The 57,671-nt window shown below is 67.2% G+C and carries 48 protein-coding genes and 2 tRNA genes (1 of these 50 running past the window's edge); 28 read left to right on the top strand and 22 right to left on the bottom strand.

The genetic code is table 11. The features are described 5' to 3' along the window. From IV112_RS12620 to IV112_RS12610, 3 genes are all read right to left on the bottom strand, one after another. Positions 1-648, bottom strand: partial view of a ParA family protein gene (locus tag IV112_RS12620; RefSeq protein ID WP_003098988.1) — the 5' portion only. The gene continues 228 nt to the left of window position 1, outside the view; 648 of the gene's 876 nt are visible here — the first part of the coding sequence; the start codon lies at positions 646-648; its stop codon lies beyond the left edge, outside the window. Positions 649-690: 42 nt separating this feature from the next. Then, positions 691-903, bottom strand: a complete 213-nt coding sequence (locus IV112_RS12615) for an AlpA family transcriptional regulator (RefSeq protein ID WP_003090093.1) — start codon at positions 901-903, stop codon at positions 691-693. Positions 904-1,021: 118 nt separating this feature from the next. Continuing rightward, positions 1,022-1,768 carry a hypothetical protein gene (locus tag IV112_RS12610; protein ID WP_003098991.1) on the bottom strand — a complete coding sequence of 249 codons (747 nt, stop codon included), beginning with the start codon at positions 1,766-1,768 and terminating at the stop codon, positions 1,022-1,024. A gap of 450 nt (positions 1,769-2,218) precedes the next feature. Between IV112_RS12610 and IV112_RS12605 the strand changes: the two genes are divergently transcribed. The 4 genes from IV112_RS12605 (at position 2,219) to IV112_RS12590 (ending at position 5,595) form a co-directional block, all read left to right on the top strand. After that, a complete protein-coding gene (locus IV112_RS12605; protein ID WP_003098996.1) occupies positions 2,219-2,719 on the top strand; it encodes a DUF305 domain-containing protein in 501 nt (166 codons plus the stop codon). A gap of 471 nt (positions 2,720-3,190) precedes the next feature. After that, positions 3,191-3,264 (top strand) — tRNA-Cys (locus IV112_RS12600). A 32-nt stretch (positions 3,265-3,296) separates the two neighbouring features. Next, positions 3,297-3,372, top strand: a tRNA-Gly gene (locus IV112_RS12595). 174 nt (positions 3,373-3,546) lie between these two features. After that, positions 3,547-5,595 (top strand): extracellular solute-binding protein, encoded by a 2,049-nt coding sequence (locus IV112_RS12590; protein ID WP_304003842.1) that lies wholly within the window; start codon positions 3,547-3,549, stop codon positions 5,593-5,595. 8 nt (positions 5,596-5,603) lie between these two features. Here IV112_RS12590 and IV112_RS12585 read toward each other — a convergent pair whose 3' ends face one another. From IV112_RS12585 to IV112_RS12570, 4 genes are all read right to left on the bottom strand, one after another. Then, positions 5,604-9,335 carry a response regulator gene (locus tag IV112_RS12585; RefSeq protein ID WP_304003841.1) on the bottom strand — a complete coding sequence of 1,244 codons (3,732 nt, stop codon included), beginning with the start codon at positions 9,333-9,335 and terminating at the stop codon, positions 5,604-5,606. Between the two features lie 123 nt (positions 9,336-9,458). Next, positions 9,459-10,553: a calcium/sodium antiporter gene (locus IV112_RS12580; protein WP_304003839.1), complete on the bottom strand. Its 1,095-nt coding sequence runs from the start codon at positions 10,551-10,553 to the stop codon at positions 9,459-9,461. Then, complete coding sequence (locus IV112_RS12575) at positions 10,550-11,113, bottom strand: DNA-deoxyinosine glycosylase (protein ID WP_304003837.1); 564 nt, start codon at positions 11,111-11,113, stop codon at positions 10,550-10,552. Before IV112_RS12575 ends, IV112_RS12580 begins: the two co-directional genes overlap by 4 nt. A 5-nt stretch (positions 11,114-11,118) precedes the next feature. Then, entirely contained in the window at positions 11,119-11,991 is an 873-nt protein-coding gene (locus IV112_RS12570) for a tetratricopeptide repeat protein (RefSeq protein ID WP_304003836.1), read from the bottom strand. 306 nt (positions 11,992-12,297) lie between these two features. On the opposite strand from IV112_RS12570, the gene IV112_RS12565 reads away from it, so the two are divergent. Further along, positions 12,298-12,702, top strand: coding sequence for a hypothetical protein (locus IV112_RS12565; protein ID WP_029143738.1), 405 nt, complete (start codon positions 12,298-12,300; stop codon positions 12,700-12,702). 89 nt (positions 12,703-12,791) lie between these two features. Next, complete coding sequence (gene purL, locus IV112_RS12560; RefSeq protein WP_304003833.1) at positions 12,792-16,841, top strand: phosphoribosylformylglycinamidine synthase; 4,050 nt, start codon at positions 12,792-12,794, stop codon at positions 16,839-16,841. Between the two features lie 65 nt (positions 16,842-16,906). Here purL and IV112_RS12555 read toward each other — a convergent pair whose 3' ends face one another. Further along, complete coding sequence (locus IV112_RS12555) at positions 16,907-17,812, bottom strand: LysR family transcriptional regulator (RefSeq protein WP_020165041.1); 906 nt, start codon at positions 17,810-17,812, stop codon at positions 16,907-16,909. Positions 17,813-17,911: 99 nt separating this feature from the next. On the opposite strand from IV112_RS12555, the gene IV112_RS12550 reads away from it, so the two are divergent. From IV112_RS12550 to IV112_RS12485, 14 genes are all read left to right on the top strand, one after another. Then, complete coding sequence (locus tag IV112_RS12550; protein ID WP_304003831.1) at positions 17,912-18,922, top strand: YeiH family protein; 1,011 nt, start codon at positions 17,912-17,914, stop codon at positions 18,920-18,922. A gap of 228 nt (positions 18,923-19,150) precedes the next feature. Further along, positions 19,151-19,981, top strand: coding sequence for a sulfite exporter TauE/SafE family protein (locus tag IV112_RS12545; protein WP_304003829.1), 831 nt, complete (start codon positions 19,151-19,153; stop codon positions 19,979-19,981). A 127-nt stretch (positions 19,982-20,108) separates the two neighbouring features. Next, positions 20,109-20,888 (top strand): GntR family transcriptional regulator, encoded by a 780-nt coding sequence (locus tag IV112_RS12540; RefSeq protein ID WP_020165038.1) that lies wholly within the window; start codon positions 20,109-20,111, stop codon positions 20,886-20,888. A gap of 85 nt (positions 20,889-20,973) precedes the next feature. Then, entirely contained in the window at positions 20,974-22,704 is a 1,731-nt protein-coding gene (locus IV112_RS12535; RefSeq protein ID WP_304003826.1) for a fumarate reductase/succinate dehydrogenase flavoprotein subunit, read from the top strand. Between the two features lie 31 nt (positions 22,705-22,735). Further along, positions 22,736-22,969 carry a 4Fe-4S dicluster domain-containing protein gene (locus IV112_RS12530; RefSeq protein WP_019917845.1) on the top strand — a complete coding sequence of 78 codons (234 nt, stop codon included), beginning with the start codon at positions 22,736-22,738 and terminating at the stop codon, positions 22,967-22,969. Between the two features lie 10 nt (positions 22,970-22,979). Beyond that, complete coding sequence (locus IV112_RS12525; protein WP_304003823.1) at positions 22,980-23,927, top strand: HEAT repeat domain-containing protein; 948 nt, start codon at positions 22,980-22,982, stop codon at positions 23,925-23,927. 10 nt (positions 23,928-23,937) lie between these two features. Beyond that, complete coding sequence (fdxA, locus tag IV112_RS12520; protein WP_304003822.1) at positions 23,938-24,267, top strand: ferredoxin FdxA; 330 nt, start codon at positions 23,938-23,940, stop codon at positions 24,265-24,267. 75 nt (positions 24,268-24,342) lie between these two features. Next, on the top strand, positions 24,343-25,785 hold the full coding sequence (locus IV112_RS12515) for an ABC transporter substrate-binding protein (protein WP_304003821.1): 1,443 nt from the start codon (positions 24,343-24,345) through the stop codon (positions 25,783-25,785). Positions 25,786-25,788: 3 nt separating this feature from the next. Continuing rightward, complete coding sequence (locus IV112_RS12510; protein WP_304003820.1) at positions 25,789-26,757, top strand: ABC transporter permease; 969 nt, start codon at positions 25,789-25,791, stop codon at positions 26,755-26,757. Further along, on the top strand, positions 26,754-27,632 hold the full coding sequence (locus tag IV112_RS12505; RefSeq protein ID WP_019917853.1) for an ABC transporter ATP-binding protein: 879 nt from the start codon (positions 26,754-26,756) through the stop codon (positions 27,630-27,632). Before IV112_RS12510 ends, IV112_RS12505 begins: the two co-directional genes overlap by 4 nt. Further along, complete coding sequence (locus IV112_RS12500; RefSeq protein ID WP_304003819.1) at positions 27,629-27,925, top strand: DUF971 domain-containing protein; 297 nt, start codon at positions 27,629-27,631, stop codon at positions 27,923-27,925. Before IV112_RS12505 ends, IV112_RS12500 begins: the two co-directional genes overlap by 4 nt. Then, positions 27,922-28,671: an electron transfer flavoprotein subunit beta/FixA family protein gene (locus IV112_RS12495; RefSeq protein ID WP_304003818.1), complete on the top strand. Its 750-nt coding sequence runs from the start codon at positions 27,922-27,924 to the stop codon at positions 28,669-28,671. Before IV112_RS12500 ends, IV112_RS12495 begins: the two co-directional genes overlap by 4 nt. 11 nt (positions 28,672-28,682) lie before the next feature. Continuing rightward, positions 28,683-29,654 (top strand): electron transfer flavoprotein subunit alpha/FixB family protein, encoded by a 972-nt coding sequence (locus tag IV112_RS12490; protein ID WP_304003817.1) that lies wholly within the window; start codon positions 28,683-28,685, stop codon positions 29,652-29,654. A 68-nt stretch (positions 29,655-29,722) separates the two neighbouring features. Further along, the gene (locus IV112_RS12485; RefSeq protein WP_304003816.1) at positions 29,723-30,661 is read left to right on the top strand and encodes a GGDEF domain-containing response regulator; all 939 of its coding nucleotides are present in this window, start codon (positions 29,723-29,725) and stop codon (positions 30,659-30,661) included. Between the two features lie 35 nt (positions 30,662-30,696). Here the strand turns inward: IV112_RS12485 and IV112_RS12480 are convergent, their stop codons facing one another. From IV112_RS12480 to IV112_RS12450, 7 genes are all read right to left on the bottom strand, one after another. Next, entirely contained in the window at positions 30,697-31,725 is a 1,029-nt protein-coding gene (locus tag IV112_RS12480) for an ADP-ribosylglycohydrolase family protein (protein WP_304003815.1), read from the bottom strand. Between the two features lie 36 nt (positions 31,726-31,761). After that, positions 31,762-32,547, bottom strand: a complete 786-nt coding sequence (locus tag IV112_RS12475; RefSeq protein ID WP_304003814.1) for a phosphatase PAP2 family protein — start codon at positions 32,545-32,547, stop codon at positions 31,762-31,764. A 13-nt stretch (positions 32,548-32,560) separates the two neighbouring features. After that, the gene (locus IV112_RS12470) at positions 32,561-33,361 is read right to left on the bottom strand and encodes a metallophosphoesterase family protein (RefSeq protein WP_304003813.1); all 801 of its coding nucleotides are present in this window, start codon (positions 33,359-33,361) and stop codon (positions 32,561-32,563) included. Next, positions 33,358-34,311 (bottom strand): diacylglycerol/lipid kinase family protein, encoded by a 954-nt coding sequence (locus IV112_RS12465; protein WP_304003812.1) that lies wholly within the window; start codon positions 34,309-34,311, stop codon positions 33,358-33,360. Before IV112_RS12465 ends, IV112_RS12470 begins: the two co-directional genes overlap by 4 nt. 57 nt (positions 34,312-34,368) lie before the next feature. Then, complete coding sequence (locus IV112_RS12460) at positions 34,369-35,301, bottom strand: ketopantoate reductase family protein (protein ID WP_304003811.1); 933 nt, start codon at positions 35,299-35,301, stop codon at positions 34,369-34,371. Between the two features lie 118 nt (positions 35,302-35,419). After that, positions 35,420-38,851: a transcription-repair coupling factor gene (gene mfd / locus IV112_RS12455; protein ID WP_304003810.1), complete on the bottom strand. Its 3,432-nt coding sequence runs from the start codon at positions 38,849-38,851 to the stop codon at positions 35,420-35,422. A 97-nt stretch (positions 38,852-38,948) separates the two neighbouring features. Beyond that, positions 38,949-39,320 (bottom strand): nucleotide pyrophosphohydrolase, encoded by a 372-nt coding sequence (locus tag IV112_RS12450; RefSeq protein WP_304003809.1) that lies wholly within the window; start codon positions 39,318-39,320, stop codon positions 38,949-38,951. Positions 39,321-39,443: 123 nt separating this feature from the next. Here IV112_RS12450 and IV112_RS12445 point away from each other — a divergent pair, with 123 nt between their 5' ends. Together IV112_RS12445 and IV112_RS12440 are read left to right on the top strand one after the other, a co-directional pair. Beyond that, the gene (locus IV112_RS12445) at positions 39,444-41,324 is read left to right on the top strand and encodes a potassium transporter Kup (protein WP_304003808.1); all 1,881 of its coding nucleotides are present in this window, start codon (positions 39,444-39,446) and stop codon (positions 41,322-41,324) included. A 140-nt stretch (positions 41,325-41,464) separates the two neighbouring features. Beyond that, positions 41,465-41,989, top strand: a complete 525-nt coding sequence (locus tag IV112_RS12440; RefSeq protein WP_304003807.1) for a cytochrome b — start codon at positions 41,465-41,467, stop codon at positions 41,987-41,989. Here the strand turns inward: IV112_RS12440 and IV112_RS12435 are convergent, their stop codons facing one another. From IV112_RS12435 to mtnA, 4 genes are all read right to left on the bottom strand, one after another. Next, positions 41,990-42,574, bottom strand: coding sequence for a rhodanese-like domain-containing protein (locus tag IV112_RS12435; RefSeq protein ID WP_304003806.1), 585 nt, complete (start codon positions 42,572-42,574; stop codon positions 41,990-41,992). A 42-nt stretch (positions 42,575-42,616) separates the two neighbouring features. After that, on the bottom strand, positions 42,617-45,232 hold the full coding sequence (locus tag IV112_RS12430) for a response regulator (RefSeq protein WP_304003805.1): 2,616 nt from the start codon (positions 45,230-45,232) through the stop codon (positions 42,617-42,619). A 114-nt stretch (positions 45,233-45,346) separates the two neighbouring features. After that, on the bottom strand, positions 45,347-45,976 hold the full coding sequence (locus IV112_RS12425) for a class II aldolase/adducin family protein (protein ID WP_304003804.1): 630 nt from the start codon (positions 45,974-45,976) through the stop codon (positions 45,347-45,349). A gap of 179 nt (positions 45,977-46,155) precedes the next feature. Continuing rightward, positions 46,156-47,196, bottom strand: a complete 1,041-nt coding sequence (gene mtnA, locus IV112_RS12420) for an S-methyl-5-thioribose-1-phosphate isomerase (RefSeq protein WP_304003803.1) — start codon at positions 47,194-47,196, stop codon at positions 46,156-46,158. Positions 47,197-47,262: 66 nt separating this feature from the next. On the opposite strand from mtnA, the gene IV112_RS12415 reads away from it, so the two are divergent. From IV112_RS12415 to IV112_RS12390, 6 genes are all read left to right on the top strand, one after another. Next, positions 47,263-48,429 carry a methionine aminotransferase gene (locus tag IV112_RS12415; RefSeq protein ID WP_304003802.1) on the top strand — a complete coding sequence of 389 codons (1,167 nt, stop codon included), beginning with the start codon at positions 47,263-47,265 and terminating at the stop codon, positions 48,427-48,429. 8 nt (positions 48,430-48,437) lie between these two features. Further along, positions 48,438-48,662 (top strand): RNA-binding S4 domain-containing protein, encoded by a 225-nt coding sequence (locus IV112_RS12410; RefSeq protein WP_304003801.1) that lies wholly within the window; start codon positions 48,438-48,440, stop codon positions 48,660-48,662. A gap of 671 nt (positions 48,663-49,333) precedes the next feature. After that, the gene (locus tag IV112_RS12405) at positions 49,334-50,311 is read left to right on the top strand and encodes a hypothetical protein (RefSeq protein WP_304003800.1); all 978 of its coding nucleotides are present in this window, start codon (positions 49,334-49,336) and stop codon (positions 50,309-50,311) included. A 150-nt stretch (positions 50,312-50,461) separates the two neighbouring features. Then, on the top strand, positions 50,462-50,950 hold the full coding sequence (locus IV112_RS12400) for a hemerythrin domain-containing protein (RefSeq protein ID WP_304003799.1): 489 nt from the start codon (positions 50,462-50,464) through the stop codon (positions 50,948-50,950). A 413-nt stretch (positions 50,951-51,363) separates the two neighbouring features. Continuing rightward, positions 51,364-52,104 (top strand): esterase/lipase family protein, encoded by a 741-nt coding sequence (locus IV112_RS12395; RefSeq protein WP_304003798.1) that lies wholly within the window; start codon positions 51,364-51,366, stop codon positions 52,102-52,104. A gap of 85 nt (positions 52,105-52,189) precedes the next feature. Next, positions 52,190-54,535: a catalase gene (locus tag IV112_RS12390; protein WP_304003797.1), complete on the top strand. Its 2,346-nt coding sequence runs from the start codon at positions 52,190-52,192 to the stop codon at positions 54,533-54,535. A gap of 94 nt (positions 54,536-54,629) precedes the next feature. Here the strand turns inward: IV112_RS12390 and hpnE are convergent, their stop codons facing one another. From hpnE to hpnC, 3 genes are read right to left on the bottom strand one after another with little or no spacing between them, the layout of a single operon-like run. Continuing rightward, positions 54,630-55,895: a hydroxysqualene dehydroxylase HpnE gene (hpnE, locus tag IV112_RS12385; protein ID WP_304003796.1), complete on the bottom strand. Its 1,266-nt coding sequence runs from the start codon at positions 55,893-55,895 to the stop codon at positions 54,630-54,632. After that, entirely contained in the window at positions 55,892-56,725 is an 834-nt protein-coding gene (gene hpnD / locus IV112_RS12380; RefSeq protein WP_304003795.1) for a presqualene diphosphate synthase HpnD, read from the bottom strand. Before hpnD ends, hpnE begins: the two co-directional genes overlap by 4 nt. Further along, on the bottom strand, positions 56,722-57,555 hold the full coding sequence (hpnC, locus tag IV112_RS12375) for a squalene synthase HpnC (RefSeq protein ID WP_304003794.1): 834 nt from the start codon (positions 57,553-57,555) through the stop codon (positions 56,722-56,724). Before hpnC ends, hpnD begins: the two co-directional genes overlap by 4 nt. Positions 57,556-57,671: the final 116 nt, after the last annotated feature.

Here is a 57,671-nt window from a genome sequence, read left to right as displayed (position 1 = left end):
GGCGAGCACGCGGATGCCGGCGCTGTCCTGGAACAGGTCGCGCAAGGCCTGCTGGATCAGCCGTGCGTTGGCGGACACCGGGTGGACGCGGTTGATGAGCAAGTGCAGCGGCGGCGGTTCGATGCCCAGGTGCCGGTACGGCGCAATGTCTTCGAGCAACTGCATGGTGCCGCGCCGCAGCTCGCGTGCCGCGAGGATCTCCGGCGTGACGGGCGACAGCGCGAGATCGGAGGCGAGCACCGCCATCTCCAGCAGCACGGAACGCGCGCCCTGGGTGTCGATCAGCACCAGGTCGTAGAGGGGAGCAAGTGCTGGCAGCAGATGCCGCAACCGCAGGCGGCCATCCGGCGCATGCAGCAACAACGTGTTCAGCTCGCCCCGGTGGTCGTCGGACAGCACCAGGTCCAGGCCCGCGATGATCGTGCGGGACACGAGCTGGCCAAGGTCGCGCTCGTTGAAGGCCAACAGCTCATAGATGCCGCCCGGCGCGCGCTGGGTCAGTTCGTAGTAGGAGGACAAGGTGGGCTGCACGTCGAGATCGAGCAGCAGCACGCGCAGGCCCGCGTCCGCGGCGAGCCCGCCCAGGTTGGCGGCCGTCGTGGTCTTGCCGACGCCGCCCTTCGTTGAAATGATGGACACGACCTGCATGGCGCTCTCCGGCTGGGAATGGGAAGTCCGCGGGAGAGCGGGTCAGGTCCGGTGGTTGAGGCGCTCGGCGATCCACTGGTCGATTTCGATCGAATCCCAGCCGACAGCGCGCACGCCCAGGCGCAGCGCCTGAGGGAACTGGCGCTTCTTCATCAGGTTGTAGATGTGGGCGCGTTTGAAGCCGGACTTCGCTTCGACTTCATCGAGCCGCAGGATGCGGCGCTCGTTCGGCGGGAGTACAGGGGTCTGCGACATGGCGGTCACTCCTGAACGCTCGGTGGCGTTTGTTGGCGTGACCTCTATTCAATAGACCTGGCTGCGGAAAGACATTGCAAATGCAATCTCCGCGATTGCACATACAAGCTGGATAACCTCATGCGCTTGCGCTACGAACGTACCTCTTAGCGTTGGCGAACTTTCCGTTTAAGGTGCGCTCAGTGATGCCCATGGTGCCGCCGTAGTGGGCGACCAATGCAGAGACAAGGGCCTCCTGCGTTTTGAAGCTGGAATAGGGCACGCCTGAAGGCGACTGGCTCAGCATCAGCGTCAACATCCCTCCAATGATGTTGAGATAGGTCGTTTCCGCCCGTTCGCTGATCTCGCATTGCTTGGATGCCAACAGCACCGAGGATTGCTTGAGTAGCGTGTCGTGCTGCTCCTGCAGTTCTCGCATCTCACGTCGGGCTTGTTCAAGCGCGGCCTGAAGGGCCAGCCGCTCCACGAGGATCGCCTGTCCTGTTTCCATGGTGATGAAAGGATGCGCCATGCGTTCGCCACGGCTGAACAGAAATCCTGGCCGGTGCTCGGGATAGTGGGTGCGCATCCAGCGTTTTAGATCGACATGGCGAACAGTCAGATCCAGAGAATTGAGCAGGTTCGGATCATTGAGCGTGATCCCGTTCTTGCCGTAGGGCAGCTCTCCGTTGAGGATGCCGTCATAGATACGTTCCGAGTGCAGCCGGCACTCATTCCATCGAGGGCAGTTCAGCGACCGAGGCAGGACACGCGGTGACGCGATCGTGGCCAGGATCATCGGGAGATACCGCAGCAACCCAGCCCATCGGATGGCCGCCTCGATGGGACGATAGAACACCTTTGATGTTGAAATGTCCTTGTGCATGTCTTCGTCTCCTTTCGGGTGCGCTACATCACCGGCTCCTTTCTTGCCCAAGGGCTGTTGTGTCGTTATGGCCTGCGACGGACGCTTGAGGCGATGCCCTAAGCGAAGGCGGAGGAGGCCATTGGCGTCCGCCGCAGGTGGCCTTGTCTTGCTTGATATGCAAGAATCGATCAGTTGCCGGCCCATCGAGCGATGAGGACGCAAGCTCGATATTGGCGCTCACGGTACCAGCGTCATAGGTGGCGCAAAGCCCATCAAGACCGATTTGGTATGGTCTGATATCCAGACGGTTCAAGACCAGCGAGTTGAAGCGTTCGACGCCCCTACGTCCAGTTGGGGACTGGAAATCAGCGGTTAGTGATGCATCGCTCCACATGCTGATATATCGACAAAGTATCTGCCGCAGTACCAGTGACCCTGCCAGGTTGCCCCAGCACATAGGAGACGGAGATGGCTGAACATTCCCATGAACATCAACATCACACATCCGGTCAGATGGGTAAGCACGGCCGACCATACGCCAAGTTCTGGGTGAACATGGTGTTGGGCCTCGTCGTCATGTACTTCGTAATGTTCAGCATGATCGACGGCGCCAGGGACTTCAGAAACAATCTCAACATGCTCTACATGGCGGTCACTATGTGGGCGCCAATGGGCATCTTCATGCTAGCGACAATGCCCGGCATGTTTCCAAACCGGCGGCTCAATCTCGTGCTGTACGGCTTGTTTGCCGTTCTCACACTCGGTTCTTTTGCCGCTACCCGTGCTCAAACCGGAATCGGCGATCGACAGTTCATCGCGTCTATGGTCCCGCACCATTCGGGAGCGATCCTCATGTGCCGCGAGGCGCAGCTCTCAGATCCGGAACTCGTCAACCTATGCCAAGCGATTTCCGATGGCCAGCGCGCGGAGATCGAGCAGATGAACCGGATTGCTGCACGCCTTCGTTGAGGCTGGCTGCCACTACACTGGCGCCGCGTTGCGCTCCGGCGAAGTTAGCCGCAGCGATGTAAAGATGAGTACTTGCGGTGTTCCGATGCCGGCGGTTGTGTCCTACAGCCGTCCAGGTGCCAGGTAGTCCACGCGACACCACCCCGCGCTGCCTGCGGAGCGAGCGCAAGTCATGATCGTCGCAAGTTGGAGTTCGATAGCGAACCCGCTCAGCAGCTGGACGCATCAGGCGTAACGACGGGTGGATGGATCATCCTTGGACGCTGGTGGAAGTGGTTGGATGAACTTTGTTGCCGAGGGCGAAAAACAAGGCTATAATTGAGTTCTTCGCTGATCACCACAGTGGAGAAAGTGATTGGGAAACAGAGACTTAGCGCTCTAGTGCATGACTCGTTTCCCGCTCCAAGATTTGAAAAAGGGGAAGTTCTTCTTCCCCTTTTTATTTGCAGCCCCTGACCGGGCTGCACCACCGGCGAGGTGGCAGAGTGGTCATGCAGCGGCCTGCAAAGCCGTGGACGCCGGTTCGATTCCGACCCTCGCCTCCAGGACAATTCGGTTGGCGCGCAAGTGCCGATACGCGGGAATAGCTCAGTTGGTAGAGCGCAACCTTGCCAAGGTTGAGGTCGCGAGTTCGAGCCTCGTTTCCCGCTCCAACACCCAGAACGGGGACGCCTTTCGAGGCGTCCCCGTTCTGCTTTCTGCGCCCTCAATCCCCATCCTGTCCGTCGCTCGCGGCGATCGTGCGCCGGCGTGTCGTAATGGCGATGCGCCCGGGCCGACAGCGCGATATGCTGGGCCGCTATGCATAGGCCTGAGGTGCAGCATCCGTGCGTCCGCTCCAGTTCCGCTCACTCCTGCGCCTGCTGTGCGGGGTCGCGCTGTCGCTCGGCGCATCCGCGGCCACGGCGGCGGGCACGGTTCGCCTGGTCGCTGCCGAACTGTCGCCGTATATCGGTCCGACGCACGCACGCGAGGGCTATGTGGCGGAACTGGTGCGTACCGCTTTCGAGCGTGTCGGCTACACGGTGGACATCCGCTTCTATCCGCCGGCACGCGCCCGCAGTGTTGCGGCTTCGGGGCAGGTCGACGGACTGTTGCCGGCGCCTGACTCCGGTTCGCTGGAGAGCGAGTTCGTGCTGTCCGCGCCGTTTCCCGGCGCCAACGGCGGTCTGCTGAAGAAGCGCTCGCTCGCCATTCCCTATCCGGCCGACGCGGCGACGCGACCGCTGGACACGCTGCGCCAGCTGTCGCATCTGCGTTTTGGCGCCGTGCGCGGCGCATCGGTGTCGGCCGCGTTCGACGGCGCGGATTTCCTCAAGCGCGAGTACGTCGATCGCGATCTGCAGAACCTGGACAAGCTGGCGCTGGGCCGCATCGATCTGATGGTGGTCGACAAATTCCGCGCCAGTGATCTGATGATCCTGCACCGCCCGCATCTGATCGGGCAGCTCGAATTCCTGCGGCCACCCCTGTTCCGCAGCGATTTTCACGTCGCCTTCTCGCGGCGCGCGCCGCGGCACGAGCGGCTGCGCGCCGATTTCAATCGCGGACTGTTGGCGCTGGTGCGCGAGGGGCGCGTCGAGGACATCCTGATGCGGCACGGGCTGAGCGTGCGCAAGCCACAGGGCTCGGGGCGCGACGTGATCACGGTGGCTACGGTCAACAATCCGGACATGCTGCTGCTGAAGTCGCTGTCCGCCGAATTCACGCGCCAGAACCCGGGCGTACAGATCGAATGGCGGGTGCTGGACGAGAATTCGCTGCGCACGCGTCTGATGACCGATCTGGCGATTGCCGACGGCCAGTTCGACGTGATGACCATCGGCTCCTATGAGGCGCCGCTGTGGGCCGCGCGCGGCTGGCTGGCGCCGTTCCGCGATCTGCCGACCGCTTACCGCGCCGACGACCTGCTGGCGCCGGTCCGCGACAGCCTGTCCTATCGCGGCGAGCTGTATGCCTTGCCCTTCTACGCCGAGAGCTCGATGACCTTCTACCGGTACGATCTGTTCCGCGCCGCCGACGTCGTCATGCCGGCGCAGCCGACCTATACCGACATCCGGCGACTGGCGGCGCGGCTGCACGACCCGGCCAAGGGCATCTACGGCATCTGCCTGCGCGGGCGACCCGGTTGGGGCGAGAACGTGCCGGTGCTCACGACCATGGTGAATACCTTCGGCGGCCGCTGGTTCGACCCGCAATGGCGACCGGAGATCGACAGCGCACCGTGGCGCGAGGCGGCGTCGCTCTACCTCGATCTGCTGCGTCGCTACGGCCCGCCCGACGCGCATCTCAACGGCTTTCCGGAAACGCTCGACCTGTTTGCCCGCGGCCGTTGCGCGATGTGGATCGATGCAACCGTGGCGGCCGGCATGCTGTTCGATCCACGGACCTCGTCGGTCGCTGCCAGCCTCGGCTTCGCACCGGCGCCGGTCGAGCGCGTCCGGGACGGCGCGAACTGGCTGTGGGTGTGGTCGCTGGCGGTGCCCGACTCGTCGCCGAACAAGGCGCTGGCGCGCCGCTTCGTCGAGTGGGCGACGTCGGCCGATTACGTCCGTCTGGTGGCGGCGCGCCGGGGCTGGGTCGCGGTGCCGCCGGGCACCCGACAGTCGACCTACGATGCACCCGGCTATCGCGACGCCGCGCCGTTCTCGCGCTTCGTGAACGAAGCCATCGCCGGTTCGCACACGCAACTGCCGGGGCGCCACTACAGCGGTGTACAGTGGGTCGGCATCGCGGAATTTCCCGCCATCGGTCATGCCGTCGGCTCCGAGCTGGCGCGTGCCCTGCAAGGCGAGCAGGACGTGGATACCGCGCTGCGCAGATCGCAGGCCGAGGTGACGCGGCTGATGCGTGATTCGGGCTATCTGAAGCGCTAGGGGAGGCCCTAGATGAGGTCCTCGACGCCGCTCGCGTCCGCTGCGCCAGCGGCGATCGCGGCGCGCAGCTGCGCCAGCTGCAGCAGGGCAGCGTCGAAGTCGTAGCGCTCCATCGCGCGCGACATCTGCCGCAGCACGGGCAGGATGTTGGCGGGCTGAGGGCGCGTCAGCAGGCGGGCGATCGCCTCCTGCGCGTCGCTGTCGTTGCTGCTCAGCAGGGCGTGCAGCGTGTCCAGTTCGGTGGTCGAGGGTGGGGCGAGCGAGCCGGCGTCCGCCTGCACCCTCATTGCCTCGACGGTGGCGGCGAACACCGGTGTGCTGTCCGTCATCGCAGCGTCGATCAATGCCGGATCGCCGGCACGGCAGGCCATCTCCACGGCGCTCAGCGCCGTGCTCAGGGCACGCGCGCCGAGCGCGGCCGCGCTGCCCTTGTGCCGGTGAGCCAGCTGCCCGAGGGTGTCGAAGTCGCGATCTGCCCAAGCCTGCTTCAGCTGCGTCTGCGCGGTGTCCGCGCTGTCGAGGAACATGCCGAGCACGCGTCGATAGGTTGAGCTGGCGCCATTCATGCTGCGCAGCGCGGCGGCGGTGTCGAGCAGCGGCGCGGCTCCGGCAGTCGGCGCGGAATTGCCCGCGGCCTGCTCCGTCGGCGCTATGCTGCCCAGCCAGCGCGTCAACGTGCGCAGCAATTCGTCGACATCGACTGGCTTGGTCACATGGTCGTCCATGCCGGCGGCGCGCGTCTGCTCCCGTTCCCAGGGCATGGCACCGGCGGTCATCGCGATCACCGGCAGTGTGTTCAGTCGCTCGCGACGGCGTATTTCGCGGGTCGCTTCGAGGCCGTCCATCACCGGCATCTGCACGTCCATCAGCACGCAGTCAAATTCCTCCGCGTCGAGCCGTCGCAACGCCTCGGCACCGTTCTCGGCGACGGTGACCCGGACACCGGCGCCGGTCAGGATTTCGACGCCCAGCTCCTGGTTGATCGGATTGTCCTCGACCAGCAGCACGCGGCGTCCGCGCAGCGCGTCGCTGCGGAAGCTGCCGGGTGCGTCGCCGCTGCTGCCTTCGGCAGTGACCTGATGACCGAGCGCCGAAACGATGGCGTCGTAGAGCGACGAGGTGCTGGCCGGCTTGGTGAGTACGCCGGCGATGGCCAGACCGGCGCCGGCCTGCTGCAGGTCGTCCGCGCCATAGGCGCTCACCATAACGACCGCGGGAGGATGCGCGAGATCGTCGCAGGACTGCACGCGACGGATCAGTTCGATGCCGTCCATGCCCGGCATCTTCCAGTCGCACACCAGCAGCGCGAACGGTGGCCGGCTGCGCAGCAGTTCGAGCGCCTGCGGCCCTGACTGCGCGCGCTCGGTGCTCAGACCCAGATGTTCGAGGTCGCGGCAGAGGATCTGCAGCGCTTCCGGGTTGTCGTCGACCACCAGCACGCGACGCTTGTGCAGTGCCGACGGCAGCGTACGCCGGGCACTGTCCGGCAGCTCGCCGGTTTCGAAGCGTGCGGTGAAGGTGAAGGTACTGCCCTGGCCTTCCACGCTGTGCGCGCTCAGCGTGCCGCCCATCAGCTCGGCCAGGCGCCGGCTGATCGCGAGGCCGAGACCGGTGCCGCCGAAGCGCCGTGAAATCGAGGTGTCGCCCTGCATGAAGGGGCGGAACAGGCCGCCCAGCTGATCGGCATTCATGCCGATGCCGGTATCGCGCACGCCGAAAGCCAGCGTCGCATGCCGGTTGTCGCACGCAATGACGCGGCAGGACACCAGCACCTCGCCGCGCTCGGTGAACTTGATCGCGTTGCCGGCCAGATTGGTCAGTATCTGGCCCACGCGCAGCGGGTCGCCGACCAGCACCGGCGGTACGTCGGGCGCGACGTCGAACAGCAGGTCCAGGCTCTTTTCCTCGGCGCGCAGCGACACGACGGACAGCAGCGACTCGAATACGCGGTCCAGCCGGAAAGGCACCGATTCGATGGTGATCTGGCCCGCCTCGACCTTCGAGAAATCGAGGATGTCGTTCAGGATGCCCAGCAGCGCCACTGCCGACGCGTTGGCCTTCGATACGAAATTGCGCTGTCTGGCGGTCAGTTCGGTCTGCAGCGCCAGCCGCGTCATGCCGATGACGGCATTCATCGGCGTGCGGATTTCGTGGCTCATGTTGGCCAGAAATTCGCTGCGCGCCTGCGCCGCACTTTCGGCGGCGAGGCGCGCCGCGATCAGGGCCTGTTCCGCTTCCCGCCGTGGGGTGATGTCGATCGAGAAGGCGATGTAGTGCGCCGCACCGCCGCCGGCCGGCGGATCGAAATAGATGCCGATCTCGACCGGCACGACGCGGCCGTCGCCACGTCGCGCATCGGCCTCTATCCGTGCCTGGCCCTGCGCGCGCAGCGCCGGTTCGAGTGCGCTCAGGCGTGCGCCTGTGAAGTCGTCGATCACGCTGTGTGCCGGCATGCCGAGCAGACGTTCGCGCGGATAGCCGTAGAGCGTGCAGGCGTGATCGTTCACGTAGCTGAAACAGCCGCTGGCGGCGTCGATCCACTGGATCGCGACGCCCGCATGATCGAGCGCGAACTGGGTTTCTTCCAGCCGGCGATTGGCCGCTTCGAGCTCAGCCGTGCGGCTGGACACCAGTTCTTCGAGGTGGTCGCGGTGGCGCGCCAGTTCCTCTTCGGCCCGGGTGCGGTCGGTGATGTCGTTGAGTACCGTGATGTTGGGGTCGTCGGCCAGCATGCCGCCGATCTCGACGATCTTGCGGCTGCCGTCCTTGCAGGTCACCACATAGGGCCGGGCGCGCACCAGGCCGGACGCACCCTGCGCGCTCGCCAGCTCTTGCCCCCAGGTCTGCAGGACTTCGGCGCGATAGGCCGTGTCGGGGTAGGCCAGTCCGAACCAGGTGTGCGCGTCCGGAATGTCTTCGAGCGTATAGCCGAAGGTGTCCACGAAGCAGTCGTTCACGTACAGGATGCGGCCGTCGCGATCGAACAGGCTGATCGGCAGAGGCAGCAGGCGGATCACCCGCCGGAAGCGTTCGTTCGAACGTTCGAGTTCGGCGTTGCGCGCTTCAAGTTGCGTCACCATGGCGTCGACCGACTGCGTCAGCCGCTGCAGTTCGCCGAGGAAGCTCAGATCGCCCAGCGCGGTGGTGGACCGCCCGTGCCGTGCCACCTCGTCGGCGTGGCGTTCGACCAGGCGCAGTGGCTGCAGCACCATGCGCTGCAGCGCGACATAGAGCGCCAGCGTGAGTACCACATCGAGCAGAACGGTGAACAGCACCATGGTGGCCAGTGCGCTGCGCAGGTCCTGTTCGACGAAACGCGGACTGCCGATGACGCGCACCTGGCCGATGCGCTGTTCGCCGAAGGTCACCGGCTGCTCGGTGACGAACAGGCCCGTGCTGTCGATGTCGCCATCGACCGACTGCAGTTCCCAGTCCTCGTTGCGCTGCAGTGCAAAACGTGCGGTGTCCAGCTGCACGACGACGCCATAGATCGAGCGGTCGCGCATGCGGCTCTCCATCAGCTTGCGCACCTGCTCATACTCGAGATTCCAGGCCGCCGGCGCCAGCCCGACCGCGAGCTGATCGGCGGCCAGTTCGATCGAGCGTTCGAATTCTCCCTGCTCGGCGACGCTGTATGCGCGATACGCCAGCGCGCCGACCGCCGTCAGCAGCACCGACACGGTGGTGACGATGAGCACGATCAGCAGCCCTGCAATCGATGTCGGCCGGCGAAGCGTCATCGTTCACATGCACCTGTGCGGCGTACGGTCGGCAATGGCGTCGATCGGCTCATCTGTCCAGTATGCCTGCGGATTGCTTGCACGATGCTGACGGCGCGCGGATGCGGCGCGGAGGGCCGGTATCTAGCTCCTGGGCCGCCGCCAGTGGCGCACGCTGATCACGATCAGCGTCACCGCCGTCAACGGCAGCGCGATGGTCTGCATCACGAATGCGTAATCGGCGAGATTGTCATGGTCCTTGGCTGCCAGGATCAGATAGAGCGTGTAGGCACAGTAGTAGGCGAAGAAGAGGCCACCCTCCCAACGCGCGATCAGGTTGCCGGTGGCGAAGATGGGCAGGCAGGCGATGCAGACGGCCACCATGACCGGGATGTCGAAGGACAGCATGGCCGAGCCGAGGACGAGGTCGTCGGGTGCGACCACGGCGGAAAGGCCGAGCGCACCGAGCAGATTGAAGGTATTGCTGCCGACCACGTTGCCGACCGCGATGTCGCGCTGGCCGCGCAGTGCCGCGGTGATCGACGCGGCGACCTCCGGCAGCGAGGTGCCGGCGGCGACCACGGTGAGGCCGATCACCGTATCGCTGATGCCCAGATGACGGGCGAACACGATGGCGGCGTCGACCATCAGGTTGGAGCCGAGCACGAGCAGGCCGAGACCGCCTGCGATCAGGGCCAGCTGCACCGGCAGCTTGGCGTCCCAGGCCTCGGGATGGGCGGCGATCTCCTCGCTGTGCAGGCTTTCCGCGTACTCCTCGCCCAGGCCGGCGTTCTGACGACGGCTCTGCACGATCAGGAAGGCGGTGTAGGCAATCAGCAGACCGAACAGCAGACCGCCCTCAGCGCGCGACAGGCCGCCGTCCAGCGTCAGGCCGGCGAACAGCAGCGAGGCGCCGATCATGATCGGCACCTCCTGCCGTATCAGCTGCTTGTCGACCAGCAGCGGCGTGATCAGCGCCGACAGTCCGAGGATGAACAGCACGTTGAAGATGTTGCTGCCGACCACGTTGGCGACCGCCATATCGGTCTTGCCCGCCCAGGCCGATTGCACCGACACCGCCATTTCCGGCGAACTGGTGCCGAAGGCGACGATGGTGAGCCCGACCACCAGCGGCGAGATGCCGAAGGACAGGGCCAGTTTCGAGGCGCCGCGCACCAGAAGTTCGGCGCCAGCGATCAGTGCGCCCAAGCCGAGCGCGAACAGGAGCAGGGTGGTCATGTTTGAACGGTGTCGGTTGAAAGCGGCGCTTCGACCGCGGACGCGCACAGGGGTTGCAGCGCCGCACGCCAGTGCGCGAGCTTTTCCTGAGCACCCATGCCGGCGTGCGCCGGGCTGGTCGAGGGCAGGCGCAGCAAATCCAGCGCCCGCACAGGGGTCCGCAGATGCGGCATCACGTCGCGGCGGAAGTGCTTTTCCGCCGTGCCGCCATTGAACGCGATGCGCACGATGCCCGGGTGCGCATCGAAAAAGGCGGCAAAGTCGTTGGCCTGCGCGCTGCGGACGTCGATCGCGGCGTCCAGGCTACCCGCGCGCTCGCAGCTTTCGAGCACGTCCCACAGCGCAATGCCCGCGCGGGTCAGTGCGCGCAGCCGCTCGGCGTAGGGCAGGTCGGGACCGGCGCCGAACAGCGCGCCCATGATGGGCCAGAACTGGTTGCGCGGATGGGCGTAGTAGCGCTGCGCGGTCAGTGAGGCCACGCCGGGCATGGAGCCCAGGATCAGCAGGCGCGCGGTGGCCGGGTCGGCCACCGGCGGAAAGCAGCGTACCCGTTCCGCCATCGTGGTCAGCGATTGAGGACGGCGGCCAGTTCGCGTCGGTAGCGACGCACCCGTTCGTCGTCCGAGCCGAGCAGCGCGAACAGGTCGAGCAGGGCGCGACGGCCGGCGTCGTCCTCGAAGCTGCGGTCGCGGCGGACCACTTCCAGCGCCTGTTCCATCGCTTCCTCCCATTGTTCGCGCGCGGCGAGCTCTGCAACGAAGGCGAGGCGGGCGCTCAGGTCGCCCGGATTGCGCGCGATGCGGGCGGCGTAGTTCTCGTCGCCGTCGCCCGGCTGGCGGCGTGCGATGGCGATGCGCGCATACAGCGTGCCGATGCGAGCACGGTCTTCCTGCTCATAGGGCAGCGCGTCGAGCGCGGACTGGGCGTCGTCGAGCCGGCCGAGCGCAATCAGTGCCTCGACCCGGCCGAGCACCGCCGGTTCGAATCCCGGATCGATGGCCAGTGCGCCCTGGAACAGGCCGAGCGAGGCGGTGGCATCGCCGCGGGCGAGCGCGGCCTGCGCCTCTTCGAAGGCGGACAGGGCGGGTGACGGCAGCAGCGCGTCCATGAAATCGCGCAGTTCGCGGTCCGGCAGAACGCCGGTGAATTCATCGACCACCACGCCGCCAACAAAGGCCTTCACGTTGGGGATGCCGCGCACGCCGAAGCGGCGCGCCAGTTCCGGGTTGTCGTCCGAATTGATCTTGGCCAGACGCACCCGGCCGGCGTAGTCGGCGGCCAGCGCCTCCAGTCTGGGGGTCAGGACACGACAGGGCTGACACCAAGGCGCCCAGAAGTCGACCAGTACCGGCATGCGCTGCGATACGTCGATCACGTCGCGCTGGAAATTGGTCAGGTTCGCGTCGATCACGTCGGGGAGGGGGACAACGGCGGACATCGTGCTTCGGCTCCTTTTCGCGCGGCGCTCGCGTGCCGGCAAGCCGGTCGGCGTGCGGGTGCAGTGCCCGGGCGAGCATGCCGCAGATGCAGATGCTATTGCGAAGCGGGCGTCTTCCGCCAGTTCAGCGCGTCCGACAGCCTCGGGTGGTGTTCTCCTACATGGCGTGCCCCGACGTCTTACGCGCCATCAGTGCCGCGGCGGCTAGGCTGAAGTCATCGGGGCGCGGCCCTGGTTGTGCTGCCTCTGAAACATCCGACGGCCTCGTTTGACGGGGCCTTCATCAAACGAATCAAGGAGTGTCCAATGAAGACTCAAGCCCGATTGCTGACCGTGCTGTGCTCGATGGCCCTGACTGCTTTCTCGATGCCTGCCGCATCCGCCGACGTCGAAGACCGTATCGAGGCGCAGACCGAGGCTCAGTACGACGCGGCGAAGAAGCGCGCCGACATGGATTACGAAGCGGCGAAAACCCGCTGCGACGCGCTCGATTCGAGCGCCAAGAAGACCTGCGTCAAGGAAGCCAAGGCGGCGCGTGAGTCGGCCATGGCCGACGCCAAGGTGAGACGCAAGGCCGGCGAAGAGCGGGCCGATACCGCCGAGGACCGCCTCGAAGCCCAGTATGCGGCCGCCAAGGCCCGCTGCAATGAAATGAGCGGCAACGCCAAGGATGCGTGCGTCGAGCAGGCCAAGGCCCGCTTCCAGCAGTAAGCGCGCAGGGGCAGCGGGCGGGGCGAACCCGTATAATCGGGTTTTATCCGCGCACACAGGTGCGCGGCCCACTTCCCCGCTGTCCTTTCATGGCCCATCTCCTCAAGCTCCGCGGCTCGCCCGCATACTCCGCCGCGCGTCTGGCGCGCCTGTCCGACGAATGCCGCACTGCGCTTCCCAAGCTGCGCGAGCTCACCGCCACCCAGTATTTCTTCGTTGAATGCACGGCGCAGCCGTCGGCCGACGAGCTGAACAAGCTGTGCGCGCTGCTCAATGCGCAGCCGGCAGCCGCCGTCGAGGGCGATGCCCTGCTGGTCACGCCGCGTCTGGGCACGATTTCGCCGTGGTCGTCTAAGGCGACTGATATCGCGCGCAACTGCGGCCTGGACAGCGTGCAGCGCGTCGAACGCGGCGTGCTGTACGAGCTGGAACTGGCTCGCGGTCTGCTGGGTGGTGGTCCCGACGATGCCGAACGCGCAGCGCTGGCCGCCTTGCTGCACGACCGCATGACGGAATCGGTGCTGACCTCGCTCGACGACGCCGACGCGCTGTTCAGCCACGTCGCGCCGCGCCCGCTGGTCAGCGTATCGCTGGCCGACGGCCGCCGCTCGCTGGAGCGCGCCAACGCCGAACTGGGTCTGGCGCTGTCCGACGACGAAATCGATTACCTGCTCGACGCCTACACCAAGCTGGGCCGCGACCCGACCGACGTCGAGCTGATGATGTTCGCGCAGGCCAATTCCGAGCACTGCCGGCACAAGATATTCAACGCCAGCTGGAACATCGATTACGCGACGCAGGACATGAGCTTGTTCGGCATGATCCGCGAAACCCATCGCGCGACGCCACAGCACACCGTGGTTGCCTATTCGGACAACGCGGCGGTGATCGAGGGCGCCACCACGGCGCCGGTCGACCGCTTCTACCCGGATCGCAATGGCCGCTGGGGCTGGCATTCCGAACCGATGCACTTCCTGGCCAAGGTCGAGACGCACAATCACCCGACCGCGATTTCGCCCTTCCCTGGTGCCGCCACCGGCGCTGGCGGAGAAATCCGCGACGAAGGCGCAACCGGCCGTGGCGCGAAGCCTAAGGCCGGTCTGGCCGGCTTTTCGGTGTCCAACCTGAACATCCCCGGCTTCGAACAGCCTTGGGAGCGTGTCGACGGCGAGCTCTACGGCAAGCCGGAGCGCATCGCCTCTGCACTGCAGATCATGATCGACGGCCCGCTGGGCGCTGCCGCCTTCAACAACGAGTTCGGCCGCCCGAATCTGGCGGGCTATTTCCGCACCTTCGAACTGCCCTTCATGGGCGAGATGCGGGGTTATCACAAGCCCATCATGATCGCCGGCGGTATCGGCAACATCGCCGCGCGTGACGCGCTGAAGATCGAGTTCCCGGCTGGCACCAAGCTGATCGTGCTGGGCGGCCCGGCCATGCTGATCGGCCTGGGTGGGGGGGCTGCATCGAGCATGACCACCGGCACCAATACCGCCGACCTCGACTTCGCGTCGGTACAGCGCGGCAACCCGGAAATCGAGCGCCGCGCGCAGGAAGTGATCGACCGCTGCTGGCAGATGCAGGAGGAAAACCCCATCCTCGCCGTGCACGACGTCGGTGCCGGCGGCTTGTCGAACGCACTGCCCGAACTGGCGCACGGCGCCGGCCACGGTGCCTGGTTCGACCTGCGCGCCATCCACAGCGAAGAGTCGGGCATGAGTCCGGCCGAGCTGTGGTGCAACGAATCGCAGGAGCGCTACGTACTGGCGATCGCGCCTGAGCGTATCGATGAATTCCGCGCGCTGTGCGAACGCGAGCGCTGCCCCTTCGCCGTGCTCGGCCAGGCGACGTCCGACGGCCAGCTCACGGTGGCCGATCCGCTGTTCAACACGAAGCCGGTCGACATGTCGATGGACGTGCTGCTCGGCAAGCCGCCGAAGATGCACCGCACGGTGCAGCGCCGCCCGGCCTACGCGCCGCCGATGGACGTCGCCGGCTACGACCTGAAGGACGCCGCCTACCGCGTGCTGCGCATGCCGGCGGTGGCGAGCAAATCCTTCCTGATCACCATCAGTGACCGCTCGGTCGGCGGCCTCACGGCGCGCGACCAGTTCGTCGGCCCGTGGCAGGTGCCGGTGGCCGACGTCGCCGTCACCACCGAAAGCTTCACCGGCTATCGCGGCGAAGCGTTCGCGATGGGCGAACGCACGCCGGTGGCGCTGCTCAGCGGACCGGCGTCCGGCCGCATGGCGATCGGCGAGGCCATCACCAATCTGGTCGCCGCCGACGTGCGCAGCTTCGAGCGCATCAAGCTGTCGGCCAACTGGATGGCAGCGGCCGGTCACAAGGGCGAGGACGCCGCGCTGTTCGATACGGTGAAAGCGGTGGCCATCGATTTCTGTCCGGCGCTGGGTCTGGCCATTCCGGTCGGCAAAGACAGCCTGTCGATGAAGACGCGCTGGACCGAGGGCGAGGCGCAGAAGGAAGTGGTGTCGCCGCTGTCGCTGGTCATCACCGCCTTCGCCGGCGTCGAGGACGTGCGCAAGACGCTGACGCCGCAGCTGCTGATCGACCCCGAAGTCGATACCGAACTGCTGCTGCTCGACCTCGGCCAGATGAAGAACCGCCTCGGCGGTTCGGCGCTGGCGCAGGCCTACGGCGTGGTCGGCGAACACGCGCCCGATGCCGACGCCGTGCTGCTCGGCCGCTTCCTGCCGGCGATCAACCGGCTGCGCGACGCCGGCCTGGTGCTGGCCTACCACGACCGCTCGGACGGCGGCCTGTTCGCCACGCTGTGCGAAATGGCTTTCGCCTCTAAGGTGGGCCTGTCGATCAATCTCGACACGCTGGCCTACGACCCGCTGCTGGTCGACGTCGATTCGCTGGCCAAGAAGCCGGACGCGGTGCGCGGCCGCTTCAACGACCGCACCTTCACCGCGCTGTTTGCCGAAGAACTGGGCGCGGTGATCCAGATCCGCGTGGACCAGCGCTCGCAGGTGATGGACATCCTGCGCGAAGCGGGTCTTTCCGGCGTCACGCACGGCATCGGCAGCCCGAATGACCGCGACGAGATCCGCCTCTGGCACAACGCCAAGGTCATCTTCAGTGAGCCGCGCGCCGAACTGCAGAAGGCGTGGACCGAAACCAGCCACCGCATCGCACTGCTGCGCGACGACGCCGACTGCGCGCGCGAAGAGTTCGCGCTGCTCGACGACGCTGCCGACAACGGCCTGTTCGCGGCGCTGACCTTCGAGCCGCAGGAGGATGTTGCTGCGCCGTACATCGGAAGCGCCGGGCCGTCCCAAGCTTCCGATACCCCCTCGGGGGGTGGCGGGCGCTTGAGCCCGCCTGGGGGCCCACACATCAGCAAGGGCGTGCGGCCGCGCATCGCCATCCTGCGCGAGCAGGGCGTGAACGGTCAGGTCGAGATGGCTGCGGCCTTCGATCGCGCCGGCTTCGACGCGCAGGACGTGCACATGTCCGACCTGATGGCCGGCCGCGTCAAGCTCTCTGACTTCAAGGGTCTGGCGGCCTGCGGCGGCTTCTCCTACGGTGATGTGCTCGGCGCCGGTTCCGGCTGGGCGAAGTCCATCCTGTTCCACCCGGAACTGCGTGACGCCTTCGCCGCCTATTTCGAACGCGAGGACACTTTCGCGCTGGGCGTCTGCAACGGCTGCCAGATGATGAGCCAGCTGCGCGACATCATCCCCGGCGCCACGCACTGGCCGCGCTTCGAGCGCAACCGCTCGGAGCAGTTCGAAGCGCGCTTCACCATGGTCGAAGTGGCGGATTCGCCGTCCATCCTGTTCCGCGGCATGTCCGGCTCCAAGCTGCCCATCGTCGTGTCGCACGGCGAAGGCCGCGCGGTGTTCGACGACGAACAGGCGCAGTCGCTGGCGCAGGTCGCGATGCGCTACATCGACCACGACGGCGCCATCGCCACGCGCTACCCGCGCAACCCGAACGGCTCGCCGGCCGGCATCACCTCGGTCACCACCGACGACGGCCGCGTCACCATCCTGATGCCGCACCCGGAACGCGTGTTCCGCAGCGTGCAGATGAGCTGGCATCCGGCGCACTGGGGCGAGGACAGCCCGTGGATGCGCATGTTCAGGAACGCGCGGGTGTGGGTGGGTTGATCCACGCGTTGATGCAGTGAAGAAGCCGGCCGCGAGCCGGCTTCTTCATTTCGGGCCTGTGATACTCACTCGACGGCCGCGTCCGTGGCCGTGTGTGAGTCAGCGATCAGCGCTTCGAAGGCGAGGGCGGCGGGGCTGATCGGGCGCTCGGGCAGGCGGATGCGGTAGAGCGTGCGCTGGATCGCGGCACCGCCCGGATGCAGCCGGCGGATGCGGCCGAGCGCCAGCTGGTCGCGCGCGCAGATGCGCGGCACCATGCCCAGACCGCGGCCGGCGGCCACCGTCTGCACGATGGCTTCGTTGCTGCCCACCTCGATGGTGCGCGCCGGCGTCAGGCCCATCTCGTCGAGTACGCGGTCGGTGGCGGCACGACTGCCGGAGCCGCGTTCGCGCACGATCCAGCTGTGGTCGACCAGATCGGCCGGCCGCAGCACGCCGCCGGTCGGCAGATCGGCGTCGCGCGGCGCGATGATGACCATTTCGTCGCGTCGCCAGATGCGGCGATTCAGTCGCGCGTCGTCGACCTCGCCCTCGACCAGCGCCACATCGACCCGGCAATCGAGCAGCAGATCGGCGATCTGCCGCGTGTTGCCGCTGATCACCTGCAGCTCGACGTGCGGATGGCGGGCGTGGAAATCGACCAGGAAGGGCGGCAGCCAGTAGGTCGCAATGGTGGTGCTCGCACCCACGGTCAGACGCCCGCGTTCGAGCGAACTGTAGGCGCGGATGGTTTCGGTCGCCTCGCGTTCGAGCGCCAGGATGCTGCGCCCGTACTCATAGAGCGCCCGACCGGATTCGCTCGGCCGGAAGGTCTTGCCGCGACGGTCCAGCAGCACCGTTTCGAGCTGGGATTCGAGTTCGCGCACCGCTTTCGAGACGGCAGGCTGAGTGATGTCCAGCGCCTCCGCGGCACGCGAAAAGCTCTGGACTTCGACGACCTTCACGTAGATGCGCAGAAGATGCAGGTTCATGCATTACCCAGGGTAATCGATCAGTGATTTGCATGATATAGAAGAATGAATGGCGCGCCGCTTACGCTGCACTCACTTTCCTGCAGCCGCGACGCATCCATGAATTCGACCACCGCCCTCACTGCTTCCAGCCTGCCGACCGGTCTTGTCGCGTCGGTGGCCGTTGCGGCTGCCGCGGCGGCGCTGTCGGCCGTGCCGGGCGTGTCGGCGCACGGTTTTGGCTGGCTGCCGCTGGCGGTGGCGCTGGGCATCGTGGTCGGCAATCTGTGGCCGGCGCTGCCGACGCGCGGCGCGGATGGATTCCGGCTGGCGCGCGGCACGCTGATGCGCGCCGGCATCGCGCTGTACGGTCTGCGCATCGGCATCGACGAACTGGGCAGCGTGGGCTGGAGCGGGCTGGCGATGGCGCTGGTCATCGTGCTCAGCACGCTGGCGCTGGCGCTGGCGCTGGGCCGCCGGCTCGGTCTCGACACCCAGGCGGCGGTGCTGATCGGCTGCGGCAGCGCGATCTGCGGTGCGGCGGCGGTGGCCGCGGCCGACAGCGTGATCGGCGCCCGCGCACGCCATGTGTCGGCGGCGGTGCTGGCGGTGGTCGTGTTCGGCACGCTGGGCATGTATCTGCTGCCGCTGCTGCGACCGCTCAGCGGTTTGGACGACGCGTCATTCGGCCTCTGGGTCGGCCTCTCGGTACACGAACTGGGCCATGTCGTCGCCGGCGCTGCCGCGGCCGGACCTGAGGCGGCGGCCAGCGCGCTGGTCGAGAAGATGATGCGCGTGATGCTGCTGGCGCCGGTGGTGATGCTGATCGCCGCCGGGCTGCGCGCGCCGGGCGCCACGTCGCTGCGCAGCCCGGGCGTGCCGCTCTTCCTGTATGGCTTTGTCGTGATGATGGCGCTCAACGCGTCGGGGCTGTTGCCGCTGTGGCTGCAGGCCGCCGGAGCGGAAGCCGCGCAGGCGCTGCTCGCGGTCGGTCTGGCGGCGCTCGGTGCCAACACGCGGCTGGCCGACATGGCGCATGCCGGCTGGCGCGTGTGGGCACTGGCCGCGCTGCTGTGGCTGTGGCTGCTGCTTGCCGGCTTCGGCCTGGTCAGCCTCGGAGCACTGGCATGAACGCACGCAAGCAGGGCGTCGCCGAGGCCGGCGCACCGTGCCGGGCTGTCGTGGTGCTGCACATGAACCGCCACGCACTGACCGAAGCCGCGACGGCAAAGGGTTTGACGACCGGCGCGTGGCGTGTGCGCGAACTGGTCCGGCTTTTGCTCGACATGACCTGTTATGACAGGTTGGACGCGGACGCTGCCGAATTCGCAGGTGGTCCGTCCCGCCGGGGAGAACCGATTGGATGCTTCGCTGCTGAACACGCTGTGGCCGGACCGCTCGCTCGCGAGCTGGTCGGTGATTGCCGGCGCGGTGATCGCCGGCGGCGTGCTGCGCGGCATGACCGGCTTCGGCGCCGCGCTGCTGATGGCGCCGCTGCTCTCTACGGTGGCGTCGGCGCGCGACACGCTGTGCATCGTGACGCTGCTGAACGCACTGCCGCTGACGCACGCACTGGCGCCTTCGGTGCGCCGGCTGGTCGATCACCGGGTGCTGCTGCCGATGCTGGGCGCCGCCTGCGCCGGCATTCCATTCGGGCTGTGGCTGGTGAGCGTGCTGCCGGCACGACTGTTCGGCCAGGTGATCGGCGTCGCGGTGATCGCCAGTGCGGCGGTGCTGCTGACCGGCGCCCGTCTGGTGCGTGGTCGCAGTCAGGCGGGCTCGATCTCTGCGGGTCTGTTCAGCGGCGTGCTGACCGGCTTCGGCGGTGTCGGCGGACCGCCGGCCATCCTCTATCTGTTGGGCGTCGAAACCGACAGTCACCGGGCGCGCGCGAGCTTCCTCGTCTATTTCGGATGTCTTTACCCGCTGGCGCTGATCGCCATCGTGCTGTCGGGCATGTTCGGCCTGTCGCTGCTGCTGCAGGGGCTTTTGCTGGCGCCGCTTTTTCACGGCGGCGGGCTGCTCGGCGAGCGGCTCTACCGGTGGCTGGACCCGCGTCATTTCCGTCGCGTCGTGCTGTGCCTGCTGATGGCGACCGGCGCGCTCGCAACTTGGCCCGTGCATGCGGTCGCACTGGTGCAGGGCACTGTCGCGGTGCAGCAATGCGGTGCGTCCGACAGCCGGTGCTGAAGCGGTTGGTCGTCGTAAACCGCAGTCAAATCAACGATTTCTGAACATGTTGTGCGGAGCGAAAAAATTGGCACTGACTTTGCATGACATGACCCGTCATAACAGGTTCTTGAACAGGAGCTCGAACATGGCACCCCACCGCAAGCAGATCGCGCCCCCGGGCGCGGCGGAGGTCGAGGACGCGCTGTCGCCGGTATCGCAGATGCCGCTGTACACGCAGATCCGCGAAATCCTGCGCCGGCGCATTCTCGACGGCAGTTACCCGCCGCATTCGCAGATGCCGTCGGAAAGCCAGATGATGTCGGCATTCGATGTCAGCCGCATCACGATACGGCAGGCACTGGGCGACCTGCAGAAGGAGGGGCTCATCTTCAAGGTGATGGGCAAGGGCAGCTTCGTTGCCAAGCCCAAGGCCTTCCAGAGCCTGTCGCGGCTGCAGGGTTTCGGCGAGGCGATGTCCACCTCCGGCTACGAAACCTACTCGCTGCTGCTCAGCGCGAAGCCGGTCGCCGCCAGTGCCGTGGTGGCGCAGCGGCTGCAGCTGAAGCCCGAGGCGCCGGTGTTCGAGATACAGCGCCTGCGTTACCTGAACCGCGAACCCATCTCGGTCGACGTGAGCTACTTCCCGCCGGACATCGGCGAGCGGCTGACGCAGGAAGACCTGGCCACGCGCGACATCTTCGTCATTCTCGAAAACGACCTCGGCCGCAACCTCACGCACGCCGACGTGCAGATCGAGGCGATCTCGGCCGACGAGTCGCTGGCCCGTCATCTCGACATCGCCGAGGCCTCGCCGCTGCTGCGCATCGAGCGCCTGACCTGGGCTGACGACCGGCCCATCGATTTCGAATTCCTCTACTACCGCGGCGATGCCTTCCAGTACCGCCTGCGCATAGACCGAAGTTGATCCACCGCTGGAAAGTACGCAGGAATTCTTCGTTCGCAACGGCGCGCCCTGGCGCGACAGTGCAGCCCCAAATCAAGGAGAGAACATGAAACGCATCGACATGGAATTCGACCTCGTCGTCATCGGCGGTGGTACCGGCGGCCCGATGGCCGCCGTCAAGGCCAAGGAGAAGAACCCCAAGCTGCGCGTGCTGCTGATCGACAAGGCCAACGTGAAGCGCTCGGGCGCCATCTCGATGGGCATGGACGGGCTCAACAACGCCGTCATCCCCGGGCACGCGACGCCGGAGCAGTACGTCAAGGAAATCACCATCGCCAACGACGGCATCGTCGACCAGGAAGCGGTGATGGCCTACGCCGCCAACAGCTTCGACATGATCAACGAGCTGGACCGCTGGGGCGTCAAGTTCGAGAAGGACGAAACCGGCGACTACGCGGTGCGCAAGGTGCATCACCTGGGCAGTTACGTGCTGCCGATGCCCGAAGGTCACCACATGAAGAAGATCCTCTACCGCCAGTTGAAGAAGGCACGCGTCGAGGTGACCAACCGTGTGGTCGTCACCCGCGTGCTGACCGGCGAAAGCGGCGAAGTGGTCGCGGTGATGGGTTTCGACTGCCGTACCGCCGACGTCTATGTCATCCGCACCAAGGCGGCGGTGCTCAGCACCGGCGCGGCCGGCCGCATCGGTCTGCCGGCCTCCGGCTACCTGATGGGCACCTACGAGAACCCGACCAACTGCGGTGACGGCCACGCGATGGCCTATCACGCCGGGGCCGACCTGGCCAATCTCGAGTGCTTCCAGATCAATCCGCTGATCAAGGACTACAACGGCCCGGCCTGTGCCTACGTGACCGGCCCGTTCGGCGGCTTCACCGCCAACTCCAAGGGCGAACGCTTCATCGAGTGCGACTACTGGAGCGGCCAGATGATGATGGAGTTCTACTTCGAACTCGAAGGCGGCAACGGCCCGGTGTTCCTCAAGCTCGACCACCTCGCCGAAGAAACCATCAGCGAAATCGAGCACATCCTGCACACCAACGAACGTCCGAGCCGCGGCCGCTTCCACGAAAAGCGCGGCAACGACTACCGCAAGCAGATGGTCGAGATGCACATCTCGGAAATCGGCTTCTGCAGCGGCCACAGCGCGTCCGGCATCCACACCGACGCGCGTGGCGCGACTTCGGTGCCCGGGCTTTACGCCGCCGGCGACTGCGCCAGCGTGCCGCACAACTACATGCTGGGCGCCTTCGTCTATGGCCGGCTGTGTGGCGAGAACGCTGCCGCCTACTGCGCCGAGCACGGCCTGGGCGCGGTCAGCGCTGGCGACGTCGCGGCGGAGGAGGCGCGCATCCTGGCGCCGCTCGGTCGCACCGACGGCCTCACACCCTTCCAGATCGAATACAAGACGCGCCGCCTGGTGAACGACTACCTGCAGCCGCCCAAGATCACCCGCAAGTACGAGATCGCGCTGCGCCGCTTCGACGAAATCCGCGAGGACACCTCGGCCATGTTCGCCGCCAACCCGCACGAACTGATGCGTGCGATGGAAGCGCACTCCATCCTCGACTGCGCCGAGATGGCCGCGCGCGCCTCGCTGTTCCGCACCGAGAGCCGCTGGGGTCTCTACCACTACTTCGTCGATCACCCGGAGCGCGACGACGAGAACTGGTTCTGCCACACGCTGCTGAGCAAGGGCGAGGACGGCCGCATGCAGATGCGCAAGAAGGCGATCGAGCCCTACATCGTGCCGATCGATGACGAAGAGCGCAGTGCCTACCAGCGCCTGCGCGTCGCCCGCAACGCCGAAGCCGCCTGATTCCACCGACACATCCATCAAGGAGTTCGCCATGACCATAGCTGCTACGCCGACCCAGGTGCCGGTGAGTGTCGATAACGACAAATGCATCGCCGAGAAGGGCTGCACCGTATGCGTCGATGTGTGCCCGCTCGACGTGCTGGCCATCGACATGCTGACCAAGAAGGCTTTCATGAAGTTCGACGAGTGCTGGTACTGCCTGCCCTGCGAAACCGATTGCCCGACCGGCGCGGTCAGCGTGTCGATTCCCTACCTGCTGCGCTGAGGAGCCGACGATGGATACCCTGACCTGTTCCATTGTCGAGCGGCTCACCAGCCCCGACGCCGAAGTGCGCCGGCTGGCGGTGATCGACCTGCCCTACGGCGACGAGGACGACATCGTGCCGCTGCTGCTGCCGCGGCTGAAGGACGCCGACGCCACCGTGCGGACCGAGGCGGTGCGCGCGCTCGAAGGCTACGAGGACGCCGAGGTGGTCGAGGCGCTGGCGCCGATGCTGCTCGACGCCGACGCGGCGGTGCGGGCAGCCGCCGGCGAAGTGCTGTCGGAACTGAAGGAAAGCGCCTCCGCCGCGCCGCTGATTCCCTTCCTCAGCGGCCACACGGCCGAAGTGCGCATGCTGGCGTTGCGCGCGGTACGCGCGCTGCGCGTCGATGCCGCTTTCGCGCCGGCAATGGAGGCGCTGAAGGACGGCGACGCCGCCGTGCGGCGCGAGGCGGTGGGCGTGCTCGGCTATCTGCGCAAGGCGGAAGCGGTCGGCGCGCTGGCCGAGATCGCCGCCCGCGACCCGGACCCGGAAGTGCGGCGCATCGCCATCGGCGCCATTGGCTATTCGAGCGAGGTGAGCGTGCTGCCGTCACTGACCCGCGCGCTGACCGACGTCGCCTGGATGGTGCGCGACGAGGCGGCGCAGACGCTGGGCAAGCTGCGGCTCGCGCTGGCGGTGCCCGACCTGATACGCGCGATGCAGGACGAGTACTGGCAGGTGCGCGTCAAGGCGGCGCGCAGCCTGGGTCTGCTGAAGGCGGCTGCAGCCCTGCCGGCGCTGGTCGAAGCGCTGGCCCACCCGATCGGCAATCTGCGCAAGGAAGCGGCCATCGCGCTGGGCGAACTGGCCGACCCGCGCGCCATCCCGGCGCTGGAGAAGGCGCTCGACGACGCCGACCCGGACGTGCGCAAGCTGTCCCGTCTCGCGCTGACCGCCATTTCGCTGGCCCAGAAATAGGGAGAACACCATGACCTTCGTCGTCACCGAAGCCTGCGTGCGCTGCAAGTACACCGACTGCGTGTCGGTCTGTCCGGTCGAGTGCTTCCACGAGGGGCCGGAGTTTCTGGTCATCGATCCGGCGGCCTGCATCGACTGCGGCGTCTGCGTACCGGAGTGCCCGGCCGAGGCCATCTTCGCCGAGGAGGACCTGCCGGCCGACCAGGTCGAGTTCATCGCCATCAATGCCCGACTCGCCACCGAATGGCCGCTGATCACCGCAGCCCGCGATCCGCTGCCCGATGCGGACGAGTGGGCCAACGTGAAGGACAAGAGGCACTACCTGTTCGAGAGCGCCTGAGCGCCGGCCACCCATACAGCAAGCACGCAGCAAATCTTCGATTCATTCATTGAACTGACAGGAAGAGGTGAAGCCATGAACGTTATGAAGAAGACCCTGGGTCGCGTAACCGGCACGACCCGCGCACTGCTGCTCGGCGCAGCCCTGGGTTGCTGTGCCACCGGCGCACTGGCCGAGGTCGTCACCGTCGGCATCGGCACGCAGAACACCACCACCAACACGGTGACCGGCGGCATCGTCATCAAGGAACTGGGCCTGCTCGAAAAGCACCTGCCGAAGACCGGCAAGTACAAGGACATCCAGTTCAAGTTCGAATGGCAGAACTTCACCTCCGGCCCGCCGGTGACCAACGGCATGGTGGCCAACACGCTGCAGATCGGCATGATGGGCGACTACCCGCTGCTGGTGAATGGCGCCACCTTCCAGGCCAGCCCGGAAACGAAAAGCCGGCTGATCGCACTGATTGCCTACAACGCCGACGGCGCCGGCAACGGCATCGTGGTGCACAAGGATTCGCCCTATTACCAGCTGTCCGACCTGAAGGGCAAGAAGGTGTCGGTGCCCTTCGGCTCGGCCGCGCACGGCATGCTGCTGAAGGCGATGGAGGACAAGGGCTGGAAGAGCGATGTCTGGGAACTGTCGAGCCAGAGCCCGGAAGTCGGCACTTCCAGCCTGCAGGAGAAGCGCATCGACGGTCACGCCGATTTCGTGCCCTTCGCCGAGCTGCTGCCCTACCGCGGTTTCGCACGCAAGATTTTCGACGGCGTCGAAACCAAGGTGCCCACCTTCCACGGCGTCGTCGTGCGCGAGGACTTCGCGAAGAAATATCCGGAGTTCGTCGTCGCTTACATCAAGGCGCTGATGGAGGCGAACGAGTGGGTGCGCAAGAACCCGGTCGAGGCGGCCACCAAGATCGAGGAATGGACGCGGGTCGAGAAGGAAGTGGCCTACATGTTCCTCGGCCCGGGCGGCGTGCATACGCTGGACCCGACCATCAAGCCGAAGTGGGTCGAGACGGTGAAGTACGACCACGGCGTGCTGCAGCGCATGGGCCGGGTGAAGGAATTCGACGCCGACGCCTGGGTGGACGAGTCCTACCTGATGCAGGCCTACAAGGAACTGGGGCTGGACTACGCCAAGCAGAAGGCGAGCTTCGTGAGTTACGAAATCTCGGGCACCGACCCGCTGTGCGGCGGCAGCATCGACAAGCGGCGCGAGGCCGGCGAGGTGTGGATCGAAGGCGGCGCGCTGACTGCTTACAAGTCGGCCGAATGCACGCTGGCGGCGGTCAATGCGGCGACCAAGGCGGGCAAGAAGGTGGGCGTGGCCTTCGTGTTCGACCAGAGCTTCAAGATCAAGCTGTTCGCCGACAAGGCCTTCTATTCGCTGGGCGGCAAGGGCGGTGCGGCCATCACGCCCTTCCTGCTGAAGAAGGACGCCGAGGCGCACGCCGCCGCCCATGGCGGAAAGCTCGGCAGCTATGCCGACGCACTCGCCGTCGCCACCGTGAGGAAATGAGCCATGTCGACCGTCATGAGGATGCACTCGATCGATGACGCCGCCCCGCCGGATGCCGCGCCGGCCGACGCACCCGCGCCGGTGCGCGCGGTGGCGCCGGTCGCGGTGCCCGGCGGGGCGCCCGCCGCCCCGGCCACCGCCGCACCGCTCCGGCTGACGCCGGCGCAGCGGCTGGGGCGCACGCTGCGCCGCGAACTGCCTACCTGGGCGCTGAGTGCCCTGTCCATCGTGCTGCTGATCGGTTTCTGGCACCTGGCCACCACCTATCGCTGGGTGTTCTACATCCGCTTCACCAACGTGCCCGGTCCGGTCGAGGTGTTCGGCGATGCGATGAACCTGTTCGGCAACAAGGGCTTCGCGACGCACGTGATGTTGAGCTTGCGCCGCATCATGCTGGGCTTCGCCATCGCCACCGTGCTCGGTGTGACGCTGGGGCTGCTGATCGGGCGTTACCGCCGGGTGCGCAGCCTGCTGTTCCCGGCGATGGAAATCGTGCGCCCGATCCCGGCCATCGCCTGGGTGCCGATCTCCATCATGCTGTGGCCGACCACCGAAACGAGCATCGTGTTCATCACCTTCATCGGTGCCTTCTTCCCCATCCTGCTCAACACCATGCACGGCGTGGCGTCGATGGATGCAGTGCTGGTGCGGGCGGCGCGCTGTCTCGGTGCCACCGAGTTCGCACTGATGACCCAGGTGGTGCTGCGCGGCGCGATGCCGCACATCTTCACCGGCCTGGCGGTGGGCATGGGCGTGGCCTGGGTGTCGCTGATTGCCGCGGAAATGATTTCCGGTCAGTACGGCGTCGGCTACTTCACCTGGGAGGCGTACTCGCTGATCGAGTACTCGAACATCGTCATCGGCATGCTGGTGATCGGCGTGCTCGGCCTCGTATGCAGCGGTGGCATCCGCCTGCTCGGCCGGCTGCTGATGCCGTGGCAGGCGAGCAGTGGAAAGGAGAACTCGCGATGAATGCATCGACCGTACAGACCCGATCGGCCACCGGCCACATCGACATCCGCGACGTGAACATCCGCTTCACGCAGAACGGCGTGCCCTTCGACGCGGTGAAGAACGTGTCACTGGACGTGAAGCCGGGCGAATTCGTGTCCATCGTCGGACCGTCCGGCTGCGGCAAGTCCACGCTGCTGAACATCGTGGCCGGCTTCCTGCGCGCCGACGAAGGCACGGTCACGGTCGATGGCCGTGCCGTGACCGCGCCGGGTGCCGACCGCGGCGTTGTGTTCCAGCAGTACTCGCTGTTCCCCTGGCTCAGCGTGCGGCAGAACGTCGAGTTCGGCCTGAAGATGCAGGGCGTGAGCCGCAGCACGCGCGAAGTGAAGGCGCGCACGCTGCTCGGCCTGGCCGGCCTGCTGTCCTTCGAGAACCACTATCCGGACCAGCTCTCCGGCGGCATGAAGCAGCGCGTCGGCATCGTCCGCGCGCTGGCCACCAGCCCGCAGGTGATGCTGATGGATGAGCCCTTCGGTGCGCTCGATTCGCAGACGCGCGTGGTGATGCAGGAAATCCTGACCAATATGTGGCAGCAGCTGCAGCTGTCGGTGCTGTTCATCACGCACGACATCGAGGAAGCCATCTTCCTGTCCGACAAGATTTACGTGATGACCGCGCGCCCCGGCCGCATCAAGGCGGAAATCCCGGTGCCGCTGCCGCGCCCGCGCACGCCCGACATGACCTCGTCGCCCACTTTCCTCGCGCTGCACCGCCAGCTGAAGGCGCTCATCCGCGAAGAGAGCCTCGCCGCCATGGGTGGAGAACTGAAGGAGGGCGGACTGGCCGGGCACGACTGGCACGTCGGCGCCGAAGGCGTGGGAGCGATGCTGTGAATGCGCTGCCGCGGTCGGTCACCGTGCACAGCGCCTCGCGTCTGCTGCGCATCGAATGGGACGACGGCAGCGAGAGCGCATTGCCGCACGCGCTGCTGCGCGCCCGCTGCCGCTGCGCCTTCTGCACGAAGGCGGCGCGCGCCGGCGTCGCGGCGCCGGATTGCAGCGGCGTCGTGCTGACCGAGGCGCACGCGATGGCGGACGCCGGCCTGAACCTCGTGTTCTCCGACGGCCACCGGCGCGGCATCTATCCGTGGGCCTATCTGCGCGAGCTGGAGGAGGGCGTGTCATGAAGGTGCTGGTGGCGGTGAAGCGGGTGGTCGATCACAACGTGAAGGTGCGTGTGCTGGCCGACGGCAGCGATGTCGACATCGGCAGCGCCAAGCGGGCGATGAACCCGTTCGACGAGATCGCGGTGGAAGAGGCGGTGCGGCTGAAGGAGGCCGGCGTCGCCAGCGAGGTGGTGGTCGTGTCCTGCGGCGTCGCCGCTTGTCAGGACACGCTGCGCAGCGCGCTCGCGATGGGGGCGGACCGCGCCGTGCTGGTCGATACCGCGGCCGAACTTCAACCGCTGGCCGTGGCCCGCCTGCTGCACGCGCTGTGCCAGCGCGAGCAGCCGCAACTGGTGATCTGCGGCAAGCAGGCGATCGACGACGACGCAGGGCAGACCGGCCAGATGCTGGCCGCGCTGCTCGACTGGCCGCAGGCGACCAACGCGTCGAAGCTGCGGCCCGGTGACGGCCACATCGAAGTGACGCGCGAGATCGACGGTGGCAGCGAAGTGCTGGCGCTGACGCTGCCTGCGGTACTCACCACCGACCTGCGCCTGAACGAGCCGCGCTTCGTGTCGCTGCCCAATCTGATGAAGGCGAAGAAGAAGCCGGTCGACAGCGTGACGCCCGAATCGCTGGGCGTCGATGTCGCGCCACGCCTGCGCACGCTGCACATGGCGCCGCCGCCGGCGCGCACACCGGGCGTGCGCGTCGACAGCGTGGCCCAGCTGATGGAACGCCTGCGCGCCGAGGCGCAGGTGATCTGAGGAGAGATGCGATGAAAACCCTGGTGATTGCCGAGCACGACAACGCCGTGCTGCACCCGGTCACGCTGCACGCCGTGACGGCGGCGCTGCAGTTCGGTGGCGAGATCGATCTGCTGGTGGCCGGTCATGACTGCGCCGTCGTGGCCGGACAGGCGCGCCGGATCGCCGGTGTCGCCCGCGTGCTGCACGCCGACGCCGCGCACTACGCCGATCAGCTGGCCGAGCCGCTGACCGAACTGCTGCGCTCGGTGCTGGCCGGTACGGCGGATCACTACACGCACGTGGTTGCGGCGGCCGGCGGCTTTGCCCGCAACCTGCTGCCGCGGGTGGCGGCGCGGCTGGGCGTGGCGCCGGTCACCGACGTCGTGCGCATCGAATCGCCCGAGACCTTCGTGCGCCCGATCTACGCCGGCAATGTGCTGGCCACCGTACAGTCGCTCGATGCGCTGAAGATGCTCACCGTGCGCGCGACCGCGTTTGCCGCGGCGCCAACCGGCGGCGACTGCCCGGTGCTGCCGCTGGCCGCCGCCGCCGATCCGGCCTGCTCGCGCCTGGTGGCGCGCCAGCGCGTGCAGGGCGGGCGCCCGGATCTGGGCAGCGCGCGCGTCGTGGTGTCGGGCGGTCGTGCTTTGGGCAGCGCCGACAACTTCCGCCGCCTGCTCGAACCGCTGGCCGATACCTTGAACGCCGCCCTCGGCGCCAGCCGCGCCGCGGTCGATGCCGGCTTCGTCGGCAACGACAGCCAGGTCGGCCAGACCGGCCGCGTCGTCGCGCCCGAGCTGTACATCGCGGTGGGCATTTCCGGCGCCATCCAGCACGTGGCCGGCATGAAGGATTCACGCGTCATCGTCGCCATCAACCGGGATGCCGACGCGCCCATCTTCGGCATCGCCGACTATGGGCTGGTGGCGGACATCTTCGAGGCCGTACCGGCGCTGACACAGGCGCTGGCCGGGTGCGGCGAGGGTAATTTTTCCTCCTAAAGCGCCGGGCGGCGTAGCCGAAATAGTGTTCACAACGAGAAAAAGAAATCGGCTTCTCCGGGGAACACATGAAGATATTGCTGGTTGAGGACAGTCGCGCCATGGCGGCTGTCATGTCGGTGCGGCTCGCGTCGTTCGGCTACGACGTGACGGTGGCCGAGCACGGCGAGGCCGCGGTGGCGCAGTTCGCGCAGCTCGCACCCGACCTCATCCTGATGGATATCGAGATGCCGGTGATGAACGGCTTCGAGGCGACTGCGCGCATCCGTGCGATCGAGGCGACGCAGGACTGGGCATGGACGCCCATCCTCTTCCTCACCGCCTCCGACACGCAGGAAAACCTGATCACCGCGATCGAGGCCGGCGGCGACGACTTCATCGTCAAGTCGGTGCCGGAAGCGGTGCTGCAGGCGAAGATGAAGGCGATGACCCGCATCGCCGCGCTGCGCAAGCGGCTGTCGGTCGCCAACCGGCTGCTGAAGGAACAGGCCAGTCGCGACGGACTTACCGGCCTGAGCAACCGCCGGCACATGGACCTCACCCTGGATCTGGCGTGGAGCGAGGCGCGCGAGAGCGGCCGGCCGTTTGCGCTGCTGATGCTCGACATCGACCATTTCAAGAAATACAACGACCACTACGGCCATCTGGCCGGTGACGACTGCCTGCGCGCGGTCGCTCAGGCCCTGTCGGGTGTGGTCGAGCGCTTCAACGCCGAACGCCTGACCGAAGGCGCTTTCGCCGCCCGCTACGGCGGCGAGGAATTCGCCGTGCTGATGCCGGTGGCCAGCAAGCCGGTCTATGAGCGCATCGCCGAAACGGTGATCGCCGAAGTGCGCGGACTGGCCATTCCGCACGAGCGCAACGCCGACTGGGGCGTGGTGACGACGTCGGTCGGCGGCGCCTTCATCGATGCCGCCGCCGACGAACTGATGCACGTGTTCCGCACCGCTGACGAGCGTCTCTATGCGGCCAAGGAGGCCGGACGCAATCGCGCCGTACTGGTCTGAACCTCAGGTCCGAGCCCGAGGTTCTTACCTGAGGTTCAGGCGGCGCGGGCGCGCAGCGCCTCCAGCAGTCGCCGGCACTCGGCTGCTGCATACAGGCCGCCTACCCATGCCGACGGCAGCGCTGCCATGCCGTTCGCGGCACCGAGCAGCGTGCCGAGCACGACCCCGCGATGGCAGTTGTCGCCACCCATCCGCACGTTGGCGAGCAGTCCGTCGCGCGGCATGTCGGCGTACTTCACCGCGAGGTACAGCGTTGCGGGCAGCGCATCCTTCAGATAGCAGGCCGGGCTGAACTGCCGCCCGATCACGTCGTCGTCCGCGCGCGTCGCTGCCCAGTCGCGGTAGGGATGCGTCAGCGCCGGGTGGCCGGCGGGCTCGGCGCGCGACAGCGCGTCGTCGATCGTCGCGCCATGCAGCAGATGGAAGGCGAAGTCGGCGTACAGCGCCGCCGCAGCCGCCATCTCCTCGCCCTTGTGCGTCAGATCGACATGCTGGATCACCGCTGCGCGCAGCGCGTCGCGGTCATCGGCGTGAAACAGGATGAGCGGCGCCAGCGTGGCCAGCCCGCCGATGTGGATGTCCACGCCGCCGCAGTCGTCGATTTCCAGCCCCTTGCCGTAGTTGCGGAAGAAGGCGCGGTGGCATTCCTCGACATAGGTGTCGCCGTGCATGCCCGGTGTCAGCATGAAATCGGTGTAGCGGTGCGCGTAGTCGTCGCGGTCATAGTGCCCGCAGGCCAGCAGCGACTCGGCCAGCAACATGGCGAGGCGCACGTTCAGCGTGTTCTCGCCGGCGTGCAGGAACTGGTGGTAGTGGATGTCGCGCGGGCCGCTCCACCAGCGAGCCTGCTCGTGCAGGATGTCGTCGGTGCTGCCGGTGCAGGTGTACTCGCTGCGCCACAGGAAGCTGTCCGGATGCGGGTTGTGCGGTGGCAGATAGGTGGTGATGTCGCCGTAGTCCTCGGCGATGCGATTGCGCGTGTAGTACCAGTGCACCGGCATCGCCAGCGCGTCGCCGATGAAACCGCCCCACCAGGCGGCGTCGAAGCGGGAAGTGTCGATCATGCGGGGTCTCCGGGGCAGCAGGGCGGGTGCATCTTTTCACGGCACGCGTCGGCGCAGCAACTCGGACAGCGTGATGCACAGCGTCAGCCAGGCCGCGCCGGACGCCATGCCGGCCAGCACGTCGCTGGCGAAATGCACCTGCAGCACGACTCGGCTCACCGCCGTGGTGAGGGCGATGGCCACCGCCGCGAGGACCACCGGCAGGTGCCAACGCGACGGCAGCAACCGCAGCAGCACGTAGGCGGCGATGCCCCAGGCGGCCACCGTGCCGGACGCATGGCCGCTCGGGAAGCTCCAGCTGGTTTCGATCGTGAAGCCGTGGTCGTGCACCGGCCGCACACGCTCGAACAGCGCTTTCAGCGACACGTTGAGCAGCGCGTTGCCGGCGATGGCCGCTGCCCAGGTGGCCGCCAGCACGAGGTGTCGCCGCCAGGCCAGCAGCAGCGCGCCGCCGATGCCGAGCGCAGTGAGCGTTTCAGTGTCGCCGAAATGGGTCAGGCGCGCGAACACGCGCAGCGTGTCGGCCGGCTGTGTGGCGCTCAGCGCGGCGACCAGTGCATCGTCGAACTCGGTCAGCGCGTGACCGGCACTGACGGCGGCAGCGATCAGCGCGAAGCTGCCGCTGGCGATGGCGACGCCCAGCGCGCCAGCGCCAGCGATGCGCGCCGCCGATGCCGCGGCGCCCGGGCGCAGCCGGCGCCACGACAGCAGCGTCGACGCGGCGACTGCCAATGCGCCGGTGAGCAGCGCGAAATAGAGCGGCAGCAGGTTGGCGGCGACCGTTTCGGCCAGCAGTGCAGGCGTGCTCAGAGAGGCGTGCATGGGCGTGCGGACGTCAGTTGCCGAGCGGCAGCGCACTGAGCGCCGCCATTTCGAATTCGTCGGCCGCGCTGCGGTAGTCCCAGCGCTCGACCGTGCAGATCGGGTGCCCCGCGTGCGTGCGGTGGCGGATCAGATTGACCGAATTGCCGGCGTCGCGCCGCGTGCGGCTCGATACCGCGGTGCCTGCCTGCACCGCCCAGCCGGCGCGTCCGCTGCCGTCGAGCGGACGCACGAAGGGCAGGTGGATGTGTCCGCCCAGCACCAGATCCACCCCGGCCTCCAGCCAGCGCCGCAGCGCTTCGGCATGACCGTGCACACGGTTGTGCCGTTCGCTGGCGCGGGTAACCGCCACCGGGTGGTGCAGCGCGACCACGCGCAGCGCGCCCGCCGGTGCCTGTTCCAGCCAGCCGGCTGCGCGCTCGATCTGCGCCGCCGACAGCTGGCCGTCGACATGGCGCAGCCGTCGGGTGCTGTCGAGGCCGATCAGGCGCAGGCCGTCGGCGTCGAGCACGGCGTCGTGCGCCCGCCCGAAGGCACGGTGGTAGTCGCGATAAGGGGCGAACAGGCGCGCCGGCAGGTTGAACAGCGGAATGTCGTGGTTGCCTGGCAACACCATCCGCTGCGCGATCTGCAGGCTGTCGGCGAATGCACGCGCGGCGACGAACTGCGCGCGACGTGCGCGCTGCGTGATGTCGCCACTGAGCAGCAGCACCTGTGGGCGCTGCGCATGGGCGAGCCGGCGCAGCGCCTCGCACACCTGCGGACGCTCGGTGCCGAAATGGGTGTCCGATATCTGCAGCAGCAGTGCGCTCATCCGTCCGCACCGTCGGCCGGGACGATCAGCGGCAGCGCATCGGGAATGACGCGGAACTCGAGCGGTGTGCGCATCCAGCCGACCTCGCCGTCGGTGGCCACCTTGATGCGGCCGCCGCGACGACCGCGCCGCAGCACGCTGAGGCGCAGCGTTTCGAAGCTGAAGCTCTGCACCTCGTCGGCGTCGCCCAGCCGGCCAAAGGCGCCGCGTGCCAGCAGCCACAGCATGGACAGCCGGCCGGTTGGGCGCAGCGCCAGCGCGGCCAGCCGGCCTTCGTCCAGCGCCGTCGCTTCGTCGACGCCTATCCGTTCGAGCTGCAGCCGGTTGTTGCCGACGAACAGCGTCGAGGTGTGCAGCGTGCGCAGCCGGCCGGCGTGTTCCATTTCCAGCGTCATCCGGCGATGTCCGCGCAGCAGCGTGGCCAGGCCCGCCCACAGCGCGACGATGCGGCTGCGGCCGAACTGCTGCTTCCATTCCTCGCGGTTCTCCAGCAGCGCCGGATAGAGGCCGAGGCTGGCGTTGACCAGGAAGATGCGCTCGTTCACCCAGCCGACCTGCACGCGCCGTATGCGACCGCTCAGCAGCATGCGCGTCGCCTCCGCGGTATCCGCCGGAATGCCGTATTCGCGCGAGAAGTAGTTGAAGGTGCCCTGCGGCAGCACGCCGAACGCAACGCCGCTGCCGACCACCACCTGCGCCACCGCGTTGATCGTGCCGTCGCCGCCGGCGGCGACCACGATGCCCTTCTGGATGCGCGCCTCCTGCACCGCCTGCCAGGCGACCGTATGCAGCCGGCGCGCGTCCTCGACGTAGAGGATGCGGTGCGCGCGACCGACGCCGGACAGCACCGATTCGATGGTTTCGCGCGTGCGCTCGGCGTCGCTGCTGCCGGAACCGGCGTTGAGCACGATGAACAGCGGTGCACCGGCGGAAGGAGAGGACTGGGGCATCGGAGAGGGAGAGAGGATGACGGACCGGCTGCATCTTAGGCAGACCGCGCCCGGCGATCAGCCGGACGATTCCGACAGCCGCGCCCGCGCCGCCTCGTAAGCCTGCAGGTGCGAGCAGGCCAGATCGAGCCTGGGCACCGACACCGACTGTGCGTCGGCACGCCGGCACAGGTCGCCGAGAATGTGATCGGCTTCGGTGCGCGCGCCGCGCAGCACGTCGCGCAGCATGGAAGCGGTGAGGGTCGAGCCGGCTTCGGTCAGCTGAGCGCGGTAGCCAGCCATGCGCTGCGCGGCCGGAGCGCGGTCGCAGGCGGTGGCCACCGCCGCGCCTTCCTCCAGCATGCCTTCGATCAGCGCGCGGCCGGCCCGCGTGTCGAGGATGTCGCCGATCGAGGCGCGCATCAGGCAGGTGGCGCCGGCCAGCGTGGCGATGAACACCAGCTTGTCCCACATGTCCTGTTCGATGTCGGCCGACACCGTGTAGTCGGGTGAAATGCCGGTGAGCAGGCCGCCCAGCGCGTCGATGCCGGCCGACTGAGACCGGTGGCGGGCGCCGATAATGAGGCGCTGGCTGGCGTTCAGGTGGCGGATGCCGCCGCTCTCGTCGAGCGTTAGCGCGAGATGGGCGACGCCGCCGGCCACGCGCTCGCGGCCGAAGCGCGCGTCCAGCAGATCGAGGTGGGCGATGCCGTTGAGCAAGGGCAGCACGACAGTCTGCGGCCCGACTGCCGGCGCGATGGCGTCGAGTGCGGACGCCAGATCGTAGGCCTTGCACGACAGCAGCACGAGGTCGAAATGGGTGTCGACAGCGGTCAGCAGCGCCGGCGTCAGCTGCAGATCGCCGAAGGGGCTCCACACGCGCAGCCGGTGTTCGCGCAGATGTTCGGCGCGCGCCGGCCGCACGAGGAAGGTGATGTCGGCACAGGCCTGCTGCAGTCGGGCGCCGAAGTAGCCGCCGATGCCACCGGCACCCAGTATCAGTATGCGCATCGTTGTCACTCCAGAACGGGGCGCTACAGCATAAGCCGCGCCGGCGCAGCCCGGAGAGGCCGCGGCCGGGCTGTGCCGGTCGCCGCACCGGTACATTACGTTGCGCCGGATGCGGCGATCAGCCGCTCAGCTTCTTCATCAGTTCGCGCACGGCGCCAACCCGGCTGTCGAGGTCCGGGCTGGATCGCTTCCACGACAGTCTGTCCTGTCCGGCCAGCTTGAAGTTCCGGTCCTTCTGCACGAGCTGGATGATGCGTATCGGCTCGATCGGCGGGTTGGGACAGAAGGTGACCAGGATCAGCGTCTCGTGCGCGTCGATCTTGGTGATGCCCAGCGGCCGGGCGGCAATGCGCAGACGGTGCGTTTCCAGCAGTGCGCGCGTCTGGTCGGGCATCGGACCGAAGCGGTCCACCAGCTCTTCGCGCAGGCCACCCAGTTCGTCGTCGGTTTCACAGTTGGCCAGTCGCTTGTACAGCGTGAGCCGCTCGTGCACATCCGGGCAGTACTTGGTCGGCAGCAGGGCCGGCGTGTGCAGATTGATTTCCGACACGATGTCCAGCGGCTGCGTGAGGTCGGCGTCCTCGCCCTTCTGCAGCGCCTTCACTGCGCTCTTCAGCATTTCGGTGTAGAGGTTGAAACCCACTTCCTGCATTTCGCCCGACTGCGAATCGCCCAGCACTTCGCCGGCGCCGCGGATTTCCAGGTCATGCATGGCAAGGAAGAAGCCGGAGCCCAGCTCTTCCATCATCTGGATCGCTTCGAGGCGACGGCGGCCCTGTTCGGTCGGCTTGGCGTGCGCGTCGGTCAGCAGGTAGGCATAGGCCTGGTGATGGCTGCGGCCGACACGTCCGCGCAGCTGGTGCAGCTGGGCCAGACCGAAGCGGTCGGCGCGGTTGATGATGATGGTGTTGGCGTTCGGGTTGTCGATGCCGGTTTCGATGATGGTGGTACACAGCAGCACATTGTGCTTCCGCTGCGTGAACTCGCGCATTACGCGCTCCAGTTCGCGCTCCGGCAGCTGGCCGTGGCCGACCACGATGCGCGCTTCCGGCAGCAGGTCGGCCAGCCGCGTCTTCATTTCCTCGATGGTGTCGACCTCGTTGTGCAGGAAGTACACCTGGCCGCCACGCTTGAACTCGCGCAGCACTGCCTCGCGGATCAGTCCGCGCGACCACGGGCTGACGAAAGTCTTGATCGCCAGCCGCTTCTGCGGCGCGGTGGCGATGACCGAGAAGTCGCGGATGCCTTCGAGCGACATGGCCAGCGTGCGCGGAATCGGCGTCGCGGTCAGCGTGAGCACGTCGACTTCGGCGCGCAGCGCCTTCAGCGCCTCCTTCTGACGCACGCCGAAGCGGTGTTCCTCGTCGATGATGACCAGGCCGAGACGGGCGAACTTCACGTCCTTCTGCAGCAGGCGGTGGGTGCCGATCAGCACGTCGATCTTGCCTTCGGCCGCCTCCTTCAGCGCCTGCGTCTGTTCCTTCGCGCTCTTGAAGCGCGAAATCTCGGCGATGCGCGCCGGCCACTCGTGCGCCACCTGGGCGAAGCGGTCGGAGAAGGTCTGGTAGTGCTGTTCGGCCAGCAGCGTGGTCGGCGCCAGCACGGCGACCTGCTTGCCGTCGGCCACCGCGACGAAGGCGGCGCGCAGCGCGACCTCCGTCTTGCCGAAGCCGACGTCGCCGCATACGAGTCGGTCCATCGGCCGGCCGGAGGTCATGTCGCCGACCACCGCGCTGATCGCGTTGAGCTGGTCCGGCGTTTCCTCGAAACCGAAACCTTCGGCAAAGGCGTCCATGTCGTGCTGCCTGAAGCCGAAGGTGTGGCCCTTGCGCGCCGAGCGCTGCGCGTACAGCGCGAGCAGTTCGGCGGCGGTGTCGCGCACCTGGGCGGCGGCCTTCTTCTTCGCCTTTTCCCACTGGCCGGAGCCGAGCTTGTGCAGCGTGATCTGGTCGCCGGGCGCACCGCTGTAGCGGCTGATCTGGTGCAGCTGCGACACCGGCACGTAGAGCTTGTCGCCGTCGGCGTACTCAAGATGCAGGAACTCGGTTTCGCCTTCGCCGAGGTCCATGTGCATCAGGCCGATATAGCGGCCGATGCCGTGCTGCAGGTGCACCACCGGGTCGCCTACCTTCAGTTCGGTCAGGTCGCGCAGGAAGTTCTCGGCGGTCACCTTGCGGCCGTCGCGCTTGCTGCGCGCGCGGGCCTGCGTCGGGTAGAGCTCGCTTTCTGTGACCAGCGCAACCGGCGGCGAGGTCAGCGCGAAGCCCTCGGCCAGCGGGCCGGTGGCGATCAGCAGGCGTGCCTCGCTCGCCAGCGCCGCGTCGAAGCTGTCGCAGGCGGCATTTGCCAGGCCGTATTCGGTGAAGTAGTCGGTCAGCGTCTCGCGCCGGCCAGCCGATTCGGCCACCACCAGCACGCGCTGCGCGGCGACCAGCGCGCGCAGACGGAACAGCGGGTCGTCCGACTTGCGCTCGACAGCAAGGTCGGGCAGCGGCGTGACCGCGGCCACTTCGTCGCCGCGGCCCAGGCGCACGATGGGGCGGTTGGCCAGCGACACGTGGAACTGTTCTTCCGACAGGAACAGATCGGGCGGCGGCAGTATCGGCCGCGCGCGCTCGCCCTTCATCAGGTCGAAGCGGCTCTTCGTGTCGCGCCAGAAGTCGGCGATGGCGTCATTGACTTCGTAGTCGAGCGCCACCACCGCGTTGGCCGGCAGGTAATCGAACAGCGTGTCGGTGCGCTCGAAGAACAGCGGGATGTAGTACTCGATGCCGGCGCTGGGCACACCGTTGGACACGTCCTTGTAGATGACCGACTTCGACGGATCGCCCTCGAAGGTTTCGCGGAAACGCGACCTGAAAGCAGCGCGCGCCTTGTCGTCCATCGGGAACTCGCGCGCCGGCAGCAGCCGAATTTCCTGCGTCGGGAAAACGGTGCGCTGGGTGTCGACGTCGAAGGTGCGGATGCTTTCGACCTCGTCGTCGAACAGGTCGATGCGGTAGGGCAGGGCGGAGCCGGTCGGGTAGAGGTCGACCAGGCCGCCGCGCACGCTGTATTCGCCCGGTGCGACGACCTGGGTGACCGCGCTGTAGCCGGCCACGGTGAGCTGCAGGCGCAGGCCCTCGACGTCCAGCTTCGCCCCCTGCTTGACGAAGAAGGTGTGGGCCGCCAGGTATTCGCGCGGCGCGAGACGGTAGAGCGCGGTCGAGGCAGGTACCACCAGCACGTCCAGTTCGCCGCGCATCAGTGCGTACAGCGTTTCCAGCCGCTCCGACACCAGGTCTGCGTGCGGCGAGAACTGGTCGTAGGGCAGGGTTTCCCAGTCCGGCAACTGGAATGAACGCAGGGCTGGGGCGAACCAGCGCAGTTCGTCGAGCAGGCGCTGGGCGTCCATCGGACGCGCGGCAACGACCACCAGCGGGGCGCCCAGCTCGCGTGCAAGCTCGGACAGCGCGAGCGCCTGGGCGCCGCCCGGCAGCTTCGGCCAGTCGGTGCGGCCACCGGGGCGTGGGCGGGGAAGACGGGACAGCAGGGAGGGCGATGAAGTCATGTGCGGGTAGAGCAGTGGGGCGCTCGAACGTTCGGGCGCCGCCGGTGACGGCAGAGGCGCGATTATCCCGGAAACCGGTTGCGCCGCCTCGCCCGCTTCATTCGCGATCGGGGTACTCGTCGTACTTGCGCGCGTCGCCGCGCACCCGGTCGGCCGGGTACTTCTGGCGATTCAGCGCCATCTTGTCGGCCACCGCAGCCGGCAGGTCGATGTCCAGCACGTCGGCCAGACGCACCAGATAGACCAGCACGTCGGCCAGTTCGTGGCCGACCGCGGTGCGCTTGTCGTCGGCCAGTTCGCGGCCGGTGGGCAGCCACTGGAAGTGCTCCATCACCTCGGCGGCTTCGATGCTCATCGCCATCGCCAGATTCTTCGGCGTATGGAACTGCGCCCAGTCGCGTTCATCGACGAACTGGCGGATCAGGTCGCGCAGGGCGGACAGGTCGGTGGTGTCGGTGTGCGACGGCATGGTGTGATCGAAGTAACGGAGGTGTGTGATTGTTGCAAAACTCCATCCTTGCGTCGCCGTCAAGACTTGATCTTGCAAATGGTGCGGCGCAGTATCGGCAGCGTCTTCCCACCGATTCCCCTGATGACCCAGGCAACTCAAGAGCCGAAAGCCCTTGCGCCGCTGATGCTTGCCGCACTCGGCGTCGTGTTCGGCGACATCGGTACCAGCCCGCTCTACGCCTTCAAGGAAGCCTTCGCCGGATCGCACGGACTGCCGCTGTCGGAGGCCAATGTGCTGGCCACGCTGTCGGCGCTGTTCTGGGCGGTCACGCTGATCATTTCGTTCAAGTACGTGTTCATCGTGCTGCGCTTCGACAACGAGGGCGAGGGTGGCGCGCTGGCGCTGGCTTCGCTGGCGCAGCGTTCGGCGCGCACCGGCGTACGTCGCCGCGTTGCGGCGGTCACCGCAGCCGGCGTGTTCGCCGCCGCGATGTTCTACGGTGACGCGGTGATCACGCCGGCGATTTCGGTGCTGTCGGCGGTCGAAGGCATTGCCGTGGTGACGCCCACTCTGGAGCACTGGGTCGAACCGATCACCATCGTCATCCTGGTCCTGCTGTTCTGCGTGCAGCGCACCGGTACGGCTGTCGTGGGGCGTTTCTTCGGGCCGATCACCATCGTCTGGTTCGCCGTGCTGGCGCTGCTGGGTGCATCGAGCATCGCGCAGACGCCCGAGGTGTTGCGCGCGCTGAACCCGGCCTACGCCGTCTCGTTCGCGATCGACACGCCGGGGCAGGCCTTCCTGCTGCTCGGTGCGGTCTTCCTCGCGCTGACCGGCGGCGAGGCGCTGTATGCCGACATGGGTCACTTCGGCCGGCGTCCGGTGCGGCTGGCCTGGTATTTCATCGTGTCGCCGGCGCTGCTGATCAACTACTTCGGTCAGGGCGCGCTGGTGCTGCGAGCGTCCGAGGCGGTGAGCAACCCCTTCTTCATGCTGGCTCCCGAGGACTGGCGGCTGCCGCTGGTCGCGCTGGCGACGATGGCCACCGTGATCGCGTCGCAGGCGACAATTTCCGGCGCCTTCTCGATCACCGCCCAGGCGACGCGCCTGGGTTACCTGCCGCGCCTGCGTCAGCTGCACACCTCGGACACCGAACGCGGACAGGTCTACATACCCGCGGTGAACTGGATGATGCTGGTCGCCGTGGTCGTGCTGGTGCTCGAGTTCGACACGTCGAGCGAACTGGCGGCGGCCTACGGCATCGCGGTGTCGGGCGACATGATCATCACGACGCTGCTGATGCTGTTCATCACGACCATGTCGCAGCGTCGCCTGAAGACGCTGCTGCTCGCCGTGCTCGGCGTCTTCCTGGTGGTCGAGATGCTGTTCTTCGCGTCCAACCTGACCAAGTTCATGGCCGGTGGCTGGCTGCCCATGCTGCTCGGCGGTGCGCTGTTCACGATGCTTACGACGTGGAAGCAGGGGACTGCGCTGATCACCCGCGAACGCCGGCGCATCAACATCCCGATGGCCGACTTCATCGGCGGACCGCCGCTGGACGTTCCGCGTGTGCCGGGCACGGCGATCTACCTGACGTCCGATACGGAAACGGTGCCCAGTGCGCTTTTCCACAATCTGAAGCACTTCAAGGTGCTGCATGAGCGCGTGTTCTTCCTGCACGTGATGATCGAGGATGTGCCGCGCGTGCCCGACATCGACCGCATCGAAGTGCACAAGCTCGGTGGCGAGCACTACACGGTGGAGGCGCGCTACGGCTTCCGCGAGGAACCGGACATTCCGAAGGCGCTCGCGGCGCTGGCCGATCTGGGCCTCGAACTGGAGCCGATGAGCACCACCTATTTCGTCGCCCGGGCGACCGTGGTCGAAGGCCAGGGTGACGATCTGCAGTCGTGGCGGCGTGCGCTGTTCGGCTGGATGATGCGGCAGTCGGAAGGGCCGGCGAACTATTTCCACCTGCCACCCAATCAGGTGGTCGAGCTGGGGACGCAGATCAGTCTCTGAACGGCTGCGGCGGCTGCGGGCAATTTTCCCGGCCGCACCGGCCGGGGCTTCCGCCGGAACTGCGACGCACTGACAATGCCGAACCTCGCGGAGGCCGATGCGCCTCCAGCCTGCTTCACCCCTCGCACAGGAAAACAACGATGCGCTATACCCGCACCGCGATGTCGCTGCACTGGCTGATCGCGCTGATGCTGTTCGGCATGTTCGGCTTCGGCCTCTACATGGTCGAACTGCCGCTGTCACCGCAGAAGCTGAAGTTCTACTCGTATCACAAGTGGGCCGGCGTCACCGTGTTCCTGCTGGTGCTCGCGCGCCTTGCCTGGCGCATTACGCACCGGCCGCCCGCACTGCCCGCGGACATTCCGGCCTGGCAGGTGACGGCGGCGAAGGCCGGCCATCATCTGCTCTATCTGCTGATGGTGATCGTGCCGCTGTCCGGCTGGCTGATGAGTTCGGCCAAGGGCTTCCAGACCGTCTGGTTCGGCGTGCTGCCGCTGCCCGATCTGCTGTCCAAGGACGAGGCGCTGGGCGAGGCGCTGCTGCTGACGCACCGGCTGCTGAACTGGTTCTTCATGCTGGTGGTGGCGGGCCACGTGTTGGCCGCGCTGAAGCATCACTTCATCGATCGCGACGGGCTGCTGTCGCGCATGCTGCCCGGGCGCTGATCAGCGGGCGCCGGCCGGCAGCCAGACCTGTGCCGGGTCGAGCGCATAGCTCCACGGCAGGCCCGCATTCTTCCAGCCATTGACGGTGCGCTTGCCGCGCTCGGCGCCGCTGTCCGCGGTGTCGCCCTCGAAACCGTCGATCACCGTCCATACCCGGGTGAAACCGGCCGCGGCCAGCGCATTGACGGCACGCGCCGTGCGGTCGCCGGAGCGGCAGATGAGCACGATGTCGGCGTTGCGGTCCAGTCCCTTGGCCTGCAGGCGCTGTTCGACCGAGCGGATGAATTCAGGGTTCTTGTGCAGCGTGAAGCGGCGCGACTTGGCGTCGAAGTGGTCGAAGTCGACCAGCATGAAGGGCACGTTGGCGTCCATGCCGGCCGGCACGCCGACATAGCTCACCTCGGCCTGCGTACGCACGTCGAGGAAGAGCGTGCCGCCGGGGTTTTCGCTCAGCATGCGGTGCGCCTCGGCCGAGGTCAGATAGCGGGCCAGCACCGTGCGCTTGTCCGGCGGCACGGCGGCGGGATCGATGGCGTAGGCGCTGCTGCATGCGTACAGCGCGAGTGCAAGGAAGATTGATCGCATCGAGGACTCCTTCGCGGGGATCGCCGCGCAGGGAGGCGGCGATCAGGCCACGCTGAGGCGCGGCTTGCCACGCAGTCGACTGCGCAGCGGGCGGTCGAGTTCTGCCAGACGCGCGGTCAGCGTATCCATCAGCTTGTCGCGCGACACCGATTTGGCGACGAAGCAGCTGGCGCCGGCGTCCATCGCTGCGCGTTGCCAGGCCGGGTCCTCGATGCCCGACAGCATCACGATGACCAGCTTGTCGGCGCTGTAGTGTTCGCGCAGCGCCTTGCAGGTGGCGACGCCGTCCATGCCCTGCATCAGTCCGTCGAGCAGCAGCACGTGCGGGCATTGCTGGCCCACCATCAGCAGCGCCTGCTCGCCGCTCTCCGCCTCGCGGATGTGCGTGCAGCCGGCGCCTTCGAGCGAGCGGCGCATCAGGAAGCGTTCCGCCTCGTCGTCGTCGACGATCAGGATGTCCAGCGCGTCGGGCAGTGCGCCCTGCGCGCCTTCGCTGTCCAGGCTGCATTCGAGTACGCGACGCGCCGACTCGAGCTGCATGCGGCTGGCGATCGGCACCAGCGTGGTGGCGAGCGCCCAGTCCTTTTCCAGCGCGGCGGCTTCGAGCCGACGCATCGTGTCGTGCAGGTCGAAGGCCTGCGCATGCACGGCCAGCGACTTCAGCGTGTGGGCGGCGCGGCGCAGCGTGTTCTCGTCGCGCTCGCGCAGCGCTTCCTGCATGGCCAGCACGTTGCGCTGCGATTCCTTCTCGTACAGCGCAGCGAAGCGGGCACGGTCCTGCTGGTTGATCGCGTCGATCGAGATCGACTGCGTGCCGGACACCGCGTTGTCCGGCAGCCACTTGCGCACGATGGCGTACAGGTCGTCTTCGCGGAAGGGCTTGGCCAGGTAGTCGTCCATGCCGGCGGCGATGCAGTTCTCGCGGTCACCGTCGTTGGCGCCGGCGGTCAGCGCGATCAGCGGTGTGGCCGGCAGGCCGACCAGGCGTTCGCGATCGCGGATGCGTTCGCAGGCTTCGAAGCCATCCATGCCGGGCATCTGGCAGTCCATCAGCACGAGGTCGAAGCGGGCGTGCTCAAGCTCCTGCAGCGCCTGTCGACCGTCGCGCGCCAGCGTGCAGCGCAGGCCGAAGGCCTCCAGCATGTGGGAGGCGACTTCGGCATTGACCGGGCTGTCCTCGACCAGCAGCACGCTGCCGGACAGTCGCGGCAAGGTGGGCAGCGACAGGCTGTTCTGCGCTTCCTCGATGCCGGTCGATACCACCTTGCACGGCAGCGACAGTGTGAAGGTGGAGCCTATGCCCTGGGCGCTGCGCAGCGTCACCGAGCCGCCGAGCATTTCGGCCAGCTGACGCGAAATCGCCAGCCCGAGGCCGGTGCCGCCGAAGCGGCGCGAGGCAGTGTTGTCGGCCTGGGCGAAGGCGTCGAAGATGCGTGCCTGGTCGTCGTGCGCGATGCCGATGCCGGTATCGCGGACCGACATGACCATGCGCACAGAACCGCTGGTCGGGCGGTCGTGCAGCATCAGGTCGTCGTCCATCGAGTGCGCGCGCAGCGTGACGAACACGCCGCCGTGGTCGGTGAACTTGATGGCGTTGCCGATCAGGTTGACAGCGATCTGGCGCAGGCGACCGGGGTCGCCCTCGATGCGGCCAGGCACCGCGTCGTCGACGTCGAGTGCCAGTGTCAGGTTCTTTTCACGTGCCTGGGCGCCGAGCAGCTCGGTCACTTCGCGCAGCGTGCGCCGCGGGTCGAACTCGCTGCGCACGAGGTCGAAGCGGCCGGCTTCGATCTTCGACAGATCGAGAATGTCGTTCAGCAGATCGAGCAGGTTTTCGCCCGAGCGGTACAGCGTTTCCAGGTAGCGCCGCTGCTCGCCGTTCAGTTCGCTGCGCAGCAGCAGCTGCGCCATGCCCAGCACGCCATTCATCGGCGTGCGGATTTCGTGGCTCATGTTCGCCAGGAACTGGCTCTTCGCCTGATTGGCCTGTTCGGCGTTCTCCTTCGCTTCCTCGTTTTCCTGCGCCACCTTGGCGTGGTGCAGGCGCAGCCGGATGAACTCGGCGGTGTTGCGCTGGAAGCGACGGGCGTTGACGACGGCGATCATCAGGAACAGCAGGATGAAGCCGCCCAGCACCTCGCGCTCGGGCTCGGGCGAGCGCAGATAGAAATAGGCGGTGGGGAGCAGTGTGGGCAGCGCCATGCACAGATAGGCCTTCCACATGCCGGTCAGCGAGAACAGCCCGACAGCGGACACGGCCACCAGACAAAGCGGCACGACCATTTCGTAGGGATGTCCCGGCGGCGGCATCAGGAACACGCCGAGCGACCCCCAGGCGGAGCCGGCGGCGAGCACGCCGAGCATGAACAGCCACTTCCAGATCAGCGTCTCGTTGATGCCCGGCGACACGTGGCGCCAGGCCAGGATGAGACCGTAACGACCGACGTTCACGACCACCATCGCCACCAGCCAGACGCTGAGCGCGCGCGGATCGACGATGTTGTGCAGAACGCCCCATATCAGGCTGGCCAGCACGATGGCCATCAGCAGCGTGAAGGGCGTCAGTCGATAGGCGAGCGCCACCAGTTCCGCCTCGACCTGGCGTTCCGTGCCTTCATTGCGCGGTGTGGTGCCGTGTGACAGAAGAGTGGTGGGCATGACCGGCTCAGCTCGTAGGGCAGTCGGCCGCGAGGCCCGATGAGAAGGAGTAGTTCCGGTTCACGACTGTGGGCACGGTTTCTTTAACCGGCAGGCCGTGATGCGGCGCCGCATTCACTGTCCGTAGCTCCCGAACTTGACCAGCACGCGCGCCATTTCGGCGTCGTCGATCAGCTGCGGCGTGCCGATCTGCAGTGCCCGCCAGTACTGTTCGCACAGGGTTTCGAATTCGACCGCCAGCGCGACCGCCTGAGCCAGATCGCGGCCGAACACCAGCATGCCGTGGTTGGCCATCAGGCAGGCACAGCGCCCGTCGAGTGCGTCGATCACCGCGTCGGACAGCGCCTGTTCGCCGAAGGTGGCGTAGCGCGCGCAGCGCACCGTGGCGCCACCGAAGCGCGCAATCATGTAGTGGAACGGGGGAATGTCTGCACCGACGCAGGCGAGCGCGGTGGCGAAGGGGGCGTGCGTGTGAACGACCGCACCGGCTTCGGGCCGGGCCCGATAAATGTCGCGATGGATGCGCCATTCCGAGGACGGCTTGAGCCGGCCTGCGAAACCGCCGTCCTGGTCGACCAGAACCATGTCGTCCGGCGTGCACGCATCCGGTTCGAGTCCGCTCGGTGTGATCAGGAATGCGGTGCCGCGGCGCGCGCTGACATTGCCAGCCGCACCGCGGTTCAGTCCGCACGCTTCCAACCGGCGAGCCGCAGAGTGCACGTCGGCGCCGCTGACCTCAGTCATCAGGGTGTGCCCCTGTATTGTGGAGTGCCGCCGATTATCCCCAACACGCCGCGGATTACAAGCGTGTCCGTGTTAAAGGTTGACGAAACGTCAGTGGTTTCCCCACATCGTCAGCTGGAAACCGTTGTCACATAAGGGTTTCAATTTTCTCGAAACAACATTAACTTCTGTGGATGAAGTCAGGCCGCGAACTGTTTCGGCGTCTGCCCGGCCGCGCAGTCGATCGAGCCGCGCTCGGTCACGATGGCGCTCAGCAGTGCGACCGGCGTCACGTCGAAGGCCGGATTGGCGACAGCGCGGCCGGCGTCGAGCACCGTGACGCCGCCCTCGGCGCCCCGCACGACGCGCACCTCGTCGCCACTGCGTTCCTCGATAGGTATCGCATCGCCGTCGGCACAGCTCAGGTCTATGGTCGACCACGGCGCAGCGACCCAGAAGGGCAGTGCATGCGCGTGTGCCGCCAGCGCCTTCAGATAGCTGCCCACCTTGTTCGCGGTGTCGCCATTCGCCGCGATGCGGTCGGCGCCGATCACCACCGCGTCGACGCGGCCTTCGCGCATCAGCTGACCGGCGGCGTTGTCGGCGATCACGGTGTGCGGCACGCCGGCGCGCGCCAGTTCCCAGGCGGTCAGCAGGCCCTGGTTGCGCGGCCGCGTTTCCGACACCCAGATGTGGATGTCCAGCCCGGCCTGCTGCGCCAGATAGATACCGGACAGTGCAGTGCCCCAGCCGGTCGTGGCCAGCCAGCCGGCGTTGCAGTGGGTCATCAGATCGATGCGGCCGGATGCCGGCAGCGCGCGGATCAGCGCCAGCGTGTGTTCGCCGATGGCGCGGTTGGCAGCGCGGTCCTCGTCGCAGATCGCCAGCGCCTCGTGCCACGCGGCGTCAGCCCGCACCGAAGGTGCGAGTGGACGCACCGCGCGTGCGACCCGGTCCAGCGCCCAGGCCAGATTGACCGCGGTCGGTCGGGTGGCGGCCAGCGCGACTCGGGCGGCGTCGAGCGCGTCGTCGTCGGCCGCCTCACGCAGCGCCAGCGCCAGACCGAAGGCGCCGATGGCGCCGATCAGCGGCGCGCCGCGCACCTGCATCGAGGCGATCGCGTGGGCCGCCTGCGCAGCGGTGTCGATGCGCAGTTCTTTTTCGGCGAAGGGCAGGCGGGTCTGGTCGAGGATGTGGAGCACATCGTTGTCGATGCGCAGCGGGCTGGGGGTGTCGGTCATGGAGCGGGGCGGGCATGCCGTATTGCGTCGGGGCCTGAAGCATAATCCGCCCTCCAAGCCAGAGCGATGTCTGCCATGCAGGATTACAGCGGCCGCGTGCCGTCCAAGCTGCCCGACGTGGGCACCACGATATTCACCGTCATTTCGCGCGAAGCGGCCGAACTGGGCGCGCTGAACCTGTCGCAGGGCTTTCCCGACTTCACTGCCGGGCCGGAACTGTTCGATGCGGTGGCGCGGCACATGCACGCCGGCCACAACCAGTATTCGCCGATGGCCGGCCAGCCGGCGCTGCGCGCCGCGGTGTCCGCCAAGATGGCCGCGGTGTATGGCGCACAGTACGACCCGGAAACCGAAATCACCATCACCGCCGGCGCCACCCAGGCCGTCTACACCGCGATCACCGCGCTGGCCGGGCCGGGCGACGAGGTGATCATTTTCGAGCCGGCCTTCGACAGCTATCTGCCGGGTATCCGGCTGGCGGGCGCGACGCCGGTATTCATCCGGCTGGAGGCGCCGCACTTCCTGCCGGACTGGGACGCGGTGGCGCGCGCGATCACGCCGCGCACGCGCCTCATCGTCACCAATACGCCACACAACCCGACCGGCGCTGCCTGGTCGCTGGACGACCAGCGCCGGCTGGCCGCGCTGTGCGACGGCCGCGACATTCTGGTCATTTCGGACGAGGTGTACGAACACATCATGTTCGACGGCCGGGAGCACGCGAGCGCCTGCCGCGTGCCGGAACTGGCGGCGCGCACGCTGCTGGTGTCCAGCTTCGGCAAGACCTTCCACGTGACCGGCTGGAAGGTGGGCTTCGTCTGCGCGCCGCCGTCGCTGACCGCCGAATTCCGCCGCGTGCATCAGTTCAACGTGTTCGCAGTGAACACGCCCTGCCAGCTCGGGCTGGCCGACTACATGGCCGACGCCTCGCGCTACCTCGACCTCGGCGCCTTCTACCAGAAGAAGCGCGACGACTTCCGCGCTCGCATGGCCGCTTCACGCTTCGAACTGCTGGACTGCGCCGGCACCTATTTCCAGCTCGCCCGCTATCACGCGATCGCCGACGAGCCGGACGCCGTGTTCGTACGCCGGCTGATGCGCGAAGCGGGCGTGGCCACCATACCGGTGTCCGCTTTCCACCACGATGGCTTCGACGCGAAGCTCATCCGTTTCTGCTTCGCCAAGAGCGAAGCGCTCATTGCACAGGCCTGCGAGCGCCTGTGCGCCTATTGAAAGCTGCAATGGAAAACGTCGATTTCGAATTGCGGGGCGAATACGTCGCCCTGTGTGACCTGCTGAAGATCGCCGGTGTCGTCACCAGTGGCGGCGAGGGCAAGGCCCGCGTCGACGCCGGTGGCGTAATGGTGGACGGCAAGCCGGAATCACGCCGCACCGCCAAGATCCGGGCCGGTCAGGTGGTGGAGTGCGACGGCGTACGCGTCAAGGTGCGCGGCACAGCCGAGTAATCGCGGGGCGGCAGCTGCCGCCGATGGCGCGTCTGCATGCCGCGTGAGAGGGCCGTGTCACACGACACCGGTTCTCTGCGGCAGCGAGCGCCGATCGCGATGCGGCGGAAGAACTCATCAGCGGATTTTTCCGCGCACCGTCACGAGCAGCGCCCGCGCCGACGACGGAACCCGCGCATGGGGCGGATACGCGCCTGCGCGCGGTGTTTTCCGGCGTGACCGGACAGTCGGCGACCAGGGCGTCACCGGCGATCGCCGATCGCGCGTCCGGGCCTCGCATCGACCCGCCACGTCTCTCCTCTACGCGGCGATACCCCTTCGAACTCGAGCACCGGCGATGACCGCAGCGGCATCGTGCCGGTGTCGACTGCGGGCATCGGCACCCGGTGCCCATGGCGGACCACGGGCAGCAAGAGGGTTACGGACGACGCACTGGATGCGAAAGCGCGGCGTCGGGCGCCGATGACATTGCGCTGGGCCGGCGCATCCACCTCCGGTCGACGGTGAGGTCCGTCCGGTCAGGGACGGATCGAGCGAGGCTGCGATCACGCCGATGACAGTTATGTGCGCCAGCCAACGGACCCCGTGTCACAGGGGCACTACCGTGCAGCAACGTGCACATGCCATGAGGCATGACGCCCGCCACTCCGCACTTCACCAGAAGGACTGTCATGGCAATCTCGACCGCTGCACCGCTCGATCCGCCCGCACGCGGATACGGCCTGTCCGACACTCAACTCGATCGCCCACGCCCGGTGAACAGCGCCGTGTCATGGGGGGCCATCGCGGCTGGCGCTGCCGCCGGCGCCGCTCTGTCGCTGATCCTGCTGATCCTCGGCGTGGGGCTCGGCCTGTCTTCGGTATCGCCATGGGCGCTCGAAGGCGTCAGCGCAGCGACCTTCGGCGTGTCCACCATCGTGTGGCTGACGCTCACGCAGTTGCTCTCCTCTGCAATGGGGGGCTATCTGGCTGGCAGGCTGCGCACACGATGGATGGACACGCCCGCTGACGAGATCTACTTCCGTGATACCGCGCATGGTTTTCTGGCGTGGGCCGTCGCTTCGCTGACCACGGCCGCGCTGCTGACCTCGGTGATCGGGTCCATCCTCAGCGGCGGCATCCAGGCCGGGGCCTCGGCAGTCGGCGGCGCAGCGATCACGGCCTCTGCGGCTGCGGGCGGCCTCGCCGCATCGGGGAGAGCGGCGTCGGATGACGGTGGGCCGATGGCCTACTTCGTCGACGCCCTGTTTCGCGCGGACGGGCCTGCCTCGACGGCCGGTTCGTCGGAGGCCGAGACGCCGGTCACCGCTTCGGAGCGCGCGTTGTCCGTCGATGTCGCGGAAGTCAGCCGGATATTCATGAACGTCAGCCGTTCCGCACCCCTGCCGCCGGATGACCTGCGTTATGTCGGTCGGCTGGTCGCCCAGCGCACCGGCATGTCGCAGCAGGACGCGGAGAAACGCGTGACCGACCTTTATGCGCGTGCCCAGGCCAGGCTGAACGAGGCCGAAATCGCCGCGAAGGAGGCCGCCGACGCGGCACGAAAGGCGTCCGCCTACGCTGCACTGTGGGTCTTCGTATCCCTGCTCATCGGCGCGTTCGTCGCCAGCCTGGCAGCGACCTGCGGTGGCCGGCAGCGTGACGCCTGACGGGGCGGTTCGAACACTCCACATCACGAGGCCACCATGCGTTCACTGTTGCTCCTGCTTCTCGGCATTCCCATCCCGATCATCATCCTGATCGCGCTGTTCGTGCATTGATTGCACCTCTCTCATCCGCAACAAAGCCAAGGAACCGCCATGACTACGAACACCCGGAACACTGCCGCATCGAAGACACCCGCCGTCGCAAAGGACGCCATTGCCCTGCTCAGAGCCGACCATGGAACAGTCAGCGGCCTGTTTGCCGAGTACGAAAAGACGGACTCGAGCAAGAAGAAGAAAGCACTCGTCGCCGAGATATGTGCCGAACTGAGCGTGCATGCGCAGATCGAGGAAGAGATCTTCTACCCGGCGGTCAAGGCGGCACTGAAGGACAAGCTGCTGGTACCGGAGGCCGTGGTCGAACACGCCAGCCTGATGGACCTGATCGCACAGATCGAAGGCATCGACCCGGACGGCGAAAGCTATGAAGCCAAGGTGAAGGTGCTGTCCGAGTACGTCAAACATCACGTCAAGGAGGAGCAGGACGAGATGTTCCCCAAGGCGAAGGCGTCCTCACTCGACCTTGTCGAACTGGGTGACCGGATGGCGGCGCGCAAGGCTGATTTGCTCGCCGCCCGCGGCTGACGCAGGCGCACCGTCCCGTCCAGTGCGCAGAACGAACCCCTTGATGAGCATGTGGCTGAGCGGCGCCCACCGGATGGCCGGGAGGATGCGCGGCCAGGCGACCGCAGCGGCCAGGCGTCAGATCGACGCCGCCGTGATCGAGCTTTTCCACGACACGCTGACGGCCCTGTCCGGCAGGTCAGTGCCGGCCGCGCCCAGGACCAGGCTACGACGGCGCCGCTGATTCATCCGCCGTCCGGACGGCCTCCTGCGGCCGACCCTGAAGGCGGAAGGCAGGTCTCCCCTGCTGCCGGATTGCGTCGGTGCTGCCACGCAGGTCCGATGACCGAAGCACTCTCCACACGCCTCTTGATGGCCGATCGGGCCCGAGGCGTTCCACGCCTCACCTTCGTTGCACTCACCGCGGGACAATCATGAAGAGAGATTACGCATTCGCGGCTCCCAATCCGTCGCTGACCTTGCTGGAACCGTTTCGTGCGGCAATGGAGTTCGCCTTCCAGCAATGCTCCGCACCGCGCGAAGCGGTGCCCGGCGACGGGCATCCGGTGGTCATCTTCCCGGGTCTGGGGACCGACGGCACGTCGGTGTCCATTCTGCGCGCCCACTGCCGGCAACTTGGCTACGAGGCCTTCGACTGGGGGCAGGGCGTCAATGTCGGGCCTCAAGGTGAGCTCGGCGCCTGGCTCGCGGGCCTCGCGGACCGGATATCCGTCCAGCTGGAGAAACACGCACAACCCGCGACGCTCATCGGCTGGAGCCTGGGTGGCCTGTATGCACGCGAACTGGGCAAGTTGATCGCCCCCAGGCTGCGGCAGGTGATCACCATCGCCGCACCGTTCAACGGCGGCGCCGCCGACAGCAACGCGAGCTGGCTATCAAGTGTGCTGGGCGGTCGTGCAGCCAGCATCGATCCGTCATGGATCGAGCGCCTTCGCGTACCACCGCCCCTCCGTACCACCTCCATCTACAGCCGGTCGGATGGTGTGGTGGCGTGGGAAACCTGCCGTCATGGCACGCGCTCCCGGCTCACCCAGGACATCGAGGTCGACGGCAGCCACATGGGCATGGGCTGGAACCGGGAGGTACTGGACATCGTCGCCGATCGACTGGGCCAGCATGCGGGCCCCTGGCGCCGCTACGTCGGCACGGCCTGAGGGACATCGGCGTGTCGTGATTCTCATCCGCACCGTTCGCAGCGTTCACACCGCCGCTGCGGTATCAACCTTTCAGGACGCTCCCATGAAAAAGACAGCCCCCAGCCACCCTGCCGCCGACACGCGGCCCACCCCGGCAAACGACCCCGGTGCCGCTCACAGGCTCGCGCAACAAGCGGCCGACGTCGAGGCGCTCGCCGGGTCAATGCCGCACAATGCCAGCAAGAGCAGCGAGTACGGACGGAATACTGCGATCGCGCCACCGGCGGGACAGGTGCTGGATCGGGCGAACGCGCTGACGTCGGCCAGCACGCTCAGCGAATGCAATCACTCGGCCAAGACCGGCGATGGCGCCACTTCGCTGGACCGGGCCCGGACCGACTCCAGCGGACAGACGCTGACGACCAATCAGGGCGTCGCAGTCGCCGACAACCAGAGTTCGCTGAAGGCCGGCCTGCGCGGACCGACCCTGCTTGAAGATTTCATCCTGCGCGAGAAGATCACGCACTTCGACCATGAACGCATTCCGGAGCGCGTGGTGCATGCCCGGGGGTCGGCCGCGCACGGCTATTTCGAGGCCTACCAGCCGCTGACCGGGCTCACGCGCGCGGCGCCCTTCCAGGAGGCCGGCAAGATCACGCCGGTATTCGTGCGCTTCTCCACCGTCGCAGGTGAGCGGGGTTCAGTCGACACGGCACGCGATGTCCGCGGTTTCGCCGTCAAGTTCTACACCGACGAGGGCAATTGGGACCTGGTGGGCAACAACATCCCGGTCTTCTTCATCCAGGACGCAATGAAGTTCCCGGACCTGGTGCACGCCGTCAAGCCCGAACCGCACAACGGGATGCCGCAGGCGGCGTCAGCCCATGACACCTTCTGGGACTTTGCGTCGCTGATGCCGGAGACCACGCACACGCTGATGTGGGTGATGTCCGACCGCGGCATACCGCGCAGCCTGCGGATGATGCAGGGCTTCGGCGTACATACCTTCCGGCTGGTCAATGCGGCGGGCGAGTCGCACTTCGTCAAGTTCCACTGGACGCCCCGACTCGGCACCCACTCGCTGGTCTGGGATGAAGCGGTCAAGATCGCCGGCGCCGACGCCGACTTCCATCGCCGCGACCTGTGGGACGCGATCGAAGCCGGCGAGTACCCGGAATGGGAACTTGGCCTGCAGATATTCACCGAAGCCCAGGCCGAAAGCTTCAGCTTCGATGTGCTCGATGCAACCAAGCTGATCCCGGAAGAACTGGTGCCGGTGACGCCGGTCGGCCGCATGGTACTCAACCGCAATCCGGACAATTTCTTTGCCGAAACCGAGCAGGTCGCCTTCTGTACCGCGCATGTGGTGCCCGGCATCGACTTCAGCAACGACCCGCTGCTGGCCGGGCGCATACATTCGTACATCGATACCCAGATCACCCGGCTGGGCGGCGCGAATTTCCACGAGCTGCCGATCAACGCACCACTGGCGCCGGTCCACAACAACCAGCGCGACGGTCTGCATCGCCAGGCCATTGCCCGCGGCAAGGTTGCATACGAGCCGAACTCGCTGGCTGGCGGCTGCCCGTTCCAGGCTGGTGCGGCAGGCTTCGTGTCGTTTCCGCAACCGATCGACGACGACAAGCTGCGTGGCAAGCCGGAGAAGTTTGCCGATCACTACACGCAAGCCACGCTGTTCTATGACAGCCAGACCGAGGTGGAGAAGGCGCACATCGTCGGTGGCTTCCGCTTCGAACTGAGCAAGGTAACCGTGCCGGCCATCCGCGAACGCATGCTCGCTTCGCTGGTGAACGTGTCCGCCGACATGGCCGCGAAGATCGCCGACGGACTGGGCATGAAGTTGCCCGACGCGATGCCGCGAGCGTCGGCGAAACCGGCGGAGCCCGAGGTGATCATATCGCCGGCGCTGTCCCTCAGCGCGCGGCCCGGCGACGGCGGGATCCGCACCCGCAAGGTGGCCATCCTGGTTGCCGACGGCGTGCTCGGCGCGTCGGTCGGGGCCGTTCAGGCTGCGCTGAGCGCGGCCGGTGCCGCAGCATGCGTCGTCGCGCCTCGTCTCGGTCCGGTCAGGACCGCCGACGGCACGTCGGTGGACGGGACCGGCACGCTGGAGAACTCGCCGCCGGTGCTGTTCGATGCGCTCGTCCTGCCGGATGGGGGGGACGGCGTCGCGCTGTTGGCCCGCTACGGCCAGACGCTGGAGTTCGTGACCAACCAGTATCGCCACGGCAAGACCATGCTGGTCATCGGCGCGTCGAAGGCCTTGCTCGGCAAGGCCGGCATCGCAAGCGAGTTGAGCTCAGGTCTGCCCGATCCGGGCATCGTGCTGGCGAGCGACGATGCGCTGGTCGAAGGTGTGGCGGCGTTCATCGCCGCCCTCGGCAAGCATCGTCATCCGGCACGTGAAACGGACCCGCCGGGTGTCTGAAGGCAGCCCTGTTGTCGACGGGCGGTGATGATCTGAGAAATGGTGGGCGCGGCCCGGCGCGCAGTCGTCGGGTGCGCGCCTGCTGACTGACGCGCTAGCGCGCGTCTGCGACACGGCGGGCCGCGGCGAGTCCGCTGCGCACGGCGGCTTCCAGTGTGGCCGGATAGTCGGCGACGAGGTAGTCGCCGGCAATCGCGATGCGGGTGTCGCGCGGCTGTTCGATCGCGGCACGTCCCGGCGTGCAGCGGAAGGTGGCGCGGCGTTCGCTGATCGTGCGTACCCACAGCGGATCGGACAGCGCGGGGAACTGGCTGCGCAGCGCGGCCAGTACGGTGCGTTCCGTCTCTTCCCGCGTGCCGCCCGCGGCGGATACGACACCGGCCAGCAGGCCGGGCGGACCGCCGAGCTGGCCGCGGTCGAATACCCAGTGCGGTTCGCCGGCGACGAAGCCGGTCATCGCCGCGGGCAGACGCGTGCGGGCGTCGAATGCGGCATAGACGGTGGTGATGGCTTCGTACGCCAGCGCCGCGACCTGTCGCGCGATGGTCTCCAAGCCCGGCAGGTCGCCGAGCAGCGCCGGCAACTGATGCGGGCTGCAGGCGAACACGACGCGGTCGAAGCGCTGCACGCCGTCGGCGCAGTCGATGGCGAAGCCGTCGGCCTGCTCGCGCACCGTGCGCACGCGCGTTCCGGTGTTCACTGCTGCGCCGTGCGCACGCAGCCAGAACAGCGCCGGTTCTGGCAACAAGCTTCCGAGGTCGGCGCGCGGCAGCAGCAGGTCGGCCGCGCCCGGTGGCCCCATCAGGCTGTCGGTCAGCACGCGCGCGAACACGCGGGCGCTGGACTGTTCGATCGAGGTGTTCAGCGCGGCCACACACAGCGGCGCCCACAGGTGCGTGATTGCGCCTGGCGTCTGCGCGCTGCGTGAGAGCAGGGCGGCGACGCTCTCGTCGGCGGCCGGGACACGGCGTATCGCGCGCATCAGCCGCAGTGCGGCCAGACGGTCGCGCCAGCTCATGCCTCGGGCGCGCAGGAAGGCGAGGGCGATGCCGAGGCGCCCGCTGCTCTGCGCGCGCAGCGAGAAGCCATCGTCGAATTCGAGCGCCAGCGGCAGGCGCTGCAGCAGCGCGTCGGGGTCTGCGCCGACGGCACGCATCAGCGCCAGCGTTTCGCTGTAGGCGCCGATCAGGATGTGCTGGCCGTTGTCGAGCGGCAGACCGTCCATGTGTACGGTGCGCGCGCGACCGCCCACCTGGGGCGCGGCCTCGAACACCGTCGGCTGAAGCCCACGGCGTACGCAGTCGACCGCGCAGGCCAGGCCGGCCCAGCCGCCACCGACGATGGCGACCGTGGTACTCAACTTTTCAGCCAGGTTTTCCACGCCAGCCACAGTTTGCGCAGCGGCGTCAGCGCGATGCGCCGATCGAGTACGCGGCAGCCGTCGCGCTCGATCTCGTCGAGCAAGGTGCGGTAGATCGCCGCCATCACCAGACCCGGTCGCTGCGCCGCGCGGTCCTGTTTCGGCAGCGCTGCCATCGCCTGTTCGTAGTACTGGCGGGCGCGCGCGATCTGGAACTCCATCAGTTGCCGGAATTCGTCGCTGTAGCGCGCGTTCAGGATGTCGGCGGCGCGCACGTTGAAGCGCTGCAGTTCCTCGACCGGCAGGTAGATGCGACCGCGTCGCGCGTCCTCGCCCACGTCGCGAATGATGTTGGTGAGCTGGAAGGCGATGCCCAGATCGTGCGCATACTTCTGCGTGTCGCGGTGCGTCGAGCCGAAGATCTGCGAGGCGAGCAGACCGACCACCGACGCGACGCGGTAGCAGTAGAGCTGCAGCCCCTTGAAGTCGAGATAGCGCGACTGGTCGAGATCCATTTCCATGCCGTCGATGATTTCGAGCAGCTGTTCGCGCGGCAGGCCGTAGTCGCGGATGGCCGGCAGCAGCGCCAGGCAGACCGGATGCTCCGGCGTGCCGTCGAAGCAGGCGTCGATCTGCGTGCGCCACCAGGCGAGCTGGGTGCGCGCGATGCCGACGTCCTCGGTTTCGTCGACCACGTCGTCGACCTCGCGGCAGAAGGCGTACAGCGCGGTGATCGCGCGGCGGCGCGGCGGTGGCAGGAAAAGGAAGCTGTAATAGAAGGACGAGCCGCTCTTCGCGGCGCGGTCCTGACAGTATTCGTCGGGAGTCATCGGTAGGTGAGGGCCTTGAGGCCGATCAGCGGCCAGTCGGTTCGGCCCAGTTTCGGGCGGCGGCGGAACACATCGTAATCGACGTGTTCGATGCGCTGCAAAATGCGCAGCCCGCCCTGCACGATCAGGCGCAGTTCCCAGCCGATGCGACCGGGCAGGCGACGTGCCAGCGGCATGCCGGAGCGCATCAGTGCACGGGCGTCATCGACCAGGTGTTTCATCATGGCGCGGAAGGCTTCGTCGCAGCGGGCCTCACGCAGATGCGCCTCGGTCACGCCGAAGCGCGCCATCGTGTCGAGCGGAATGTAGATGCGGCCGGGCGGCAGGCCGTCGGCGTTCTTGCCGATGTCGATGGCGACGTCCTGCCAGTGGTTGATCAGCTGCAGCGCGCTGCAGATCGCGTCGGACTGCGCGAGGCTTTCCGCGTCATCGACCTTGTACAGGCAGAGCAGCAGCCGGCCGATCGGGTCGGCCGAGCGGCGGCAGTAGTCGCGCAGTTCGGTGTCGTTTGCGTAGCGGGTTTTCACCACGTCCTGCGCGAAGGCGTCGAGCAGGTCGTGGAACAGCGGCAGCGGCAGCGACCATGCGCGCACCGCGCGGGCCAGCCGGGCGTGTATCGGGTCGTCCGGCACGCCGCCGCGTTCGATGACGCGCAATTGTTCGCGGCACAGTTCGAGCGCGGTCAGGCGCGCCTCCGGGGCGGCCTCGCCCTCGTCGGCGATGTCGTCCGCATTGCGGGCGAACCAGTAGATGGCCGCGACCGGCTCGCGCAGCGCGGGCGGCATCAGGCGGGAGGCGACCGGGAAGTTTTCGTAGTGTTCGACCGACATGGGGCGCCGAGTATACCGGGGGCGGGTGTACAATCCGCGCCGCGTGCCCAGGTGGCGAAATTGGTAGACGCACTGGATTTAGGTTCCAGCGCCGCAAGGCGTGGAGGTTCGAGTCC

Origin of the sequence: Methyloversatilis discipulorum (assembly GCF_018780585.1) — a bacterium.
GTDB classification, from domain to species: Bacteria; Pseudomonadota; Gammaproteobacteria; order Burkholderiales; family Rhodocyclaceae; genus Methyloversatilis; species Methyloversatilis discipulorum_B.
The sequence above is the reverse complement of the archived record's forward strand: the minus strand, read 5'-3'. Positions and strand labels throughout refer to the sequence as shown.

Excerpts from the sequence above, each read along its gene's own strand:
- IV112_RS12610 (WP_003098991.1), bottom strand. The coding sequence starts at position 1,768 with ATGCACAAGGACATTTCAACATCAAAGGTGTTCTATCGTCCCATCGAG.
- IV112_RS12470 (WP_304003813.1), bottom strand. The coding sequence starts at position 33,361 with ATGAGCGCACTGCTGCTGCAGATATCGGACACCCATTTCGGCACCGAG.
- IV112_RS12465 (WP_304003812.1), bottom strand. The coding sequence starts at position 34,311 with ATGCCCCAGTCCTCTCCTTCCGCCGGTGCACCGCTGTTCATCGTGCTC.
- hpnD (WP_304003795.1), bottom strand. The coding sequence starts at position 56,725 with ATGACTCCCGACGAATACTGTCAGGACCGCGCCGCGAAGAGCGGCTCG.
- IV112_RS12515 (WP_304003821.1), top strand. The coding sequence starts at position 24,343 with ATGAACGTTATGAAGAAGACCCTGGGTCGCGTAACCGGCACGACCCGC.
- mfd (WP_304003810.1), bottom strand. The coding sequence starts at position 38,851 with ATGACTTCATCGCCCTCCCTGCTGTCCCGTCTTCCCCGCCCACGCCCC.
- IV112_RS12535 (WP_304003826.1), top strand. The coding sequence starts at position 20,974 with ATGAAACGCATCGACATGGAATTCGACCTCGTCGTCATCGGCGGTGGT.
- IV112_RS12580 (WP_304003839.1), bottom strand. The coding sequence starts at position 10,553 with ATGACCACCCTGCTCCTGTTCGCGCTCGGCTTGGGCGCACTGATCGCT.
- IV112_RS12570 (WP_304003836.1), bottom strand. The coding sequence starts at position 11,991 with ATGTCCGCCGTTGTCCCCCTCCCCGACGTGATCGACGCGAACCTGACC.
- IV112_RS12490 (WP_304003817.1), top strand. The coding sequence starts at position 28,683 with ATGAAAACCCTGGTGATTGCCGAGCACGACAACGCCGTGCTGCACCCG.
- IV112_RS12395 (WP_304003798.1), top strand. The coding sequence starts at position 51,364 with ATGAAGAGAGATTACGCATTCGCGGCTCCCAATCCGTCGCTGACCTTG.
- IV112_RS12400 (WP_304003799.1), top strand. The coding sequence starts at position 50,462 with ATGACTACGAACACCCGGAACACTGCCGCATCGAAGACACCCGCCGTC.
- mtnA (WP_304003803.1), bottom strand. The coding sequence starts at position 47,196 with ATGACCGACACCCCCAGCCCGCTGCGCATCGACAACGATGTGCTCCAC.
- IV112_RS12475 (WP_304003814.1), bottom strand. The coding sequence starts at position 32,547 with ATGCACGCCTCTCTGAGCACGCCTGCACTGCTGGCCGAAACGGTCGCC.
- IV112_RS12480 (WP_304003815.1), bottom strand. The coding sequence starts at position 31,725 with ATGATCGACACTTCCCGCTTCGACGCCGCCTGGTGGGGCGGTTTCATC.
- IV112_RS12440 (WP_304003807.1), top strand. The coding sequence starts at position 41,465 with ATGCGCTATACCCGCACCGCGATGTCGCTGCACTGGCTGATCGCGCTG.
- IV112_RS12550 (WP_304003831.1), top strand. The coding sequence starts at position 17,912 with ATGAATTCGACCACCGCCCTCACTGCTTCCAGCCTGCCGACCGGTCTT.
- fdxA (WP_304003822.1), top strand. The coding sequence starts at position 23,938 with ATGACCTTCGTCGTCACCGAAGCCTGCGTGCGCTGCAAGTACACCGAC.
- IV112_RS12485 (WP_304003816.1), top strand. The coding sequence starts at position 29,723 with ATGAAGATATTGCTGGTTGAGGACAGTCGCGCCATGGCGGCTGTCATG.
- IV112_RS12435 (WP_304003806.1), bottom strand. The coding sequence starts at position 42,574 with ATGCGATCAATCTTCCTTGCACTCGCGCTGTACGCATGCAGCAGCGCC.
- IV112_RS12565 (WP_029143738.1), top strand. The coding sequence starts at position 12,298 with ATGAAGACTCAAGCCCGATTGCTGACCGTGCTGTGCTCGATGGCCCTG.
- IV112_RS12605 (WP_003098996.1), top strand. The coding sequence starts at position 2,219 with ATGGCTGAACATTCCCATGAACATCAACATCACACATCCGGTCAGATG.
- hpnC (WP_304003794.1), bottom strand. The coding sequence starts at position 57,555 with ATGTCGGTCGAACACTACGAAAACTTCCCGGTCGCCTCCCGCCTGATG.
- IV112_RS12530 (WP_019917845.1), top strand. The coding sequence starts at position 22,736 with ATGACCATAGCTGCTACGCCGACCCAGGTGCCGGTGAGTGTCGATAAC.
- IV112_RS12525 (WP_304003823.1), top strand. The coding sequence starts at position 22,980 with ATGGATACCCTGACCTGTTCCATTGTCGAGCGGCTCACCAGCCCCGAC.
- IV112_RS12410 (WP_304003801.1), top strand. The coding sequence starts at position 48,438 with ATGGAAAACGTCGATTTCGAATTGCGGGGCGAATACGTCGCCCTGTGT.
- IV112_RS12510 (WP_304003820.1), top strand. The coding sequence starts at position 25,789 with ATGTCGACCGTCATGAGGATGCACTCGATCGATGACGCCGCCCCGCCG.
- IV112_RS12405 (WP_304003800.1), top strand. The coding sequence starts at position 49,334 with ATGGCAATCTCGACCGCTGCACCGCTCGATCCGCCCGCACGCGGATAC.
- IV112_RS12495 (WP_304003818.1), top strand. The coding sequence starts at position 27,922 with ATGAAGGTGCTGGTGGCGGTGAAGCGGGTGGTCGATCACAACGTGAAG.
- IV112_RS12430 (WP_304003805.1), bottom strand. The coding sequence starts at position 45,232 with ATGCCCACCACTCTTCTGTCACACGGCACCACACCGCGCAATGAAGGC.
- IV112_RS12555 (WP_020165041.1), bottom strand. The coding sequence starts at position 17,812 with ATGAACCTGCATCTTCTGCGCATCTACGTGAAGGTCGTCGAAGTCCAG.
- IV112_RS12415 (WP_304003802.1), top strand. The coding sequence starts at position 47,263 with ATGTCTGCCATGCAGGATTACAGCGGCCGCGTGCCGTCCAAGCTGCCC.
- IV112_RS12425 (WP_304003804.1), bottom strand. The coding sequence starts at position 45,976 with ATGACTGAGGTCAGCGGCGCCGACGTGCACTCTGCGGCTCGCCGGTTG.
- IV112_RS12460 (WP_304003811.1), bottom strand. The coding sequence starts at position 35,301 with ATGCGCATACTGATACTGGGTGCCGGTGGCATCGGCGGCTACTTCGGC.
- IV112_RS12450 (WP_304003809.1), bottom strand. The coding sequence starts at position 39,320 with ATGCCGTCGCACACCGACACCACCGACCTGTCCGCCCTGCGCGACCTG.
- purL (WP_304003833.1), top strand. The coding sequence starts at position 12,792 with ATGGCCCATCTCCTCAAGCTCCGCGGCTCGCCCGCATACTCCGCCGCG.
- IV112_RS12575 (WP_304003837.1), bottom strand. The coding sequence starts at position 11,113 with ATGGCGGAACGGGTACGCTGCTTTCCGCCGGTGGCCGACCCGGCCACC.
- IV112_RS12445 (WP_304003808.1), top strand. The coding sequence starts at position 39,444 with ATGACCCAGGCAACTCAAGAGCCGAAAGCCCTTGCGCCGCTGATGCTT.
- IV112_RS12585 (WP_304003841.1), bottom strand. The coding sequence starts at position 9,335 with ATGACGCTTCGCCGGCCGACATCGATTGCAGGGCTGCTGATCGTGCTC.
- IV112_RS12540 (WP_020165038.1), top strand. The coding sequence starts at position 20,109 with ATGGCACCCCACCGCAAGCAGATCGCGCCCCCGGGCGCGGCGGAGGTC.
- IV112_RS12615 (WP_003090093.1), bottom strand. The coding sequence starts at position 903 with ATGTCGCAGACCCCTGTACTCCCGCCGAACGAGCGCCGCATCCTGCGG.
- IV112_RS12390 (WP_304003797.1), top strand. The coding sequence starts at position 52,190 with ATGAAAAAGACAGCCCCCAGCCACCCTGCCGCCGACACGCGGCCCACC.
- IV112_RS12505 (WP_019917853.1), top strand. The coding sequence starts at position 26,754 with ATGAATGCATCGACCGTACAGACCCGATCGGCCACCGGCCACATCGAC.